This is a genomic window from Chengkuizengella axinellae (assembly GCF_030730905.1).
GTDB classification, from domain to species: Bacteria; Bacillota; Bacilli; order Paenibacillales; family KCTC-33759; genus Chengkuizengella; species Chengkuizengella axinellae.
In genome coordinates, this window is the sequence record NZ_JAVAMP010000008.1 from 1 (window position 1) to 57,671 (window position 57,671).

The 57,671-nt window shown below is 33.2% G+C and carries 55 protein-coding genes, 1 pseudogene, 1 riboswitch and 3 other annotated features (1 of these 60 running past the window's edge); of the genes and pseudogenes, 12 read left to right on the top strand and 44 right to left on the bottom strand.

Going from position 1 to position 57,671, the window contains the following annotated elements:
- Positions 1 to 275: 275 nt before the first annotated feature.
- The 7 genes from Q5Y73_RS15050 to Q5Y73_RS15080 all read right to left on the bottom strand — a co-directional run bounded on the left by Q5Y73_RS15050 (position 276) and on the right by Q5Y73_RS15080 (position 6,293).
- Complete coding sequence (locus tag Q5Y73_RS15050) at positions 276 to 1,754, bottom strand: serine hydrolase domain-containing protein (protein ID WP_305992736.1); 1,479 nt, start codon at positions 1,752 to 1,754, stop codon at positions 276 to 278.
- A 61-nt stretch (positions 1,755 to 1,815) separates the two neighbouring features.
- The gene (locus Q5Y73_RS15055) at positions 1,816 to 2,787 is read right to left on the bottom strand and encodes an HD domain-containing protein (RefSeq protein WP_305992737.1); all 972 of its coding nucleotides are present in this window, start codon (positions 2,785 to 2,787) and stop codon (positions 1,816 to 1,818) included.
- A gap of 31 nt (positions 2,788 to 2,818) precedes the next feature.
- Positions 2,819 to 3,397 carry a histidine phosphatase family protein gene (locus tag Q5Y73_RS15060; protein ID WP_305992738.1) on the bottom strand — a complete coding sequence of 193 codons (579 nt, stop codon included), beginning with the start codon at positions 3,395 to 3,397 and terminating at the stop codon, positions 2,819 to 2,821.
- An 11-nt stretch (positions 3,398 to 3,408) separates the two neighbouring features.
- Positions 3,409 to 3,726: a hypothetical protein gene (locus Q5Y73_RS15065; protein WP_305992739.1), complete on the bottom strand. Its 318-nt coding sequence runs from the start codon at positions 3,724 to 3,726 to the stop codon at positions 3,409 to 3,411.
- A 52-nt stretch (positions 3,727 to 3,778) separates the two neighbouring features.
- Positions 3,779 to 4,369, bottom strand: coding sequence for a C39 family peptidase (locus tag Q5Y73_RS15070; protein ID WP_305992740.1), 591 nt, complete (start codon positions 4,367 to 4,369; stop codon positions 3,779 to 3,781).
- Between the two features lie 16 nt (positions 4,370 to 4,385).
- Positions 4,386 to 5,171 (bottom strand): GNAT family N-acetyltransferase, encoded by a 786-nt coding sequence (locus Q5Y73_RS15075; protein ID WP_305992741.1) that lies wholly within the window; start codon positions 5,169 to 5,171, stop codon positions 4,386 to 4,388.
- A gap of 84 nt (positions 5,172 to 5,255) precedes the next feature.
- On the bottom strand, positions 5,256 to 6,293 hold the full coding sequence (locus Q5Y73_RS15080) for a hypothetical protein (RefSeq protein ID WP_305992742.1): 1,038 nt from the start codon (positions 6,291 to 6,293) through the stop codon (positions 5,256 to 5,258).
- 189 nt (positions 6,294 to 6,482) lie between these two features.
- On the opposite strand from Q5Y73_RS15080, the gene Q5Y73_RS15085 reads away from it, so the two are divergent.
- Entirely contained in the window at positions 6,483 to 6,959 is a 477-nt protein-coding gene (locus Q5Y73_RS15085; RefSeq protein WP_305992743.1) for a GyrI-like domain-containing protein, read from the top strand.
- Between the two features lie 117 nt (positions 6,960 to 7,076).
- Positions 7,077 to 7,331: a YkgJ family cysteine cluster protein gene (locus tag Q5Y73_RS15090; RefSeq protein ID WP_305992744.1), complete on the top strand. Its 255-nt coding sequence runs from the start codon at positions 7,077 to 7,079 to the stop codon at positions 7,329 to 7,331.
- Here the strand turns inward: Q5Y73_RS15090 and Q5Y73_RS15095 are convergent, their stop codons facing one another.
- The 5 genes from Q5Y73_RS15095 to Q5Y73_RS15115 all read right to left on the bottom strand — a co-directional run bounded on the left by Q5Y73_RS15095 (position 7,332) and on the right by Q5Y73_RS15115 (position 13,814).
- On the bottom strand, positions 7,332 to 8,012 hold the full coding sequence (locus Q5Y73_RS15095; RefSeq protein WP_305992745.1) for a hypothetical protein: 681 nt from the start codon (positions 8,010 to 8,012) through the stop codon (positions 7,332 to 7,334).
- A gap of 185 nt (positions 8,013 to 8,197) precedes the next feature.
- A complete protein-coding gene (locus tag Q5Y73_RS15100) occupies positions 8,198 to 8,686 on the bottom strand; it encodes a hypothetical protein (protein WP_305992746.1) in 489 nt (162 codons plus the stop codon).
- Positions 8,687 to 8,804: 118 nt separating this feature from the next.
- Positions 8,805 to 9,080: a hypothetical protein gene (locus tag Q5Y73_RS15105; protein ID WP_305992747.1), complete on the bottom strand. Its 276-nt coding sequence runs from the start codon at positions 9,078 to 9,080 to the stop codon at positions 8,805 to 8,807.
- A 49-nt stretch (positions 9,081 to 9,129) separates the two neighbouring features.
- Positions 9,130 to 11,334, bottom strand: a complete 2,205-nt coding sequence (locus Q5Y73_RS15110; protein ID WP_305992748.1) for a DNA topoisomerase III — start codon at positions 11,332 to 11,334, stop codon at positions 9,130 to 9,132.
- Positions 11,335 to 11,555: 221 nt separating this feature from the next.
- On the bottom strand, positions 11,556 to 13,814 hold the full coding sequence (locus tag Q5Y73_RS15115) for a YcdB/YcdC domain-containing protein (RefSeq protein WP_305992749.1): 2,259 nt from the start codon (positions 13,812 to 13,814) through the stop codon (positions 11,556 to 11,558).
- Positions 13,815 to 14,082: 268 nt separating this feature from the next.
- On the opposite strand from Q5Y73_RS15115, the gene Q5Y73_RS15120 reads away from it, so the two are divergent.
- Positions 14,083 to 14,634 carry a GNAT family N-acetyltransferase gene (locus Q5Y73_RS15120; RefSeq protein WP_305992750.1) on the top strand — a complete coding sequence of 184 codons (552 nt, stop codon included), beginning with the start codon at positions 14,083 to 14,085 and terminating at the stop codon, positions 14,632 to 14,634.
- A gap of 63 nt (positions 14,635 to 14,697) precedes the next feature.
- On the opposite strand, the gene Q5Y73_RS15125 is transcribed toward Q5Y73_RS15120, so the two are convergent.
- Positions 14,698 to 17,262, bottom strand: a complete 2,565-nt coding sequence (locus Q5Y73_RS15125) for a PEP/pyruvate-binding domain-containing protein (protein WP_305992751.1) — start codon at positions 17,260 to 17,262, stop codon at positions 14,698 to 14,700.
- 3 nt (positions 17,263 to 17,265) lie between these two features.
- Positions 17,266 to 17,937 carry a TetR/AcrR family transcriptional regulator gene (locus Q5Y73_RS15130; RefSeq protein WP_305992752.1) on the bottom strand — a complete coding sequence of 224 codons (672 nt, stop codon included), beginning with the start codon at positions 17,935 to 17,937 and terminating at the stop codon, positions 17,266 to 17,268.
- A 166-nt stretch (positions 17,938 to 18,103) separates the two neighbouring features.
- Here Q5Y73_RS15130 and Q5Y73_RS15135 point away from each other — a divergent pair, with 166 nt between their 5' ends.
- Positions 18,104 to 18,502: a hotdog fold thioesterase gene (locus tag Q5Y73_RS15135; RefSeq protein ID WP_305992753.1), complete on the top strand. Its 399-nt coding sequence runs from the start codon at positions 18,104 to 18,106 to the stop codon at positions 18,500 to 18,502.
- A gap of 58 nt (positions 18,503 to 18,560) precedes the next feature.
- On the opposite strand, the gene Q5Y73_RS15140 is transcribed toward Q5Y73_RS15135, so the two are convergent.
- The 16 genes from Q5Y73_RS15140 to aepX form a co-directional block, all read right to left on the bottom strand.
- Positions 18,561 to 18,968: a GNAT family N-acetyltransferase gene (locus tag Q5Y73_RS15140; protein WP_305992927.1), complete on the bottom strand. Its 408-nt coding sequence runs from the start codon at positions 18,966 to 18,968 to the stop codon at positions 18,561 to 18,563.
- A 161-nt stretch (positions 18,969 to 19,129) separates the two neighbouring features.
- Positions 19,130 to 19,675: a GNAT family N-acetyltransferase gene (locus Q5Y73_RS15145; RefSeq protein WP_305992754.1), complete on the bottom strand. Its 546-nt coding sequence runs from the start codon at positions 19,673 to 19,675 to the stop codon at positions 19,130 to 19,132.
- Positions 19,676 to 19,724: 49 nt separating this feature from the next.
- The gene (locus tag Q5Y73_RS15150; RefSeq protein ID WP_305992755.1) at positions 19,725 to 20,660 is read right to left on the bottom strand and encodes an aminoglycoside phosphotransferase family protein; all 936 of its coding nucleotides are present in this window, start codon (positions 20,658 to 20,660) and stop codon (positions 19,725 to 19,727) included.
- A gap of 157 nt (positions 20,661 to 20,817) precedes the next feature.
- A complete protein-coding gene (locus Q5Y73_RS15155; protein ID WP_305992756.1) occupies positions 20,818 to 21,192 on the bottom strand; it encodes a VOC family protein in 375 nt (124 codons plus the stop codon).
- A gap of 129 nt (positions 21,193 to 21,321) precedes the next feature.
- Positions 21,322 to 22,290 carry an RNA polymerase sigma factor gene (locus Q5Y73_RS15160; RefSeq protein ID WP_305992757.1) on the bottom strand — a complete coding sequence of 323 codons (969 nt, stop codon included), beginning with the start codon at positions 22,288 to 22,290 and terminating at the stop codon, positions 21,322 to 21,324.
- Between the two features lie 205 nt (positions 22,291 to 22,495).
- Complete coding sequence (locus Q5Y73_RS15165; protein WP_305992758.1) at positions 22,496 to 23,077, bottom strand: hypothetical protein; 582 nt, start codon at positions 23,075 to 23,077, stop codon at positions 22,496 to 22,498.
- A 38-nt stretch (positions 23,078 to 23,115) separates the two neighbouring features.
- Positions 23,116 to 24,588, bottom strand: a complete 1,473-nt coding sequence (locus Q5Y73_RS15170) for a DUF4153 domain-containing protein (protein WP_305992759.1) — start codon at positions 24,586 to 24,588, stop codon at positions 23,116 to 23,118.
- A gap of 62 nt (positions 24,589 to 24,650) precedes the next feature.
- Positions 24,651 to 25,298, bottom strand: coding sequence for an HAAS signaling domain-containing protein (locus Q5Y73_RS15175; RefSeq protein ID WP_305992760.1), 648 nt, complete (start codon positions 25,296 to 25,298; stop codon positions 24,651 to 24,653).
- Complete coding sequence (locus Q5Y73_RS15180) at positions 25,295 to 25,627, bottom strand: PadR family transcriptional regulator (protein WP_305992761.1); 333 nt, start codon at positions 25,625 to 25,627, stop codon at positions 25,295 to 25,297. The genes Q5Y73_RS15175 and Q5Y73_RS15180 overlap by 4 nt, the downstream gene beginning before the upstream one ends.
- A 57-nt stretch (positions 25,628 to 25,684) precedes the next feature.
- Positions 25,685 to 26,155 carry an NUDIX hydrolase gene (locus Q5Y73_RS15185; protein ID WP_305992762.1) on the bottom strand — a complete coding sequence of 157 codons (471 nt, stop codon included), beginning with the start codon at positions 26,153 to 26,155 and terminating at the stop codon, positions 25,685 to 25,687.
- A 93-nt stretch (positions 26,156 to 26,248) separates the two neighbouring features.
- A complete protein-coding gene (locus tag Q5Y73_RS15190) occupies positions 26,249 to 26,545 on the bottom strand; it encodes a 4a-hydroxytetrahydrobiopterin dehydratase (protein ID WP_305992763.1) in 297 nt (98 codons plus the stop codon).
- Positions 26,546 to 26,654: 109 nt separating this feature from the next.
- Complete coding sequence (locus tag Q5Y73_RS15195) at positions 26,655 to 27,467, bottom strand: YheC/YheD family protein (RefSeq protein WP_305992764.1); 813 nt, start codon at positions 27,465 to 27,467, stop codon at positions 26,655 to 26,657.
- A gap of 143 nt (positions 27,468 to 27,610) precedes the next feature.
- Entirely contained in the window at positions 27,611 to 28,738 is a 1,128-nt protein-coding gene (locus Q5Y73_RS15200; RefSeq protein WP_305992765.1) for a 2-aminoethylphosphonate aminotransferase, read from the bottom strand.
- A gap of 4 nt (positions 28,739 to 28,742) precedes the next feature.
- Positions 28,743 to 29,882, bottom strand: a complete 1,140-nt coding sequence (gene aepY, locus Q5Y73_RS15205; RefSeq protein ID WP_305992766.1) for a phosphonopyruvate decarboxylase — start codon at positions 29,880 to 29,882, stop codon at positions 28,743 to 28,745.
- Positions 29,883 to 29,990: 108 nt separating this feature from the next.
- Complete coding sequence (locus tag Q5Y73_RS15210; protein WP_305992767.1) at positions 29,991 to 30,734, bottom strand: YheC/YheD family protein; 744 nt, start codon at positions 30,732 to 30,734, stop codon at positions 29,991 to 29,993.
- 23 nt (positions 30,735 to 30,757) lie between these two features.
- Positions 30,758 to 31,660, bottom strand: coding sequence for a phosphoenolpyruvate mutase (gene aepX, locus Q5Y73_RS15215; RefSeq protein ID WP_305992768.1), 903 nt, complete (start codon positions 31,658 to 31,660; stop codon positions 30,758 to 30,760).
- A 283-nt stretch (positions 31,661 to 31,943) separates the two neighbouring features.
- Here aepX and Q5Y73_RS15220 point away from each other — a divergent pair, with 283 nt between their 5' ends.
- Positions 31,944 to 32,822, top strand: coding sequence for a hypothetical protein (locus Q5Y73_RS15220; protein ID WP_305992769.1), 879 nt, complete (start codon positions 31,944 to 31,946; stop codon positions 32,820 to 32,822).
- A gap of 6 nt (positions 32,823 to 32,828) precedes the next feature.
- Positions 32,829 to 33,269 (top strand): hypothetical protein, encoded by a 441-nt coding sequence (locus Q5Y73_RS15225; protein ID WP_305992770.1) that lies wholly within the window; start codon positions 32,829 to 32,831, stop codon positions 33,267 to 33,269.
- A 48-nt stretch (positions 33,270 to 33,317) separates the two neighbouring features.
- Here the strand turns inward: Q5Y73_RS15225 and Q5Y73_RS15230 are convergent, their stop codons facing one another.
- The 4 genes from Q5Y73_RS15230 to gcvH all read right to left on the bottom strand — a co-directional run bounded on the left by Q5Y73_RS15230 (position 33,318) and on the right by gcvH (position 36,573).
- A complete protein-coding gene (locus tag Q5Y73_RS15230) occupies positions 33,318 to 34,031 on the bottom strand; it encodes a DUF421 domain-containing protein (RefSeq protein ID WP_305992771.1) in 714 nt (237 codons plus the stop codon).
- Between the two features lie 205 nt (positions 34,032 to 34,236).
- A complete protein-coding gene (locus tag Q5Y73_RS15235) occupies positions 34,237 to 34,854 on the bottom strand; it encodes an HAD family hydrolase (protein WP_305992772.1) in 618 nt (205 codons plus the stop codon).
- A gap of 415 nt (positions 34,855 to 35,269) precedes the next feature.
- Positions 35,270 to 35,980, bottom strand: coding sequence for an endonuclease/exonuclease/phosphatase family protein (locus Q5Y73_RS15240; RefSeq protein WP_305992928.1), 711 nt, complete (start codon positions 35,978 to 35,980; stop codon positions 35,270 to 35,272).
- Between the two features lie 203 nt (positions 35,981 to 36,183).
- Positions 36,184 to 36,573 (bottom strand): glycine cleavage system protein GcvH, encoded by a 390-nt coding sequence (gcvH, locus tag Q5Y73_RS15245; RefSeq protein ID WP_305992773.1) that lies wholly within the window; start codon positions 36,571 to 36,573, stop codon positions 36,184 to 36,186.
- A gap of 330 nt (positions 36,574 to 36,903) precedes the next feature.
- Positions 36,904 to 37,001: riboswitch (glycine riboswitch) on the top strand.
- Between the two features lie 209 nt (positions 37,002 to 37,210).
- Here gcvH and gcvT point away from each other — a divergent pair.
- From gcvT to gcvPB, 3 genes are read left to right on the top strand one after another with little or no spacing between them, the layout of a single operon-like run.
- Positions 37,211 to 38,332, top strand: coding sequence for a glycine cleavage system aminomethyltransferase GcvT (gcvT, locus tag Q5Y73_RS15250; RefSeq protein WP_305992774.1), 1,122 nt, complete (start codon positions 37,211 to 37,213; stop codon positions 38,330 to 38,332).
- Positions 38,332 to 39,681 carry an aminomethyl-transferring glycine dehydrogenase subunit GcvPA gene (gcvPA, locus tag Q5Y73_RS15255; RefSeq protein WP_305992775.1) on the top strand — a complete coding sequence of 450 codons (1,350 nt, stop codon included), beginning with the start codon at positions 38,332 to 38,334 and terminating at the stop codon, positions 39,679 to 39,681. Before gcvT ends, gcvPA begins: the two co-directional genes overlap by 1 nt.
- Entirely contained in the window at positions 39,678 to 41,135 is a 1,458-nt protein-coding gene (gene gcvPB, locus Q5Y73_RS15260; RefSeq protein ID WP_305992776.1) for an aminomethyl-transferring glycine dehydrogenase subunit GcvPB, read from the top strand. Before gcvPA ends, gcvPB begins: the two co-directional genes overlap by 4 nt.
- A 77-nt stretch (positions 41,136 to 41,212) precedes the next feature.
- On the opposite strand, the gene Q5Y73_RS15265 is transcribed toward gcvPB, so the two are convergent.
- The 4 genes from Q5Y73_RS15265 to Q5Y73_RS15280 form a co-directional block, all read right to left on the bottom strand.
- A complete protein-coding gene (locus Q5Y73_RS15265) occupies positions 41,213 to 41,635 on the bottom strand; it encodes an Asp23/Gls24 family envelope stress response protein (RefSeq protein WP_305992777.1) in 423 nt (140 codons plus the stop codon).
- A 137-nt stretch (positions 41,636 to 41,772) separates the two neighbouring features.
- Positions 41,773 to 43,152 carry a hypothetical protein gene (locus tag Q5Y73_RS15270; protein ID WP_305992778.1) on the bottom strand — a complete coding sequence of 460 codons (1,380 nt, stop codon included), beginning with the start codon at positions 43,150 to 43,152 and terminating at the stop codon, positions 41,773 to 41,775.
- Between the two features lie 154 nt (positions 43,153 to 43,306).
- Positions 43,307 to 44,440: an FAD-dependent monooxygenase gene (locus Q5Y73_RS15275; protein ID WP_305992779.1), complete on the bottom strand. Its 1,134-nt coding sequence runs from the start codon at positions 44,438 to 44,440 to the stop codon at positions 43,307 to 43,309.
- A gap of 123 nt (positions 44,441 to 44,563) precedes the next feature.
- Positions 44,564 to 45,097, bottom strand: coding sequence for a GNAT family N-acetyltransferase (locus tag Q5Y73_RS15280; RefSeq protein ID WP_305992780.1), 534 nt, complete (start codon positions 45,095 to 45,097; stop codon positions 44,564 to 44,566).
- Between the two features lie 143 nt (positions 45,098 to 45,240).
- Here Q5Y73_RS15280 and bioA point away from each other — a divergent pair, with 143 nt between their 5' ends.
- A complete protein-coding gene (bioA, locus tag Q5Y73_RS15285) occupies positions 45,241 to 46,605 on the top strand; it encodes an adenosylmethionine--8-amino-7-oxononanoate transaminase (RefSeq protein WP_305992781.1) in 1,365 nt (454 codons plus the stop codon).
- A gap of 478 nt (positions 46,606 to 47,083) precedes the next feature.
- Here bioA and Q5Y73_RS15290 read toward each other — a convergent pair whose 3' ends face one another.
- The 3 genes from Q5Y73_RS15290 to Q5Y73_RS15300 all read right to left on the bottom strand — a co-directional run bounded on the left by Q5Y73_RS15290 (position 47,084) and on the right by Q5Y73_RS15300 (position 51,473).
- Positions 47,084 to 48,757: a thiamine pyrophosphate-dependent enzyme gene (locus tag Q5Y73_RS15290; RefSeq protein ID WP_305992783.1), complete on the bottom strand. Its 1,674-nt coding sequence runs from the start codon at positions 48,755 to 48,757 to the stop codon at positions 47,084 to 47,086.
- A gap of 182 nt (positions 48,758 to 48,939) precedes the next feature.
- Entirely contained in the window at positions 48,940 to 50,067 is a 1,128-nt protein-coding gene (locus Q5Y73_RS15295; RefSeq protein ID WP_305992784.1) for a DUF3900 domain-containing protein, read from the bottom strand.
- A gap of 23 nt (positions 50,068 to 50,090) precedes the next feature.
- On the bottom strand, positions 50,091 to 51,473 hold the full coding sequence (locus Q5Y73_RS15300; protein ID WP_305992785.1) for an MATE family efflux transporter: 1,383 nt from the start codon (positions 51,471 to 51,473) through the stop codon (positions 50,091 to 50,093).
- A 147-nt stretch (positions 51,474 to 51,620) separates the two neighbouring features.
- Positions 51,621 to 51,876: a binding site (T-box leader), on the top strand.
- Positions 51,877 to 51,945: 69 nt separating this feature from the next.
- On the opposite strand from Q5Y73_RS15300, the pseudogene Q5Y73_RS24890 reads away from it, so the two are divergent.
- Positions 51,946 to 52,053 (top strand): annotated as a pseudogene (locus Q5Y73_RS24890) (hypothetical protein); the annotation flags it as partial.
- Between the two features lie 266 nt (positions 52,054 to 52,319).
- On the opposite strand, the gene thrS reads toward Q5Y73_RS24890, so the two are convergent.
- Positions 52,320 to 54,242 (bottom strand): threonine--tRNA ligase, encoded by a 1,923-nt coding sequence (thrS, locus tag Q5Y73_RS15310; RefSeq protein ID WP_305992786.1) that lies wholly within the window; start codon positions 54,240 to 54,242, stop codon positions 52,320 to 52,322.
- Between the two features lie 51 nt (positions 54,243 to 54,293).
- Positions 54,294 to 54,513 (bottom strand) — a binding site (T-box leader).
- Positions 54,514 to 54,558: 45 nt separating this feature from the next.
- Positions 54,559 to 54,781: a binding site (T-box leader), on the bottom strand.
- Between the two features lie 144 nt (positions 54,782 to 54,925).
- Between thrS and Q5Y73_RS15320 the strand changes: the two genes are divergently transcribed.
- Positions 54,926 to 55,621, top strand: coding sequence for a nucleotidyltransferase domain-containing protein (locus tag Q5Y73_RS15320; RefSeq protein WP_305992788.1), 696 nt, complete (start codon positions 54,926 to 54,928; stop codon positions 55,619 to 55,621).
- Here the strand turns inward: Q5Y73_RS15320 and Q5Y73_RS15325 are convergent.
- On the bottom strand, positions 55,613 to 56,779 hold the full coding sequence (locus tag Q5Y73_RS15325; protein WP_305992789.1) for a GNAT family N-acetyltransferase: 1,167 nt from the start codon (positions 56,777 to 56,779) through the stop codon (positions 55,613 to 55,615). The genes Q5Y73_RS15320 and Q5Y73_RS15325 overlap by 9 nt on opposite strands.
- Before the next feature lie 249 nt (positions 56,780 to 57,028).
- On the bottom strand, positions 57,029 to 57,671 hold the 3' portion of the coding sequence (aspA, locus tag Q5Y73_RS15330; RefSeq protein ID WP_305992790.1) for an aspartate ammonia-lyase. 827 nt of this gene lie beyond the right edge of the window; the window shows 643 of its 1,470 coding nt (coding positions 828-1,470); its start codon lies off the right edge, out of view; its stop codon occupies positions 57,029 to 57,031.

Sequence of the window (57,671 nt, forward strand, 5' to 3'; positions counted from 1 at the left end):
ATCATTTGAGATATTCTTATTAAGACAAAAAAATCCACAGGCTCTCTTGAATAACCTGTGGATTTGCTTACTTTTCTTTTGAAAAAGATAGATCTCATGTTTGTTTGCCATTCAATCATTAATAAAACAGTTTCCGTTTGAGTGAGACGCAGCAAATTTAATTCCCAAGGTTATATTCTCAAAATTAGACATCGCTTCATCTCACTCCCTTCAAATTTAATAAGAAAATCTTACCATTAAATTATAGTGAAATCAATAGCAAAGTAGCAATCTTATTAAATCTGTCTGTTAGTTCCATTTGAAAGCATTCCTTTAACATTATAATTCTCTAAATTAAAAGATACATTTATGTTAAATTGTAGTGAAACACGATGATTCATGAAAGTAAATGTTTTTGTAACGACATATGGTGTTTCAATATAGTATATTGTTAGCTCTAACGTGTTTATGTCTTTCCAACTTATGTATGTAACAACTTTTTGATGATGTTCAGATAAATCTTTTATAAATGTATGATAAGTAGTTACAGGTTTTGTAAGATCAAACAATAACTTGCTTGTTACATTATTCTGATACATCTCTTCAAATATCAGCTGATCCCCACTAAGAGAAAAACTAATATCTTGAAGATTTTGATTATTTCTATCAAAAATATAGTGGCTACCACCTAATCTTACAATATTCTCAGGATTTGGTTTTGATAAAGGGAGTTTATAAGTCATAGAATTAAGTTGTTGCTGCAACTTATTATAATCTTCTGCCTGATTTAATAACTTATGGTTATGTTCCTCTTTTATCTGATTTATGATATTTTCATAAATCAGATCTAATAATATTGGAAACTGCTGCTTCATATTTTTCATGCTACATGTTGCTGCTATCACTACGTTTTTATGAGGAGCTACGAAACATAGTTGACCGAATGCACCATTCCCCATATAACATCCATCACGACATAAAAAAAATTGATATCCATATCCTTGAGCAAAGTCAGTTCTTTCTTCATCTATTCGATTATCACTTTTCTCACTCGTCGCTAGTCGAATATACTCTTCAGAAACAATTCGTTTACCGCCATACTCACCTTTATTCAATAACATTTGACCAAACTTAGCTATTCCTTCAGTAGTTAGACTCAATCCCATACCACCTGCTGTAATACCTGTAGGTGAAGTTTCCCAAGATACTCTATCTAACCCTAGTGGTTCAAATAATTTAGGCAATAAAAAATCGACTAAGCTTTGACCTGTTGCTTTTTCAACAATAGCAGATAACATATGTGTTGCATGTGTATTGTATATGTAAAAACTTCCTGGTTCATATTTTACATCCAAAGACAAAAATGTCTTTACCCAGTCTTTTTCTTTAACAATAGTATTATATATATTTTCATGATGGCCTGTATTCATAGACAGTAAATGATGTATGGTCATCTTTTCTAAATTAGATGATATTTTGTCCGGTAACATATCCGGAAAAAATGTAATCACTTTATCTTGCAAATCAAAATAACCATGATCACATGCTATCCCAACAGCGATGGATGTAAAACTTTTACTTAAAGAAAATAGTAATTGTTGACTATCAGAACGATAAGGTTTACACCAGAATTGAGAAGTGACGGTGCCATTTTGCAGCAACATAAAACTGTTGATATTTAAGTTCAATTGCTCTATTTTTGTAAAAAAATCCATTAAAGACTTTGAGGAGAGTCCATGATTTTCAGGTATGTCAATACTTATATTACCTATCAACTTGTATTCCCCCTAGCACTACATTTCTACTAGTACGTTTAACTACTATTTTGATTTTCATTTAGGAGTTTATGATTTTAACAAAAGCCCCTTTCAATGATTTCTCTAACGCTTCTTTATTTTGCTTCCTAACAGTTTTCGATACTTCTGATGCACGCTTTGTTTTACCACCAATATAAACTAAAGGATCAACAATACGAGTCTTCTTTCGTACATGAATGTCATACTCATCTTCATTATCTTCAACCAAGACATTAGGATGTAATTGTTGCAGAAGATTTTTTAACTTTTCATTTGGATTTTTCCATAACATTTCCAATACACTCTCATCATCTTGTTGTAAATCTTCTAAAGTGATAATCTCACTCTCTAATGAGAATTGTAAAATTTGAGCAAATTGTTGGTTCCCATAAACATTATAAGGATTCAAAAAGAAATCTATAACTACTTTAATATAAGTGCTGACAAACCATCCGGCACTTTCAATTGAATTGATGCATATTTTACCATTCGACACAAGCAATGTAGATAGAAAAGTATTAACTTCTTTTTTAGAGATGACACCATAAGTGTACATATCTCTTAAAGTATAATCCACTCTATCAGCACATAAGTCAGGAAAGTCCTGTTCTAGTATACCCCAGTTTCTTGATAAAATATCTTTATGATGAAATCCATTTTCACTAAGAACTTTAGGAATTTCTGATTGATTTAAAATATTTTCAAATATTTCCTCATGATAATCTTCTTGTTTGTTCTTCAATACGTAATCAACTACATGAGAAAAAGCGGTGTGAGAAATATCATGAAGAAGTCCCGCTATTTGTTCTTCTATTGATCCTCCTAATTTTCTAATTAGCAAGCAGACTCCTACAGAATGGTCATATCTATTAACACACCATTTAGGATTGATTAAATAACTTGCTCCACCTTGATGAATTTTTTTTAACCTCTGTATTGCATCGGTTTCGATTAATTCTGCTATTACATCTTCGACTTCAAAAGTACCGTATAAAGGATCAACTAATTTCATCTCTTTCTCCTATTCATTTCATAATTATAAATTATTTATATAGATGATTTGTGCAGTTATACAGGGGACACTTCCAGGTTTGATTTATATATGTAAGAATAGTAATTGAAGTATTATCGATATACGTTTTGGGAAATTGTAGAGGAAGTATTTTTTGTAGTGTTAATCCTATCAATGCTCCATGACTAACAACAAGAACTTTTTTTCCATTAAAAGAATTAATAATTTCTTTCAGAACAAACTCTCCTCTTAGAGCTACATCATTATAATGCTCCATCTCTATATCTGCTTCACGCCAATTTATTCCCCATTTGGAAACTCTCTCTTCCTCTGTCATCCCTTCAATTTTGCCACAATTTATTTCTCGTAATCTTTCATCATATAAGAGAGTAGGAATATTTAAAGTCTTACCTATGATTTGTGCCGTTTCACCAGCTCGAGATAAATTGCTAGAAATAAGCATATCCCAATTTTCATTTAAGAGCCTAGTTGCAACTCGTTGTGCTTGAATTCTACCTTTTTCATTTAGTGGTATATCTGAATGACCTTGAGCTTTCTCTTCAATATTCCAATCGGTTATTCCATGCCTAATTAAACCTATCGTTGTCAAATTTTATCGCCTCATTTGTTGTTTGGAAGTTTGTGCTTAGAATAATAACGTATATCTTTCCCTTTAGATTTAGCGTATTCTATTTCATTTTTTGTACTTTCACCTTTATATCCATTAAGATCAATCACAAATATTTCGTCAGACATATCAATTTTTCTAAAGTGCATATCTTTAAAAAGTTTTTCTTGTTCATGTGTGATTTTAATTCCTTCACTTTTTTCAAAAAAACCAAGGCTTATGACAATATTTCCTTCTAATGTAAGAAATGCTTCTGCTTCTCTAAATTGTTCCTTGAATTTTGTCGAACCACACAAAGTAATAACCTTCATTTATGTAGTCTCCTCTGTAATGTTGCTATTTGAATAAAAATGTCCATATCCATTAAAGCTTTTCTGAAAAATAGATTCCTCGGCCAGAAAAACTTTTTAAAAATCTTTTTTCTGAAACGTGACTATGATTTTCTCCCCATTTGGATGGATCTCGAAAGGTAATCGTTGTCTCTTGATCGTGTTGGTGCCGACCGCATACAACGATAAGATGACCACCCTTACGACCATCTTCAGGAAATGATTCTGTAATGGAAACAATAACAGGTCCGTTCGTTACCAGAATTTTTTGAAGGTGAGCTCCATCTTTTATAGCGATAGGTGTGCCTTTCAATCCATAATCCGATCCTAGCTCAGCTAACCCTTTATGGATCCATCCCTTAGTACAATAAGCATTTTGATTTAATCCATTTTTCAGTAATTCATATTGCATCGGCACATTTTTGTTAAAGTGGCCTATGATCATACGCAGACTTGCAAGCCCACAGCACCTTCTCCCCCAATAATCAGGTCCCTCCCCTTCACAGGAAACATCATTAGGCCAATCTTCTGCAGCAAAATGTTGTGGATAACGAGGTACATAGAAACAGTAATTCATTCCAAAATCTGAATTTACTGTTCTCTCAATATTCATTTCAGAAATCATTGTTAATTTTTTCTCCTTATCCATGGATTTCTTTGATACTTTTGCCACTTAAATAAGCATGACCTGAGTTCATTTTAAATACCGTTTGAAAGCCATATTTTCGATACACTTTCTCTACTGATTCATTTATAGGAAAAACCCAAAGTTTCTCTACTCCTCTATCAATTACTTCTCTTTGTATAAAATGAATGAGCTCACCTATTAATCCTTTTCCTCTAAACTCCTCTATAGTTGCTACACTTTCCATTTGAGCTTGCTTATCATTTACAAATATACAAGCAGTTGAACATGCTTTACCGTTATATCGAAGAAGGTAATGTGTAAAAGCGTGATGCTCATATTGCTCCTTATAAAGCTTCTCTATAGTTTCCTTTTCACCAAACTCTTTAATGCTGCACTCTAGTTCTAAAGCTTCTTGGAGATTTTTGTTTGTTACTTTTTCAACCTTAACATGTTTTTTATTCATTATTTCAACCACATCATTATTCCATAATTGAACTGGACTAATGAATTCTTCATATTTAAACCCACTTGATTTTAATTCAGATAATAAATCTTGTTGAACTTTTAAATTATAAATATAAAATCTCGGTATGATATTTTTAGAGTTAAAAAAATCAATAACATCCTTTATTACCTTCTGTGGATTTTGGCACTCATTGCTTATATGAGCATGATTAGCAGTATAATAATTGGGTTGGTTTTCATTATAAAATATGGAACCCCAAGTTGTATCTATTTGATTAGTAAACGTCTCTAAATATGCATAATCTAATGCAAAAATATCTTGTAAAGTTGTCATTTGTTGCTCCTTCATTTTGAATGTAATAAGGTCATCAAACTTATATAAAAACTCCCCCTGAAAGTCTGATTCTCTTTAATATTTTCATTCCAGTTTATATATTCCTGATCTTAAGCTCAACCCCCAACCAAACATATTCTCATGGTTGATAATTTCTGCTCGAATTGTATTCATCCCTTTTCGCCACCTAACAGGTATAACCACATCGTCAGCTCGGATTCTTCCATCGCTTTCTGGAGGATTCCATAAACATTGACCTTGATAGACTTCCTCTTCATTAATCCAAAGCTTTATCATATCACTAAAGCCCATAGTTAATTTAGTATGTAAATTTTCTGATAGAGAAAATATATATTTCACTTGTACGGCTGAATCCTTTTGTTCAATTGGATACAAACGATTTATGTTCAAAACCCCATTTTCTTCTACATCTGCTTTTAACCAATCATTAGGTAATTGTAATTTTTCATTATATAGATAAGGCTTTGAAATCATCCATTCTGTAATAAAGGTATCGATAATTAATCTTGTCGGATTCATTTTTTTATCATCAGGAATATGTATAGTGTTAATTTCTTTAATTGAAAAATTACTAACATAACAAGGCAAGTTCCCCCAAATCCCAACTTTACCATTTGTGCGGCCATGTTTTAAATTTCGGATAATAAGTTGAGGAGTAGAAAGATCACCAATGTACAATAAAGCTCCGTTTGGTTGCACATCCAAAGTTAACTTCACCCATTCCCCTACAGGTATTATAGCAGGTGCTTGATATAAGGAACCATGATATATTTGCCATGTGCTAGATCCATTCATTATGGGATCGTATTGTACTTCCCCATGATTTATATCGTTACCAGGAGATACATATATCAGTTCATAATTAGATGAATCACGTGCATCAAATACAAATCCCGCAAAACCCATTGGCTCTGGAAAAGCTACTTCTGCTTCCAAGCGAAAACTATTTAAACTTATATCTTCTGAATATAAAACTGGAGAAGTATGCAAATGATCAAAATATAAAGCTTCACGATCACAGAATATACTAGACTTTGCTCCAGATTCGCCTAAATCAAATTGATTTATGTCTTCCACTAGATTCCACTGTGAAACTATCAATTCAATCACCTCTCTATTATAATGAGATAACTAATCGTATGAATAAATTGTACCACAAATTGGATGTTCAAACAAACATTTGTTCTGATAAAAGATAGATTAATTGTTAATTTAAAGAAGGAAATATAATAAAATTGAAGAATTAAAACAAATAGATAACATAATATGGAAATCAAAGGAGCTTTGTTTATGTCACAAAATATGATGCATCAAATATTTGTAGAAGAAATTCATGAATTAAAACTTGTGGGATTTCGTGTTGTGTGTACTGGAGAGCAATACATTAAGGAAATTCCTAAAGCATCAAAATTACTATATACTCGATTAAATGAAGTAAAACATGTAGTGAACCCATCTCTTCAAATTGGAGTATTCAACGCAATTGATAGTTCAGAAGAAAAAGATGGGTATTGGATTTGTGTTGAAGTCAAATCATACGTTGATGTACCTGAAGATATGGTAACTTTAACTGTTCCCCCACAAAAATATGCAGTAATAAGGCACAGAGGTTCAAATTTCAAAATAATGGATGCTTATAGTCAATTACATCGTTGGATAAAGGATGAAGGGTTTACTAGAATGACCGATTCATGGCATTTAGAGAAATTTCATAGTTGGCAGGATTCCAAAAAAATAGATGTTGAATTATATGATACTATTATATAATACTATCATTTCCATGTGTATATAAACTTTATAATTTTTGTAATATTATATCTGAACCATTTGTAATTTAAATTAGGTATGATGATGTTCTCTGATGAAAAATAACGAGGTGACATTATGGATTGTAGAATTGGCTGTGCAGCATGTTGTATCGTAATATCCATCTCCTCTCCTATTCCAGGCATGCCTAATGGAAAACCAGCAGGTGTGCGTTGTGTTCAATTAACAGAGGATAACAAATGCAAATTGTTTGGACAACCTGAACGACCAGAAGTGTGTTCTTCATTAAAAGCTTCACAAGAAATTTGTGGAGGAAATAATGAGGATGCTTTTAGAAACTTAACCACTTTGGAAAACATAACCAATCCTTAATTAATTCCCCTTACTATTTCTTTTCATAATCTTCCTAACTTTGTAAAAAAATAGTGTTTTTAAATGCGATTCCACTGAATTGTGTTTTCCTACATTTTTTAAATAATAAAAATCACTCGGATCTACCTTTAGTTTTATGGTAGGTCTTACTTTTTTTAAACTTATCCATTCAGCGAACTGTACCCTTTCCTTGCTTACATGTATAAAAGAATCAGCTGGTATACCATAAACCATTCCACTCATCCATGGTTTTTTATCCATGGTTTCTGAATCTATGGAATAAAAATGAAAATATTGTTTTCCATCAGCGGTTACACAACCATTTCTAAAGTTTCCCGTGAGTAATGCCCTGTTAAAAACAGCATAAAAGATAGGCCATATTGGGTCTTTTGATCCAAAAACCGCATTAGTCAACTTTCCATTGTATAACGTTTGTTTCCGAGGTTCAAACACTGCAATTCCACTGTTATTTGATCCATGAAAAATAATGTCTTTTGTTTCAGCTAAATACTGCATAAATTTGTATTTTGGAATAAAAAGATTATACTGGACTAGCTTATTTTCTTGATTGCAAGTTTTTATATATATTTTTTCGAAAAGTGCTTTTTCTTCATCAGAAATTGAGATTTTAGGGGAGGGTTCAAAAAGTAAACGCAGTAAAATAAACAATAATATTTTCAACTCTATATCTCCTTTTCTAATTGTATCAGTTAACTATAATTAAATTGATTATTCAATCAATTTAATTATAGCATATCATAAATATATCTAAAATAGAAGATTATATTGAAACTCAAAAAGACTAATTATTTATAAAAATAAATATTAGCCTTTCTATTTCATTATAAATAAATAATAATTTTGTTTTATCGATTCGGATTAATCCTTGTAATTTGACATGTAGATATAATTCTATTAATGCTTGTCGGATCAAAAGTAAAGGCTAAAATTACAATTCCTTCACCAACTCTTGAAACAATTCCTGTGACGGGAATTGGATTTGATCCTCCAACATATTCTATTTCTACTTCTTCATTAGTAAGTGATTGCAATTCATTTGTAGCTGGATCCTCACAGCAACGACATTCTCCTTTGTTATCTATACTTATTGGTTTTAGTGTAATCTCATTTATGTCAACACTACCTAAAGTACCTCCAATACCAGTGACATTACATATAGGAACTGAACCTTCTGAAGTATTAGCTATAAAATTATCAGCAGAAATGATTTGTCCAACAACAGTTTGATTACCACTAGTTGTATCGATAAAAACACCTAAATCTGTTATTTGTTGCATTACACCCTGCATCGGACAAACGCAACAATCACAAATCGTTTTATCAAAAAATCCCATGTACTCACCTCCAAGAATAAAATAAAATACATTCTATTTTATGATGTACGCTCATTGGATTTGATGATAGACCAGTTGGCTATCGATTTATTATAAAATCCGCACTTATCCATATTAACTAATTGCCTTTTCTCCATTTCCATTCATAATAAGCCCACATAATCAAGCCATATAATACTCCGATCATAAAACCGTTTAAGAGACCTGCAACCAAACCACCTATGATATTTCCTAAATTAAAAATATTAGTAAAACCCATATCCATACTCATTTGAAAAAATACAATAAGAATTCCTACAGGAAACCCATAAGTTAGAATACCTCTCTTCCAGATATACTTTATTTTCCCTTTCTTACGGATATCTCCCCAATTATTACGACTTAATCCACTCAATTTTTACACCTCTAATATCATTTATTGTTTATTGTAAATGAAAAATCAATTATTTTAATTTCAACTTAGCCAATGCATCTGCAAGAGCAGTATTCATAGGTTCGTCATCTTTTTTATTTTGCTTTTTCATATACTGAGCAACATCACGTTTAGATGCTTTTCCTTGTTTTTCCTTTTCTTTTCTTTGCTGGAAGGAGGATAGTTTCTCTCGATAGTTACAGCTGCAAACAAATATTTGCCCTTCTCCTTCACCTCTTAACTCCATTTTTTTCTTACATTGCGGACAGCGTGCATTTGTGGTTCTAGCAACATTTTTTCGATGTCCACATTCACGATCCTGACAAACAAGCATTTTTCCTTTTTTCCCATTAACGGCTAGCATTGGTTTTTCACACTCAGGACATCTTGTTGTTGTCATATTGTCATGTTTAAACTTTTGTTCGCTTTGTTTAATCTCAGAAACAATCTGCTTCGCATATCCTCTCATATCTTGTACGAAGGTTTGCTTCGATAACTTCCCTTTTGAAATGGCTGTTAGCTTTTGTTCCCACTTCGCAGTTAAAGCTGGCGATTTAAGATCCTCTGGTACTAACTCTAGAAGTTGTTTTCCTTTTGAGGTGATATTTAAATATTTCCCTCTTTTTTCAATTAAAAAAGTGCCCAATAGTTTCTCAATGATATCTGCTCGTGTAGCAACCGTTCCTAGGCCCCCAGTTTCACCTAACGTACGAGCTAAAGAAGATTTTCCACTTTCTGCATCCATATATTTTTGAGGATTTTCCATGGCAGAAAGCAATGTACCTTCTGTGAAAAATTCAGGAGGTTTCGTTTCACCCTCTGTTTTTTTCATCTGCAGCACTTCTAGTTTTTGTCCCTTTTGAAAAGTTGGTAAAGATTGATCCTGTTCATTTTTCCCATCTTCATCTAACTCATCATTAGGTGATTTTCCGTAAACTTCTTTCCAACCTGGAGAAATCACTCTTTTCCCTTTAGCTATAAATAATTGTTCACCAATGACAGCCCGTACGATTGTTTGTTCAAACTCCATCGGAGGACTTAATACAGCTAGAAATCTTTTCACAACTAGATCATATATTTTTAATTCCTTATCATTTAAATCCCTTAAGTTTACTTTTTGCTCTGTTGGAATAATGGCATGATGATCTGATACTTTACTATTATCAACAAATGATTTGTTTGGTTTAATATTAGCATTCAAAAGATTAGATGTTACTTCTTTATAAGAAGAAACCGAACAAGCGCGAATTCGATCCTTCAGCGTGTCAACAATATCAGATGATAAGAATCTGGAATCCGTTCTTGGGTATGTTAAATATTTATGCGTTTCGTATAATCGCTGCATAATGGACAGTGTTTCTTTTGCAGAATATCCAAATAATCGATTTGCATCTCTTTGTAATTCCGTTAGATCATATAACGCAGGTGCAAAGCTCTTTTTGGGTGTTTTTTTAACTTCTTGTATGACTAAAGATTGATTCCTTATAGAAGATAGAATCCGATCTATTTGCGATTCATCAAATAATCGAATCTCTTTTGTTTTAATGTCCTGCCAAGTAAATGTCACTGATGGCTGCACTACTGATTTGATACCATAAAAGGTTTTTGGCTTAAAAGATGTAATTTCCTCTTCTCGTTTTGAAATCATGGACAACGTTGGTGTCTGTACTCTACCGCAAGATAATTGTGCGTTGAATTTACAAGTTAAAGCTCGTGTTCCATTGATCCCGACCACCCAATCTGCTTCTGCTCGTGCTGATGCTGAAGAATACAAATTCTCATACTGTTTTCCTGGTTTCAGTTGTTTAAACCCATCTTTAATAGCCTTATCAGTAACAGAAGAAATCCAAAGTCTATGAACAGGTTTGCGACAGTGTGCTTTTTCTATGATCCATCTTGCCACTAATTCTCCTTCTCTTCCAGCATCTGTTGCAATAACAATATCTTTTACATCTTTTCTAGTCATCTGCTTTTTCACAGTTTGAAACTGTTTTGAAGTGTTTCGAATAACGACTAGCTTTAACTTTTGTGGCAGCATGGGTAAATCTTCAATTCGCCAAGATTTATATTTATCTTCATAGGATTCTGGATCAGCAAGCGTAACTAGATGACCTAATGCCCACGTCACGATATAATGATTCCCTTCAAAAAAACCATTTCCTTTTTTATTGCAGTTTAATACTCTTGCTATATCTCTTCCAACAGAAGGTTTTTCTGCAAGTACAATCGTTTTCATATTTAATCTCTCCATAACTTTAAGTACAAAATAATAGCCTTACTATACCACATTCTTGATTATTTTTATAAAACATTTAATTTTTTATTACAATATAATATTTTTACTAAGCATATAGGCTCGACAAAAACAAAGAAAATCACACTGATCTTAGAAAAGGATTCAGTGTGATTAATATTATACAAGTTCATATTAAGGACTGATGGAAAGAACCATAAATTCTAATAAAAAGTTCTTATTTTATCCATTTGATTCATCACATTTACTAGTTTACCAATTGAAACGGCTAATTGCGCTAAGGTAACAGGTTCTTTTGGACGTATGGTACCATGATCATCTTTTGTAATAATTCCTAGCGCATTTGCAATAGCCACATGACCCGTGTATTCCTCTGAAATTTGATCTACATCTGTAAAACTGGTCGAATATAAATCTTCTTGTTCTGCCATTACTTGTAATCCTAAGAAACGAACATACCAATAAGCCAATCTTTCTCTAGTCAACGGTTCTTCTAAATCAAAAATCTCTAGCTCTGTATTAATAATTCCTCTTTGAGCAGCTGCTTCTACAATTTCATAAGAAGCTGCTGAATCACTAACGTTTTTAAAAGATTGAGATCCTTCTAAACTATCCGCATAGCCAACAATAATATCGTTATAATACAACGACTTTAATAAAATGTTTAATCCTTCCTCAACGTTTAATGGTTCGTCAGTTTTTACTTGTTCAAAAGTATCCTTCGTTATAATTCCACTTTGGATCATATAATTAAGCTCAGCTGACGCCCATGGATGGTCAACGGTAATATTAGGCGTTTCGATTGAATCTGATTCGTAACTTCTCAATACTCGTTCTCCAGTCATTGCATCTAAATACCCAGGACCATAATCAATACCATATACAAGTTTGTAATGATCATCCTGTTCATTTTCTTCATAATATCCATACCAGAAGTTATCTTGTCTAAAATAATATAAATCAGTGGACATCTCTTCCAGATAAACAGATATTGCCTCTTCTTTGTTTATTATCGGGTCAGCATCAGGAAATTCAAGATTCGTATCTATATTTACTGAATAACTTAATAATTTGTCTTCTTTGGAAATTCTAACATAGATATAATCCCCTGTATAAGGAATGCCATTGATTAATCTAGTAAATTCAAAATTATAATAGTCATCCCTCTCATCATATTGATTATATGAATCCTCTTTCCACGCCAGCCCTTCGGATGCAGCAGGAGAGAACAGTTGTAAATATTCAATAGCCCTTTCTCTAGCAACTTCTAAGGATAATTCAGCATCATCAGTAGTGTCTGATGGTCTATTAAAGCTGTATAAGTATAGATCAGTTACATCTCCATTGATTCCATTAAATGTAATGTCGCCATAATTTTCATTTATTTTAAATGTAATGCTATAACTTAAATCCTCCTGCCTCCTCCTTTCGTTTACATTTTCTATACTAATTTCAGTTTGTTCAATATCTAACACTTGGCTAATGATTTGCAACGAATAATCTTCAATGTTTTCTTTATTGAAACTAGATGTTGGTATTTGAACAGCATCTGAAATGACCTGATACTCTGAAACAGGTTTGTACTCGACAAACTCTCCTTTAACAAAATATGTACCATCATTGGCTTTCATCATATTGAGTTCAGGTTGTATCATATAAGCCAGTGTTATTTCAGCTTCATCTATACCTTTATTCCATTCTGTAATATACTGCAGTTCGACATTTAAATCGTTCTCTAGTTGAGTTTGAATATCTACCTCAGATAAAATTCCATCTACAGCATCAAAAGTATGTTCTTCTAAGGAGATAGCATAATTATGATAATAGTAACTAATGATTTCACCATTTCCTAAAACTGTAATCCTTCCTTGCTGATCAGAGATACGAAGACCATTTTTTACCTTATAAAATTCATACTCATACTGCACAGGTTCAGTTAAAGGTCTCTGAGAGTAGGATCTATATTCACTTAATTTCACTTCATAATCGTTTAAGTCTATAAATTGATTGAGAAATTCTTTTGCAATCCCCAGACCTTCATCTTGTGTAATTGCGGGAGGAAATAATGCATTCTCTTTATCCTTGTCTCCCCTAAAATAAAAGCTAGTGAGTATCAATTCATCGCCATAAAAGGAGAAGTTGCTGCGTACATAGGAACCAGTGAATTGATCTGCTTCCTCTTCATATGATAAATCATATGTCTTGGCACCATCTCCAGAAGAATTGTATCCTTCGTATATAAAATTTTGTTCGTTTACTGAAGAAAATTGATCAGGGAACAATTCCTTCACCTTTTTAATTAAATTTTCCTTTGTCACCTCTTCTACCTCATCAGATATCTGATTTTCGGATATTAAATTGATAGTTTCTTCAACAGAATTACCTTCTGCGAAACTAGTAGGAACAACTGTAGTGAATAATAGAAAAAATACGATTACTGATATAAACTTTTTTTTAATCATTCATTAACCTCCAACATTTCTATAAAATGGTATCTACTTTGTTTAAAATTAGTATATTTCAACTTGATTGTCAATATTAACCTTCAAATCCATTCATTATATTTGGCTTCATAATAGATTATGATATGATGTAAAAAACTTTAATAACATAACAAATCGTAAACCAAGCTAAGTCGAGCTGGCATTCCAACGGTAAAATGATTTGATCAACTTGCATTTTATATGTAAAACGATTTGATGAATAAGTTGGAATTGAGGAGGAATTAAAGTGATAAAAAATCAAGGAATATATATTAAACTATTAGACATTTCTGATGCTGAGAATATGCTGAAACTAGAACTAGATAATAAAGATTTTTTCCAGTTATATACTCCTTTAAGAAACGAGAAGTTTTACTCATTAGAAGGACAAGTAGAGCGAATTGAAAAAAGTATACTATTTGCAAAAGAGGACGCTGGTTATTCATTCGGAGTTTTCCTTCTAGACAATAGGGAATTGATAGGAAATGTTGCATTATCTGAAGTTGTGAGAAGTGATTTGCAAAGCTGCTGGATAGGATACTACCTAGACAAAAAACAAAATGGAAAAGGATACATGTCAGAGGCATTGAAACTAGCTGTAGAGTATGCCTTTAAAGAGCTAAATCTACATCGAATTGAGGCTGGAGTTATGCCGCATAACAAAGCTTCAATAAAAGTATTGGAAAAAGCAGGTTTTCACAAAGAAGGAATCGCCATCAAAAATGTAAGAATTAATGGTAAATGGGAAGATCACCAAACGCTTGCCATTATAAATGATGATGAAGATACAAACCAATAATAAGTAGAAAAACTCGCAAGTCAGCGAGTTTTATTCATGTCCACACATATTAAATTAAAAATATTATTCCAATATTTCAACTTTGCCAGTCTCTCCATTCACTCTTACCATCTGACCGTCTTTTAACACACTTGTCGCTGAGGGAATACCAACGACGGCAGGGATTCCATATTCCCTTGCAACGATTCCTCCATGACTTACAGGTCCACCATATTCCATTATCAAACCTTTTGCAGTAATAAATAATGGGGTCCAAGCTGGATTAGTACTCTCAGTAACTAGAACTTCTCCTTCCAACAAATTAGAATCAGTTGGATTTATAACAACCCGCACTTTTCCTTCATAAGTACCAGCAGATAAAGGCATTCCCTGCAGCATCTTACTATTTGGATCAAATTTCTGTGCTGAATAATAGGTTTCTCCTGTATTTAGGATAATTCTTGGAATCGTTGTTCTAGTGAGCTGCTTTTGATAAGTGTGTTTATTTTTGATAACAACTTGTCTTAATTTCTTCTTATTTATAATTTCCGATTCTCTTAAATAAAAAATATCCTCAACCTCTTCAATGAAACCATCTTTTTTAAATTCTTCACCAACATCCAGCATAACTCCCCTTGCGATAGTCATCATTCTTACTATATCAAATTTCGGGTATTCCCTCATCCCAGCAGCAATGCGATAATCGATCATCATTTGTTTCATTTTTAGAGCTTTTCTTTTTCCTTTATCTACTTTTATTTTTTGATAAATCTCTTCTATGAGTAGATCAGCTTTCTCTCCATTCTCATTAATTTCTGCTATATTTCGATAGTACATCTGATCCACCATATAAGATTTAATTAAACTAATCATATATTCTGGGTCTTCAGACCATCTATTTATACCAAAATCTAATTCTACAGTACTACGATGCCCAAATTTATTTAATAATTCCTTGATTTTGGGGTGGTTTTTTGTGGGTTCAATCTTATACTCGTCAAAGTATTTTGCTAGCTGATTAAGCAACATACCCAATTCAACGGAAATACAGCCTGGAAATGATTTTGTTAAAGGAGTAATGTCAAAGGTATCCCCATACATTTTCCATATTTTTTTTTCTATTTTAGGAAAGTTCATATATTCAGTACAGTACCAGCTCTGTTTCGAAACAGCTAAATTAAAAGCTTCAATCATCACAATTTTCATAAAATCCAGTTTATCCTCTATTGATTCAAGTTTAGCTGCTTTTTTTATATGCTCTTGGATAACTGTTTCTCCTATTGATTTCAAATGATCGTACCGTTCTGTAATAGGGATTTTTTTTGCTTCACGTAATTTTTGTATTCCCATATATCCATATTTGATAACTCCCCAAGGAATTCTAAATTTAATTCCCTGTTTAGACAATTTTTTTCCGTGCTGCAAAATCAATTTATTCATAGTTTCTTCAAGTGGTAGGTCGTTTCCTGCAAACGCTTTACCAAATTGTTTGCCTATGAATTTATTAGATAACAAATAACTAATATCTACAAAAATGCGGCCATCCGTATATTTAACAAACTTTTTATTAATCGGTTTTTTTCGTGAAGTCATAATATTAATCATCGCTGGCAGTGATTCACTAAACATATCAAATCCTAATGGAGTAAAAGGCTCTTTCATCCCTAACATGACAGTATTTACACATAAATAAGCTCTAAGTTTCCCATCTTGATCCAAATTTTCTATCGGAAATAATGAGGTAATATCCCTTGATTGAACAACAAAAAACTCATCTTTATCGTTAATCGCAAATTCAATATCTTGAGGCAGACCAAAATAGTTCTGAATTTTCTCTGCTTCGTTAACAATCATCTGAATATGTTGTTGTTGCAATGAATTTGCTGTTCTTTTATGATTTTCCACTGGAACATATTGAATCCCCTCTTCTGAGAACTGACACAAAATATCTTTAGAGGAAATCTCTTTTTTAATGATTGTTCTGTCATCTTTATTTACTGTATATTGATCTGGATTGACTTCCCCACTAACAATGGCTTCCCCCAAACCGTATGATGAATTAATGAGAAATTCATTTCTTACACCAGTTAAGGGATTTGCAGTAAATATTATTCCTGATATTTTGGCATTCACCATTTCTTGAATCACTACTGCGTGTGAGAAATCTGATGAAATCTTATATTTCTTTCTATACTCAATAGCTCTTTCATTCCACAGAGATTGCCAGCATAAAATGATCTTCTTAACAACATCTTTTATCGTCACATTAAGATAAGTGTTGTATTGACCAGCAAAACTCATGCCAGGCAAGTCTTCTGCAGTTGAACTGCTTCTTATTGCCAACCGGCCACTAGCAAATTTACTTACCTCTAACTCAATTTGTTTGATTCGTTCATTTGAAATGAGTTCCTCTTTAAAATATTCTTTTATCACTTCAGACTGTTTAAGTGAGGATTCACCTAGGTTAAGAATCTCATTTATTTTTTCTATTAATTTGTTGTTCATTAAATACTCATCATAAATTACTGTTGAAATGACAAACCCATTTGGAACATTTAAACCTAAATTGTACATCCTGCTTAAATTGTACCCTTTTCCCCCAACTAAATGAAAATCTTCACCCCCAATTTCCTCAAACCATAAGTTCATTTATTATTCCTCCCCTTTCCGCTCATTAATTGCACTATGAACATAATCAAGAGCGGGTTCCTTTATTTTAATGAGATAATTTTTCAATCCCAATGTTTGAACCAATAAAGTTTCCGTGAAATCCAATAGATCTTCAAATTCCTGTAATACATCTGTGTTTTCTGCATAAATCACTTCTCTGGATTTATTGAAAATCATCATGACTTCCCGTGTCCATAATCCAGCCAACAATTTTGGGTATTGAACATCAAATACTCTTTCTTCTTTCCCTTTTGTAAATAATTTCATATAGCATTCAATTGTCATTTCTTCAAATCGGTCTGCTAATTTTCTTAATATCATGTGATTACCTTTAAAAGAAAATAGTGTTTTCATTTTTGGCCATTCTTCGATTTGATCGACCTTATATCTGCTTATTTTTAAAAATACTAAATTTATGGATTCTATAACAGTAAGATCAGTGTCTCTAAAAATCTCCTCATAATTCAACTTTAATTTGTTTATATAATTCATTGTAATGGCTTCAAGAATCTCGTCCTTTGATTTAAAGTGATGATAAAATCCACCTTTTGAACTTCCTACTAATTCAATAATTTCTGATACGGTTGTTTTTTCATACCCTTTTTCCGCAAATAAATCATAAGCCGTACTTATAATCTTTTGTTTTAAGTCCATTTAGAAGTCTCCTTTTACAGACCGACGGTCGGTTTGTAACCTTATCTTACTCTAATTTTTAAAATAAGTCAAAAAACCAAAAAAATTTTGATCACAGTTAAGGGAAATGTTGTAAAATAAGAATAGAGAACTAAAATAGTCAATCATTACAAGGAGGAGTCAACCTATGGCAGATTCTTTAAGTTTAGATAATACGTTAGTTTCTAATTTAGGTATTGAAATTGTAGAATTATCCGATGAAAAAATTGTGGCCACAATGCCTGTTGATGAAAGAACACAACAACCTTTTGGGATATTGCATGGAGGTGCATCCGTTGCATTAGCTGAAACAGTAGCGAGTATAGGAACATTTTTTTTAATTGATCAAGAAAATGAAAATGCAGTTGGCCTAGAAATTAATGCAAACCATTTACGTGCTGTGAGGAGTGGGAAAGTAAAAGCAATTGGAACTACCTATCATCGTGGTAGAAATACCATGGTGTGGGATATCAAAATAGTAGATGAGGAAGAAAAATTAGTATGCATTTCAAGATGTACAATGGCAGTTATAAAAAGAAAAAAATAATGTCAAGTAAAAGAAAAAATCCAGTGCCTTCTTTAAGATGGCTCTGGATTTTCAATCATTATTTTAAATTCTTTACAAATATGATTTCCAATGGTTCATTTTCTAGCAATAAACTACCGCTATCTTTATAGTTCAACTTTCTATAAAAATGTTGGGCCTCTTCATTTGCCTGGGTTGAAGTCATAACCAGATTATAATTACTTTTTTTCATTTCTTTCTCCCAGAATTCAACTAATTCTTTTCCTATTCCTTGGCCTCTACATGATTCATCTATCCATAACATATTCATAAAAGGTGTGTTATCCCAAAAGTAGTTATATCTAAGCCAGCCTATTGTTTTATTGTTTTCCATTGCTACAATGATTTCATTCGATTTTATTTTTCTAAGCAACATTTCATGTTCTACATGTTTGTCCTTTGTTTTTACATATTCGTAATTATTTTTATTTGCAAATTGAATTGTAATATTCATCATTATTATTCTCCTCTTTAATTCATATTTAAAAAATAGTTTATAGTAATATTACATGGAGGAGAACGAGAACGTGCTCTATGTTAATTTCCATAAAAAATGAAAAATAATATCATAATCATTACTCCTTTTTTGGGTAATTTTAAACAACTTGGTTATTCATTAAATCTTCCCATCAAAATGGTGTTATAGTATTTACCATCTGAAAGCTTCTTGTCATTTTTCAATATACCTTCAGTTTCAAAACCATAACTTTTGTACAGTTGAATCGCTTTATTGTTTTTTTCTAAAACATTCAAAGTTATTTTCTTAATACCAATGGAATCGGCCCAGCCTATAGATTCTTTTAATAGATTTTTCCCAATCCCATAACCCCAATAATCCTTCAATACACATACCCCAAATTCCACTTTATGAGAAAATCGATTTAAATAAGTTCCTTCGCACCTTGAAAATCCGACAATCTTATCATCAACCTCAGCAACTAAGAATAAGTTTCTTTGTTTCTCCAGATCTGTTTTTATGATTTGTTCAAATCCTGATATATCTATGAACCCTTCCCCTTTTTCTCTGTCCATATTCTCCGTCTCTCCATCAATTTGCAATCTAACTTGAGACAAATCTTTTGCATCTTCTTTCACTGCACATCTAATCGTATAATTCAGTCCAGTTACATCAAATTGTTTTTTATTTATTAACATCATATACTCCGTTCATTTTTCTTAGTCAGTTTCATTTCATCTCTGTAAGTTACATCATTCGTTTTAACGATGTTAAACGATTTTTAACGCTACGTATTAAATGTTCATGATATGAGTTCCAAGGTCTATCATGGATGATAGAGAGTCTTCTTATCCCAACAAATAATGCCCACAGTTCAATTTCAAGCTCTTCTTCATAAGATAAATTCACTATTTCTTTATACCCTTCCTTCAAATTTTTAAACTTTGTAGGGTCGTCTCCATCATGTATTTTAAAATGACCTAGATCATATAAAGGACTGCCGCCCATTATCTCTCCAAAATCAATGATTCCAGTATATTTACCTTTATCCTGATAAATATGAGCGAAATCAAAGTCTCCATGTGTTAAATGTGCACCAACCCTTTTCATAGTTGTTAATCCAGTTATTAAAAAGTTTTTAATCGCATGTTTTTCATCAACATCAAAATTGTAATCTGAGATATTAAATAAGTCATTTTCTAAATGGCTATTATAAAATTCTTCAAAAGTTTTTTTCTCACCAACTAAGTTTAACCATCTTTGCCTATCAATCCACCCAAACCCTTCTACTTTAACTTGATTAATGAGTGCTAATTGTTTCCCAGCTTCAAATAAAACTTGATTTAGTTGATCAGGATAAGAAGAATCAATTAAACTACTTCCAACAATTTCTTCAACAATCATAATAGATAACCCAATTAATTTGTTTTTTTGTTCAAAGTGAACAATTTTAGGGACTAGGATTCCTTTACTACGCAATGTTTGATGTACTTTGACTTCAGCAGCAAAACTTACATTTTGTTCGGGGAGAATGCGAAGATAATAAACTTTGTTTTTAACACGAATGCGATAAACATAAGTAGAAATACCACTTGTTACTATTGTTAGTTCAACTGACTCATTTAGTTGTTCTTCAGCTAACTTTTTGACGATCTCCATTTTTGGAGCAAGTTTTGTTATCAAATTCAATCTCCTTACACATTTTCTCGAAAGTTAAGTAATACAGGACAAACACTCAGTCACAAATTTACTTTAACTTATAAATCATAAGAATATAATGGGTTTTTTCAATTAAACAATATGTGACTGGTTTGTATGTCCTGTGAAATGCTTCTACATCTTATCCAGTGCAAATCATAATCACATGACTATCTGGATCAGCAATATTAAAACAAGAAAAATCATCAAAATAAACAATATCTGATTGAATTGAATAATTTAATTTCTTTACAAACAAATACGATTCTTGAATGTCATTTGTATGCAGGTTGAATAAAGGGTACATACTAGGATGTATTTCTTTAAGTTCATCCTCAGGACCAGCATCTAAAGTTAATCCGGTTACTCCCTCTATATTTAGGTTATAAACTGGCAAGGAAATTTGTTCCTCATTAAACTCTTGGTCAAGTAATTGGCAATACCATTTCACTGACCTTACTAAATCAGTAACATGAATAAACACAGTGCTCATTTGATTATGAATTGGACTTTTCATCATATTCACTCCATTTCTTTTTAACAATCAACTATATAAACGAAAAAAATGGAGAGAATTATACTTTTAATTTAAAAAAATAATAAAAATAAATCAAAATATTAGATTTATCATTTTAAGTCAAAAATATCAATAAATATGGTAGAAATATATTGCATTTAATTGAACATCTAGTTCTTTTGCAGCTGCGTTCATCAAATCCCATGAAAAACAATAAAATTTCCAATGTGTAATTTTGTCTTCTTCAAATTCTATGTAATGAATATTATTTAAGTAGGAACCATCTTCTTTTAATTCATATTCTGCCACTACTGGCATACCCCAAAGCATTTTATATTCAGCAAAAATTTGGCCTTGCTGTAACACAACTTCATGCCAATCTTTAAGAGAGTTCTTCTCTGTTTCGCCTTTACCAAATTCGATCCCTGCATGTGTAATTTCTGTTACCACATGATCATCTAATAGAGTTGCAATAAGTTTAGGATCTTTTTTAGAAAATCCTTCTAAAAGAAGTTTCATTGATTTGTTATAGTGAATAATAGATTCACTGCTCGATTTCATTTTTTCTTTTTTATGATCATTTTGTTGAATTTCTTGCAATAACTTCCTAGCTCGATTTACATTTGCATAAACAGCACCTTGATTCGTCCCAATAATCTCTGCGGCTTCACTAGCTTTAAATAAGAATACGTCTACTAAAATAAGACTTACAAATTGTTTAGGTGACAACACTCTCAATATAAAATCTAAGTTCTCCAATCTATGATATACAGGATCAATGGATGAATCTTGTATCCAATCAATTTCATAGCCTTCATTCATGGTCATTTTTTTCTTTCGGTATTGATCTATCCAATGATTTGTAGCAACTCTGAATAAATAAGACTTTATATTCATTTGTTGATGTACTTTAGGTAGCATGGAAAGAGACTTTAATAATGTTTCCTGCACTAGATCCTCCGCATCCCAAGGAGATCCCGTAAGTTTATAACAATACTTCCAGAGCGCAGATCTAAAAGGTTCAATTTCCTTCTTAAATTCGCCCTCAATTTTTTTAACTTTTTCACTGAATGCACGCAACGAATTAACTTCTTTCATATAAAATCACCTTCACAGAAATATCGTCCTAACATCTTATCTGATCATATCAATTTTGAATGCAACCGAAATGGTTTCCTTAATTATCCATGCATTTTATATTATCATAAAATAAACACATAAAAACCAACAAAGATGAAAAAGAGATATTTAAAAATTCAAATTCTGATAGTCTGAACAAGTATGATATAACGATTTGAGCATCTTAATGCCCATAAAATTCCAACATAGATTTCATGTAATGATGGTAACTATCATTGGAAAACTTATAAACTTGATGTTTACCATTCGGGGTTAATTGAATGTATTCTTGAAATTCACCTTCTGTATAGTTAGCAATAGCTTTTCTCCAAGATTGCATGTCTGAGAGTTTTAGATTGGTTGTATGAAATTCCCAATTTCCATGAAAACAATCAAATAGTTGAACTGCTGCCCTTTCTATAATCATATTTGCATGAAAAAGTGGAGACAAATAAAGCCCATGAAGTATATAGTCATTCTCTCCACATTTGTATGGACTAGATTCTATGACAGCAAAACCTGCGATTATAGAATCTACAGTAATCATATATGGATGCAAATGATCTTGGTTATCGCCAAAGAGGTCAGTTAATGAATTTTCTGTATTAGTTGATCGTTTAAATTTAGAAGTGACTTCTTGGAACGGAAACTTCTCAGTTGAACCATAAGCAAGCGGAAGAGTTTGATTTTCCAACTGTGAAAGGTTTATCCACGACTGAATGCTCTTTATTTCTTCCGTTATCACTGATTTTATTTCTACTTTCATTTTCCTCACCTAATTCCATATGTTTTGTGCATTTATAGTCAATCTAAGTTAAGACTTTTCAAACGCTCCTCCGTTGAATATTTTGTAAAATTGAAGGATTGCCAAGAGGTTTCTTTTTCAGATAATTCATTTTTTCTGTTTAATAAAACTTCCCTGATTTCTAATTCGTTGTCATCTGGATTTTTCTCAAATATATCAATTAAGGCTTTTATCCCAGGATCTGATTGGCTCATGTAATAAACGTCTATTATTCCAGTTTGCTCAAACCTCTTTATGTTTTCATTGACAATGATTTGATCAATATTCATTACATTTAAAACGGTGTAGTACAGCAATGCAGAAATAAAATAAAAGTGTCTTAAGGTTAATCTGTCAATCCAAACCTTAACTAAAGTATAAGCAAAAACAATACCAAGAAAGATCATAAAGGAATGAGGTAAAATCCTTAACAATGTATATCCATAAAACTCTTCATACAAATTCATACGAAGAAAAGCTGAAACAAGCATGATACCACTCGCAATGATGAGAATGGACAATAAAATCTGTATAAATTGTTTCATTCTTTTAGAGTCAACCTTCGTAAAAGCCAGAACGCCACTTAATACCGATAAATTGATTAATGATACGAGTAACAATTCAAAAAATCCACGTCGTGCATATTCAGCATAAGTATATCCGGAGTGAAGACTATCACTAAAGAAATACTGAAATTGTACAGACACAAACAATACATACACAATATCTAAAACTACCAAAAATGTTGCAATAATGATACTGTCCAATGTAAGCAACTTTTTCTCTTCAGTTGAAGGAGTGGATGGTTCATTAGATTTAGATTTTCTAAGACTTCCGATAAAGCCAAAAACGACTAAGGAATATACGATCACAACAAAGGTACGTAAAATCCATTCTGTCATAGGAACATTTATCATCAGATTAGGTAAAGTATTTATTAAATGACTAAACCTCTGATCAGCCGATGACAATAAGCTGATGACGATCACTAATACAGGGGACGAAATCAATAAACCCAATCCTATTTTTTTAAACATCTGAATCTTGCCTTCATCCATATTGGTCAACATAGAATTCTTTCCTACTTTGAAAAATTGACCCAGGAATGAAAAAGAATCAGCAATACTTTTAAATATTAAATATAAAAAACTAATACGATACCATTGTATTTTATTTTCGTTTGTAATGAGTACGATGTGAATGATCATTAAACATGGAATGACAATCCCATTCACCACGTAAAAGAATGGACTTGAGAATAGTAAATAACTTAAGGCCAATAACCAAATACAGATTAAGATTAGGAACCCTAAACGATGATTGGTTAGAGAAAATTTACGAAAACGCCAATAGTATAACCAATAAAATGCAACAACATAAAGGATGTAGGACACTCCTACTGTCCCATGAAAAAAACTAAGTTCAAATAATACACCTAAAAGTAAACATGCAACCAGCAATCTTATATCAGACCTTGGTATTTGTGAACTCATAAAACGCGACCTCCATTTTGAAATAAAAATATGTAGATATTCTATGTATATAGTTAAAAAAATTACACCGACTTCTTTTTCCCCCACCTAAAACCCAAATAACTAATCGGATAGAGAAGAACTGTAGATGTGATGCAAAGCCATATAAATGATCTTGTAAGTAAGGGTTCGAACCAATCATATGGAATGATTTTAAATAAAACTAAAATCAACAGCATTAAATTAGGAATAATAGCAACGGTGAACGTTTTCTTCATTAATTTTTCCCCATTTGCTCCAAAACCCTTTCCAATTTCGTATCCAAGCAAGCCCCAAAAGAACATGTATAAAAACATGAGTAAGGTTGGTATTGAAGTTAGATAACGCCAAAGTTCAGTAAACCACTGCAATCCGAGTGTAAAATGCAATAAAGTCAGCAACCCACCAAAGAAAAAGAACAATAGATTTACAAAAAGAAAATAAAGTAGTGTTTTATTTTGTGAAACAGACAACTCTTCTTGCCAGATTCTAGCTACGCCTTTTGGCGTTCCTAATCGGTGCGTAATATAAAACATCCATTCTTGTTCTGTCTCAATATTTACATCACATTCATTCACTAGTTCTGAAATATGCTGGTCATAATCAAGTAGAATTTCTTCTTTCTCTGAATGTTTGTTTAATTCATCCCTTAATTGCTCCAAGTATTGTTCTTTTACTTTATGATATGTCATGTCTTGTTCTCTCTTAATACTTTATTCATTACACTGACAAATTTCTGCCATTCTGAAGTTTTTTCCGTTAACATCTCCCTGCCTGCTTCAGTAATTTTATAATACTTGCGAGCGGGTCCCTTTTCTTGCTCTTGCCAATAACACTCGATATATGCTTGTTTCTCCAGTTTATGCAGAGCTGGGTAAAGTGTGCCTTCCTTCACTTGCAGCAGCTGTTCACTTCGTCTCCCAAATTCTTTCGAAAGTTCATACCCATACATATCTCTTTCATTTAACAGCTGTAAAACAACTAATGAGGTGCTCCCCTTCACTAACTCTCTGTTGAACATTTTCATCACCTACCTAGAAATCTTATGTATGTAGAATATCATAGCATCAAACTTATTTCAATCCCTTATCACTATATGCTCAGTATTTGAAGGCATATCATTTAACCTGCTTTTTATAAACTCTGGGCGAATATCCATACTTTTCACTTGATTCAAAGGAATCCATTGGAACATAAAAGCTTTGTTCTCTTCATCAAAAAAAGGTTCGTTTCCTTTTTCAGGGTATAGTGAATCTGAAAAAGTCCCGTTATAAATAAAACAAATTTCATGGAAATTCTGCTCATTGTATGTGAAAAAGTTTTCTACAATCCAGATCATACGATCTATTTCCACTTCTTTTCCTAGTTCCTCATTTAGTTCTCTTTCTAAGGCTTCTTCTCCCGTTTCCATCATACTAACACGTCCACCTGGTATAAACCAATGATCTTCATTTTTCGCTTTTGTTAGTAAAATATGATCTGATTCAATACATACAGCTGCTGCCCTAAAATTGAATTTGTTCATTTGATTGGTGAAAACGATGTCCATAACAGATCCCCTTTTGTCATTCGTTTCTAACTAACAATAATTCAAGAGTAATGACCCCTATCCAAATTTCATTGTGTTTTTTTCTAATATAATTTAAGTAAAGTGTGAATACTCTTCGTCAAACTCTTCGGCAGATTTAAAATCTAATCCTGTTAGACCTCCAGCATTCCATGTTGTAAGACGGAGCGTGATTAATTTATAATCGATAGAAATAAAAGGATGATGATTCATTTCCTCAGCAATTTGAGCTGCTCGATTTACAAATTCAATCCCATCTAGATATTTAGAAAAGCGATACTTTTTCACAATCCATTTTTGATCTTCCCGTTTCCATCCTGTTAATGTAGTTAAGTTTTTTTCTATTTCCTCATCCACCAATTTTTGATTCATAGAAAATCCTCCTTTTGAATAACAAGAGTATTATAACAATCTTAGAATATCATTTTATGAGAATTTCTTCCATAAAAAAAGCCTTTCGATGAAGGCTCTTTCTAATTAATTACATTTTCCCTAATTTTCTTGCAAATTTCTTTTCATGTTCATACTTTGGTTTTAAATTATATTTTCTTCCGTATGATCGGCCATATCGAACTACTTTTTCAATCGTTCGTTTATCTCTAAAAAAGACTCTAGGATCGGGTTTTGTGTTCACTTCTAGGATCCATGGATACATTTTCCGATCTAACCCGATATCTACCCCTATTTCTTTCAAATTCGGATATGATTTTTGAAGCTGCTTCGCTGTCTCAAGACTTATAGTATGAAGCATCTCTAAAAAACGAGTTTTATCTGCGTTTGTAAAGAAATGATTTAACATTGTATCAAAATCAACAGTAACTCCTCCACTATTTACATTAGTTACTATTTTATTTGCGCCAGAAATTCTAGCAGCTAATCCTGTAACTTCCCATTCTTTTTTCAAATTTTCCTGCACCATGATTCGAAGGTCCATTAATCTATCTTGATATTTACACAAATAAATTCCTTTTTGAATGATATATTCTTTTTTGGATGTAACACTTTGTATAGAATTAAATAATCCATCATAGGTTACAAAGTATTTTTTATTTAATATTTTTTGTAATTTGTATTGTTTGCTATTCTTTTTTTTCAGTTTATTAATTTTCATGATGCCCACTCCACCTCCACCAATGGAAGGTTTAATGTACACCATTTTATGTTTTTTCAGCATATTCTGAAGTGCTTCATAATCTAACTTTTTTGTTTCAGGAATGAATTTATTAATCTTTCTGTTTTGCTGCAATAGAACAGTCTTCTCCCATTTATCAGGAATTACACTTTGTTTTGGCATTACGTTCACCTCCATGTTTGCTCCATTGGATCGATAGTCTATTTTATGTCTGCTAAAGCAACATGGTATAGACGGATTGACCAGTAAATTCGTATAAATTTTCATTAATACATGATGAACAACAAATAAATACTGCTCCTCGTTCAGTGTTCAATCTTTTTTAATATGGATAGATCGTCAAGATAACATTGCAACAATTCCAAAAATCTATCGATATCCTTATAACAGATATCTCCCATATTAGCAATTCTAAATGTGTTATAATGATTTAATTTCCCTGGATAAATCATGATGTTATTTTTATAGAAATAATCATGCATATGATCAAACTTGTAATGCGGGTTGTCAGGCTCTATAATCGCAGTGATGATTTTTGAGTGGTTATCATCATCTACTAGATAAGATAACCCCATTTGCTTGATCCCACGAATTAAACATCCCCAGGATTTGGTATACCTATCATATCTTGCAGTGATTCCTTCTTCTTTTAATTCATTTATCGCCTGCTCTAAGGCATACATGGTTTGAACAGGAGGAGTAAAACGCATTTGTTTTGTTTCAGAAAAGTATTTGTATTGTTCATATAGATTTAAATAATAATTCCTTTTTCTCATACTTTTTAATTGTTTTAGTTTATTTACATTTGATACTACAAACGAAATGCCAGCAGTGCCTTGTAAGTTTTTGTTTGAGCTTGCAGCTAAATAACTTATATTCATTTCTTTCATTTGAATTGGTATAGCTGCGTATGAACTCATCCCGTCCACAAATAGTTCTATATTATGTTTTGAGCAAATCCTGCCAATCGCCCCAACATCATTCAGTAAACCTGTTGTTGTTTCATGATGAACAAGAGCTAGATGAGAAATTCGTCTATCAGAGGTTTGTATTGCATGTTCTAATCGATTTAAATCTATGGATTCATAAGGAACACTTTGAAATTCCTTTATATCCACTCCGTATATATTGGCTATATCACACATTCGTTTACCATATGCTCCATTATTTATGATTAACAAGTAATCTTCATCAGATATAACTGAGCTTAAAATCGCTTCAACCGCTGCTGTACCAGAACCACTAAATAATACGGTTGTATATTCATCATGATTGCCTACAAATTCAGTTAGTTCTCTTGCAATCTTAGCCATTAAATCACCAAATTCTGCTTCCCTCGGGCAAATGTCTGGTACTACTTGAGACCATTTTACACTGTTCGTTGTTGTAGCAGGACCTGGATTCAATAATATATTTCTTTTTAATATTTTCAAAGAATCATTCACTCCCCTCATTGATGAATCGCTTTAACCTCTCATGAACTTCAAATGGTTTTATAGTAGGACGTCCTAACTTTTGTTTTGAACCTTTGGAGATTTTCAAATGTAAAAAGGTTAAACTTTTTTCCTTTTTCCAATGAATAATCGCTGCTTGCAGTTCACTTAAATTATGAATAAACAAGGAATTTGCATAACCACAACTAGCTGCAATGTTATTGAAATCAATGTTTTGAGATACTGTACTTTGTCCTCCAGTGGAATCATAAGTATGATTGTCTAATAAAATGTGAAGCATATTTGAAGGTTGGTAATAACCGATAGTAGCCATACTACCTAATCTCATCAACAATGAACCGTCACCATCAATAACAACAATATTTTGATTAAGTTGAGAAATTGCTAACCCAAGACCAAAAGAACTAATACACCCCATTGACCCTACCATATATAAATTGTTGTCTGCATCCTCAATTTCATATAATTCTCTTCCTGTTTTACCAGTAGTAGCTAATTGAATCGTATGGGAATCCTTCATCTCGTTAATGACTTTCAAAGCTTCAAACCGAGTAGGAAGTTGATTCGTCCATTTCTTTTCAACTATGTTTTGATTTACATTAGTAGAAAGCGTCTCCTTTATTAATTTTTCATCACTGAAAGTACCTTTTTTTACAATAAAGAAAAATGAACGTTTATCCTCTATGTGGTTATTAGCAACCTTAATTTGTTCCAGCGCTTTCTCTATCTCCGTCGATAAATATTGCCATTCTACCTCCATTAAATCCAACATTTTCATCGTAATCTGTCCCATTAATTCATGTTGCGGCTCATCTCTTATTCCTTCCTCCCCTCTTAAACTTACAAAACCAAGGATCGGGATCTGGAACGGATAAACCAATGATGTTAAAGGTGATACTGCGTTAGTTAAGCCAGAATTTTGCATTAACACAACTGGTTTTTCACCCCCGACTGAAACCCCCGAGGCTATTGCAACGGCATCACCTTCATTTGTGGCCGCAATATATTCACACTCGTTCATTGCATAATTAATTAAACTTTTTAAAAATGAGCATGGAACACCAATATATTGATTGAAATTTAAGTTTTTTAATTCATCACCAAACCTTTTCGTTTGAATCAAAATATATCACCTTTCCTTCCGCATTATAAAACAAAGCTTCATTAAAAATGCGTTATGAAGTATAAAATGCCCGTACTAAAAATTAGTAGGGCTCAGATTCTTTTAAATTCAACTTTTTTTGTATCTTTTAATTCGATGATACATCTTTTTATCTTTCAATTTTTTAAAATGTGATAGGGCTGGTTTTAAGTTTGCTTCAAGTATCCAAACATGGCCTTCTTGATCTAAAGCAATGTCGAATCCAAATATTCTATTTTTTTTGTAATATTTTGCTAGATGATTTGCGGTTAATAAGGAAACTCTATCTATTTTAGCCAATAAGGATTTATATGATTTCTCATTGATAGTAGCATGTTCAATCGCATCTGATGGTTGCATTACCCTGCCCTTACTTCTCGTTATATTAGATACAATAAATCCCTCTCCAGCAATTTTTGTTACCTTTCCAGTGACAACCCATTCCTTAGATTTCGATTTCCTTTGCGCCATAACTCGAAAATCGAAGGGTGATTCATCGATAGTTGGTCTGTTGATGCTTTGTTGTATAATATAATGATCCATGGTGTTTTTTAAAAAACGATCTGTTTTCTTTTTTCCTTTTTTTGTAACGATCTTATTTTCATGATGAATTTTATATTGATTATCTCCTAATGAAGAAACTAAAAAAACATCCCGCCCCCTACTTCCACTTGAAGGTTTTATAATGACATGTTCATATTTCTCAAGCATATGCCATAAATTATTTTTATCCATCATCCGAGTTTCAGGAAGGTATGGAATTAATGCTTCTTTTTTCATCATAATCTTGTATTTTGCCCATTTATGGCTGGCTATTTTCCCCAGTGTGATCACCCCCTTTTTTAAAGCTATCTAATTTATTTCTTAATAATCTGTTGTGTTTTACTTTTTGTAGGAAGATATTTTTTTTCAGCTAAATGAAGCTCATCAGTATTTTGAAGTCTAAATACCTCTTCTAAAGCAGCTACTAAATTTTCTGCGCGAACAATACTTTCATCACGATATATCATTTCAGATATATGTTTAATGGCATCGATACAAGCTCTTAAATTATGATTGGCCCAAATCACAAGATTAGCACCGACTTTTTCAAACTCAGCTGTTGGTGTAGTATAATATTTTGTTGGAACTAGAACAATCGGCAATCTATTTGCCCATTCTTGCATAAAGGATGTAATTTCATCGAAATTTGATTTTTTACTGTGTATTAATACCGCATCAGCTCCAGCTTGACGATAAGCCTCTGCACGTTTTAATGCCTCCTCCAAACCCCAACCCGTGATAAACGCTTCTACTCTAGCTACAACAATGAAGTCTTCATCTATTTGGGAGTCCTTCATCGCTTTTATTTTGCCAGAAAACTCATCTATATCTGCAAGAGGCTGTACTGCAGCATTGATAAATGAATTTGTTTTTGGAAAAAGTTTATCTTCTATGCAAACACCAGCAATGTGGCGTTGTTCTAATTTTTTAACTAATCGTCTTGCATTGTTGAAATTACCAAACCCTGTATCCCCATCAAACAATATCGGAATGGAAGTAGCATCACTCATAAACTCTAAATTGTCTAATACCTGTGTCCAAGAAGCCTCGTTATTATCACGAACTCCCATGGATGCAGAGATCGACAATCCACTTCCCCAGATTCCTTTAAACCCTGTTTCTTCTACAATCGTTGCTGATAAACCGTTATGTGCCTCCATAATAAAATCTAGATCTTTAGAAGTGAGTATTTGTTTTAATTGTGTTGTTTTTTTCATAAAGTTCCCCTCTCACTTTAAACACGTATAATCATTACTGAAGATATTGAGATATTGATATATCATATGCGAACTTTTATTTTTGGGGACGTTTTATGTAAAAAACAGTAGAAAATCATAATTTAATTAGAAATACGCGAATCAACAAGATGAAATCGTTTTCATATTTACTTTTATAAGTACTTAATCCATGGTCATTCGTTGAATTAACTTAAAAGATACATATTCGTCCAGTCACTTCCTTAAAACTCATCATAGCTTATATAAAAAGGAGTGAGGACGTATGTTTTTCCAAAACTTAAATGAAGAAATTAAAGAATTCAAGTTTGATCCCTTAACACCTAACACGAATGTAAATTTGGGACAACTTTCAACAGATAATATGAACCCAACCCCTATTGCTAAAATCACTTTTGATTGTTTAAACCCTGGAGATCTTGTATGGTTAAACGGTATTTTTCATGTAACAAATAATTCGATAAACGATGATGGTGTAAATACTATAATTTCAAAAAATGGAGTTCCCATTTATGAAGTACCTTTTACAGATATAGATGATATTAATGGAGACCATGTAGGGCAAATTTTATCTCAACAAACAGTAGACTTCATTACAGTTTGTCAGAAAAGTGTGACTTATGAACTTGCTGCTTCTACTGGTGGAGACAATGATGATATTGATTTATTCGGTCCCATTACTTTTACAGCAACTCGAATCGCAGGATTTCAACAAGCAGAAACTTGCCAATTTGAATTTGATACTTCTACGGCAGTTGAGATTCCTATTTCAAACGACATTAATACACCTACAATGGTTGCTAAACTTACTTTTGATTGCTTAAAACCAGGAGATTTGGTATGGTTGAACGGGCTTTTCCATGTAGATAATGATAATGATACTCTTGATAAAATCCCTTTCCTTCAACGCATATTTAAAAATAATGATCCAAACCCGATTTATTCTTCTAATACAGACATAGAAGAAGAATCAAACGACGATCTATTTCAAATTTTATCTCAACAAGCTGTCGATGTGATAACAAGTCTTCAAAGAGATGTAATGTATACCCTAATTGTTTCTGTTCCTATGAATGCGGATGAAGTCTTTTTGAGTGGTCCTATAGCCTTCACTGGAACTCTGTTAAGAAAGGAAAAGAGGTGATAATGAATGGCGTTCCAAAAAGTAGAAATACGAGATTTTCAATTTTCACCTCCTCCAGTTAACACATTACCTGAAGAATTAAGAACAAATGAAGCTGACCCTACTATCGTTGCACAAGTAACCTTTAAATGTTTAATGCCGGGAGATCTAATATGGTTAAACGGACTTTTTCATGTAACAAATGAAGCCAATAGTATTGCCTCTGTCACTCATATAATCAAAAAAAATGGATCAGACATATACAGAGCAGAAACAGAAGTTGATATAGATCCCAATGATAACGAAGGACAAATCTTCAAACAACAATACGTTGATCAAAATATGACCTTTCAATCGAATGTCACGTATAGCTTGGTTGCTTCATCTGATATTTCAAATGTCTTTAGAGTGTTACCTGTTATTTTAACGGCAACAAAAATAGTAGAAGGAAAAAATCGTTTATATTGAAATAAAAAGAAGATCCCTATGTTCAAATTAAATATTTGAATGGGATCTTTAATGTTCCATTGGAGGAACCTGTATAGGCGTTTCTTTAGAAACATGGAGGTGTAGTTTTTCATTAACGGAAGCATAAAAAACATCCTCTTTTCTCGTGTTCTGATTTTGAAGTTGTGTATCCAGCCACTTCATGTCTTTTTGAAGATAGGCTAAGACTTTTTCGGAAACAACTCCATCTAGAATAATTGGATACGCAAATTGTGAACGATTTATTTCTAATCCAAGATCTTCTAGCGTTACAGCTGATTTATTTGGTTTTTTGTAAACGGACAGCTTGCCACTAGATTCCAGCACGGCCATCTCAACTTCTTCCATATTAAAAATATCCTTTTCACGCAACATTTGCAGAATATTATCAATAGAGTATCTTTCCTTCTTCAAATTTTCTTTAATTAGATTACCCTTATGAATGACTACTCTAGGTTCAAAAGTAATGATTTTCCCAAATTTGCTGCTTTTAATCATTAACTTGCTGACATAACGTTGTAATAATCCAATTAATACAATAGCTAAAGCCGTTGGTAAATGCTCAATTTTAGGATCGGCTATATCTGCTCCTACTACTGCACCAATCGCTATGACAATAAGGAAATCAAACACTGGAAGTTCACCAACGGATCGCTTACCCATATAAAGGGCCATTATTAAAAGGAGAGGGAAAATCGTAAAAATACGTACAATGATTATAAGAAAATCTTTAAAATAATCCAATACCTTTACCCACCTTAATTTGTCATTAATAATAAATAAACATAAACATATTATTTCCAAATTAAAACATGATTAAGCACCTAGTTCAGATACTAACAAGTTATTTTAATTGATTTAAATCTGCATCAAACATATGTTCTTATAAAAAGAGCTGTTTAATCATTTACATCGATTAAACAGCCCAATACAATTGTAATTACTATTTTTAAATAGTTAAAACATCCAAAATATTTTCAAATCTATCAATACTGTAATCAAATTGTTTAACTTCTCCAAAGCCATAAGAAGCATACATAAATGGAATTCCTGCAAATTTTGCTGCATTCATATCCCCTTCTATATCTCCTACATAAATTGGATTCGCTAAGTTATTTCTTTCCATAACCAGCTTAATGTTCTCCCCTTTTGTAAGTCCAGTCCTTCCAGGGTTCTCATAGTCAAGAAAATACTTATCAAGTTTGTGATAATCATAAAATGCTTCGATGTACCCATCTTGACAATTACTTACTATAAATAATTTATAATTTTTGGATAAGGTGATGAGTGTTTCTTCAAGATTATCATACAACTCTCCACCATTTTCCTTCACATATTTATGCTCAAACTCACAACATTCTTTAATTAGTTGATTCTGCTTATCATCATTTAAATCAGGAAAAAGAACTTGAAAGATTTCTTTCATCTGAAGCCCAGTGACTCCTTGGAGCTTTTCTTTAGTGATCTGGTCATACGAATTTTTGTGAAGCACTTTATTCCAAGCTTCTACAATAGTATTAGAAGCATCCCATAGTGTTCCATCTAGATCAAATATTATACTGTCCATATGTTCCTCCATCGAATAAATAGATTTTGTTTTCATGTTGATTTAATAGATTACACATATACATTTGTACGAAGAGTCACCTCTTCGCTTTTATACATGTTTACGGTTGTAATCTTAGCAACCGAAGGGTATCCGCCGATCGTTTCGATGAACCCTCTCCTCGTCAACTAAGTATGTTTATTTCTACTTAGTTCAGGCGCTTAACTATTCCTTTTTCTACCCTCACTTTCATCCTAAATATGTACAATCCATCCTATACTAGGTCGATTTGAATTGTCAATCATTTCAATTTGAAAAACTAAATTAGATTACCCCTAATCATTTCTTAGGAAATAGTCAGGAAATACAATCATTCGACATGTTATGTTAAATAAATACAATATAAACGAACTGAAAAACAGTTCGTTCATTTATTTTAAAGATCAAAAGTTGCTGTTAAAGGGTTATGATCTGAATATCCATCTGCATCACCCACAAAGGCATCTGTTACATTTGTACCTTCTAATGTAAGGATCCAGTCTATGCTAGCTCCTCTTTCAGTTGTTGGTGGTTTTGGGGTGTTTGGATTAGCAATATCCCAAGTATCATCCAAGTCCACAGGATTTGAAATTCCATCAATAGGTACTTGATTTAATAAATACCTCATTATATTTGAATTTCTTCTTGCATTAAAATCTCCAACTGAAATTGCGGATCTATTGGCTGTTCCAGATTGATGCAGATCAATTAATTGTGCTTGATTAATAGCGTGGGTTTCTTTGTTTACATTAGGAGTAATACAATAGTGATTATTATAAAAATAAAATTCATCATCTGTTTCATTGTCGTTTAGAAGCAACCAAGTGATATATCGATCAAAACCTTGACATACGGAACCTAAATCTGTACCTTGATCAAGAAGCGTAAATCGATTATTTCTTAACAATATGGGATTATCGTAATTCCCAGAAATATTAAATTCAATTAATTCATATTGACTGGCCAGAGCAGTTTCCAAATAAGCTCTTTGTGTATCTAAAGCTTCCTGCAAACCTACCACATCAGCATCTAAGTCTAAAATAATGTCTACTATCCCACTTCTTCTACTGTTCCATGTTCTGCGGTCAGCTAAAATATTAAAACTCATTGCTTTCAATCTCTACACCTCCTCTCAATTTATCATCTGAATATTTTATGCAATAAGAAGAGAAGGTGCTTGTGTGTAACACATGGTATGTTCGTCCAAATTAAAGATTATTATATTTTACAATACACCAAAGAGCATTATCCCATTTGGAATAATGCTCTTAAATTATTAATAATTTACTTACTCAATTGCAGCTTACTAAATTATTCAATGACAGCACGATACCCTTCAGCTGTAAGAAGTTTCTTAAGTGCTTCTTGTACGTCTCCTTTAACTTCTACCTCTACTAACCATCCTCCATCATATGGCTCTGCGTTGACCAATTCAGGTTGTCCTTCTAAAACATCATTTACTTTTGTTACTTTCCCTGATACCGGATAATAAATTTCGGATACTGTTTTTACAGATTCAATGGTTCCCATGACATCACCTTCAGAGAAAGTGTCACCTACTTCTGGAAATTCAACAAAAACAATATCACCCAGTTGTTCTTGTGCATAATCTGTAATCCCTATACGCACTACTTGTCCTTCCACTGATAGTGTCCATTCATGATCATCACTATACGCTAACTGCTCTCTTAATTCACTCATCCAATTCGCCTCTTTTCAATCATTATTATTGTAAAAATATGTGAGTTCTATTCTCAGCCAGTTGACCTATTTCTTTAATTGTCTTACTGATTTTGAATTTTGAACCTTGTTCGCAATACTAAAATTATGTATAGTCTTAAACTCGCGTTAGACATTAATTAGTGTCTTCATCCGCACCGATGTACTGTTATCTATCACAGCATAAAACAGTACACAAGGCTATGTCAATATTCAGAATAAAAAAATAGTTTGAAAATTATTATTGACACCTTTCCCCATCGAAGAATATAATTTTGATATACATGTCAAGAACAATAACATAATAAGCGGATGATGGTAGCGGGAGAGATTACCGTGAACAAGCAGGTAACGCCGAAGGAGTAAGCCTTTTAGGTGAATCTCTCAGGCAAAAGGACCTTTACTTGACGCACCTCTGGAGAGAATCCTTAATATTAGGGTCACCCACGGGGAAACTTATACAATCATATTTAATTATTTTTACATATATTTTTGTGTAAGACAACTCTCAGGTACAAAGGACAGAGCATGGGGAAACTATATAAGCATTAATGCTTACATAGCATATCCCCGTGTCTGTCTTTTTTTTGTATTTCCAAATTTATAAAGAGGTGATGAAATGAGCGAGTTAAAGAGAACGCCATTGTTTGAATTATATGGAAACTATCCTTCTTCCCGTTGCATCGATTTTGGTGGTTGGGAATTACCGGTTCAATTTTATGGAATTCAACGTGAACACGAAGCAGTACGTACAGCGGCCGGTCTATTTGATGTTTCTCATATGGGTGAATTTATGGTAACTGGTAAAGATGCAGAGAAATTTATCCAACAGATGACTACAAATGATGTAACAAAGTTAAAAATAAACCAGGCACAATATACTTTAATGTGTTATCCAGATGGAGGTGTTGTGGACGATTTATTGGTTTATAAACTAAGCGAAATCGAATTCATGTTAGTAGTTAATGCTTCAAACATTGATAAAGACTTAGAATGGTTGCAAAAACATTTGAACGGAGATGTCACCCTTGAGAATAGATCAGATCATACAGCATTATTAGCTCTTCAAGGTCCTAATGCTGCACAAATTTTATCTCGCGTGACAGATCATGATATCCATTCTTTAAATCCTTTCCATTTCATCAATGAAGCCAATGTATCTGGTGCACCAGTACTTCTCTCACGTACTGGTTACACAGGTGAAGATGGCTTTGAAATTTATTGCTCCTCTCAAGATGCTCCAAAGGTATGGGAAGGTTTAGTAGCAGTTAGCGAACCTGATGAACTTATTCCTGCTGGATTAGGTGCTAGAGATACACTTCGTTTCGAAGCAAAACTTCCACTTTATGGACAAGAATTATCCAAAGATATCACACCTCTAGAAGCTGGAGTTGGCTTCTTCGTTAAATTAGACAAAGGTGAGTTCATCGGTCGGAACGTATTAGCTGAACAAAAAGAACAAGGTCTAAAGAGGAAATTAGTTGGTATTGAAATGATCGATAGAGGTATTCCTCGTCACGGTTATTCTGTATATGCTGGTGATGAACGTATTGGAGAAGTAACAACTGGAACACAATCCCCTACCTTAAAAAGAAATCTTGGATTAGCGATTTTAGAAATAGATTACACAAAATTGGACACAGAAGTATCAGTAGAAATTCGGGGTAAAAAGCTAAGAGCCAAAGTCATTAAAGCCCCTTTTTATAAAAGACCAAAAGCAGCGAAAGAAGGAGAGAAATAATGAAGAAGCATCGATATATACCGATGACAGAACAAGATCAAAGTGACATGCTCGCTACGATCGGTGCAGAATCTGTTAAGGATTTGTTTTCAGATATTCCTGAATCTATTCAATACAAAGGAACATTGCCTATGTCCGAAGCATTAAGTGAAGCTGAATTGCTAAAACATATGAGTGAATTGGCTGAACGAAATGCTAATTTTGAACAATATCCCAGCTTTTTAGGTGCGGGTATTTATGATCATCATATCCCTGTTGTAATTAATCATATGATCTCTCGTTCCGAGTTTTATACTGCATACACACCCTACCAACCTGAAATTAGTCAAGGTGAGTTGCAAGCCATCTTTGAATTTCAATCTTATATTTGTGAATTAACAGATATGAAGGTAGCGAATGCTAGTATGTATGATGGAGCAACTGCTTTAGCAGAAGCAGCGGCACTAGCAAGTGGTGCAACAAGACGTAAACGCATCGTTGTTTCAAAAACAGTTCATCCTGAAGCGCGTGAAATATTACACACTACTGCTCATGGACTTAACCTTGAAGTAGTTGAAGTTGGAATTTCAAACGGTGTAACCAATTTAGATGAGCTTCAAACAGCAATTAATGATGAAACTGCTGCGGTTCTAATTCAATCTCCAAACTTTTTTGGCTGTATTGAGGACGTCCGAAGCATTGAACCTTTAGTCCACGAAAAAAAAGCACTTCTTACACTTAGCGTAAATCCTTTGTCATTAGGTTTATTAGAGTCTCCAGGTAAATTAGGTGCTGATATAGTTGTTGGAGATGCACAACCACTTGGTATCCCAGCAGCACTTGGTGGTCCAACTTGTGGATTCTTTGCAGTTACTGAAAAGTTAATGCGTCGTATACCTGGTAGAATTGTAGGCCAAACAACAGATACAGATGGCAAACGTGGTTTTGTTCTCACGCTACAAGCACGTGAACAGCATATTCGTCGTGAAAAAGCGACGTCAAATATATGCTCAAATCAAGCTTTACTAGCTCTTTGCGCGTCCATTTACATGTCTACGATGGGTAAATCTGGTATTCAAGAAGTGGCTCAGCTTAACTTAAATAAGTCCCATTATGCTGCACAGCAGTTTTCAAAAGATAGCAAGCTTGCATTTGATGCACCATTTTTCAATGAATTCGTTGTTAAGCTTCCTGAGGGATCAAATGTAGAAGAAGTCAATTCTAAATTAATTGAAAAAGGATATATTGGCGGTTTTAATTTAGGAAAATCATATCCTGAGCTTGAAGGACACATGTTATTAGCTGTTACAGAACGTAGAACAAAAGATGAAATTGATGGATTCATCCGTGAACTGGAGGACTGCATATGATTCCCGAAAAAAAGTTGATTTTTGAACTAAGCAAACCTGGTCGTGTAGCTTACTCTTTACCAGAGTCTGATGTACCAGAAGTTGATCTAAAAGATGTCATTCCTGAGTCTATGATGCGCAGCAAACCTGCAGAGCTACCTGAAGTGTACGAGGTAGACGTTATTCGTCATTATACAGAGTTGTCTCGTCGTAATTTTGGAATAGATAATGGATTCTATCCTTTAGGCTCTTGTACAATGAAATACAATCCAAAAATTAATGAGGATACAGCTCGATTCCCTGGATTCGCAAAAATACATCCTCATCAACCAGAAGAAAGCATTCAAGGAGCTCTTGAACTACTATATACCCTACAAAATGATTTAGCTGCTTTAACGGGGATGGATCAAGTCACTTTACAGCCAGCTGCAGGTGCTCATGGTGAATGGACTGGATTAATGATGATTCGTGCCTATCATGAAAGCCGTGGGGAGAAAAGATCCAAGGTTATCGTACCTGACTCCTCCCACGGAACAAATCCAGCAAGTGCTACTACTGCTGGATATGAAACGATTACAATCAAATCTGATGAACGCGGATTAGTTGATCTAGATGGTCTACGTGAAGCAGTTGGTGATGATACAGCAGCATTAATGCTTACAAATCCAAATACGCTAGGTTTATTTGAACAAGAAATTGAAGAAATTGCTGCAATCGTTCACGAAGCAGGCGGTTTATTGTACTATGATGGTGCTAACTCAAATGCTATCATGGGGATTACACGTCCTGGAGATATGGGATTTGATGTTGTTCATTTGAATCTTCATAAAACAATGAGTACACCACATGGCGGTGGAGGCCCTGGAGCTGGACCAGTTGGCGTAAAAAGCAAATTGATCCCATTCCTTCCAAAGCCAATTGTAAGTAAATATGAAGATGGAACCTACTATTGGGACTACGATCGTCCTCAATCCATTGGTCGAGTAAAAGCTTATTATGGTAATTTCGGTATTTTAGTTCGTGCTTATACTTATATGCGCACATACGGACCTGACGGATTGCGTCGCGTCTCAGAAGTTGCAGTCATTAATGCAAATTATATGATGCACCGTCTAGCTCCATATTTTGAAGTAGCTTATCCGGGAGTATGCAAACATGAATTTGTATTATCTGGAAGGAAGTTGAAGCAATACGGGGTACGGACGCTTGACGTTGCAAAACGTTTGCTTGATTTTGGATATCATCCTCCAACGATCTACTTCCCTCTTAATGTAGAGGAATGTATTATGATTGAACCAACCGAAACAGAAAGCAAAGAAACATTGGATGATTTCATTGACACAATGATTCAAATTGCAAAAGAGGCTGAAGAAAATCCTGAATTAGTTATCAATGCTCCATACGATACGGTGGTAAAACGATTAGATGAAACGACAGCTGCAAGAAAACCAGTGTTAAATTGTACTTGTGGATAAAAATTAAACCTAAAAAAGAAGCGGATAATCTCCCCGCTTCTTTTTTCATGTCATCTCAAAGTCAAACGTTTGTTCTTTTATTTAATTCTAGTCGTTTTTTCTTCTACAATTTCTTTATTATCTTCTTGATCAAAGTCTATTCCATGAACATTTAAATTCACTTCTACTACAACCAATCCGGTCATGGATTCAATGGCTTCTTTCACATTACCTTGAATGTTTGAAGCAATCACTGGAATTTCCTTCCCATATTCTACGATGATGGAAACATCTACAATGACTTCTTTTTCTCCAACTTCTACTTTGATCCCCTTTGATAGGTTTTTACGTCCAATCCATTCGGCTATCCCTCCTGCTATTCCACCACTCATGCTTGCCACACCATCAACTTCAATGGTTGCCATTCCAGCTATGATTTCTATAACCTCAGGTACAATATGAACTCTTCCAAGCTCTCTTCTTTCAAGTTCCAAATTCGTTAAAGTTTTTGTTGAAGACATCATAATCCCACCTTTCTTCCTTTTCTGAAAGTTGAATGCATTATAAATAAACTATGATCATTCCATTTATTCTATGACTCATTTCAAAAAGAAAACCTGCCGATTGGGAGCTAAATATTTTATAAATTGTTAAAGTGTTAGAAAAGAAGAATCATTCCATATGCATATACAATACTTGCAATAAAGATAAGAACTAAATATAGTCCATTCCATTTGAGACCAACGACTAAAGATTTTTCATTCACCATTCCACTAACTAATATGTTGAGGGGAGTAACAGGACTCAGTATAGTTGCTATGGACCATCCCATCATCATGATAAGAACAAATATCTCTTTTCCTATTTGTATCACTGAAGGGTCAAACTGTGTTGCTAACACAGTTACAATAATTAAGGGATGAACACCAATAAAAGTTAGAATAATCATAGAAGAAAGAATACAAACAATAAATAAAAGGATAGAAATATTAGATATGCTCACCATTAATAGCTGTACTCGATCAGAAAATGCTGTGCCGATAAGTGACTCGCCTAAAAAACCCACACTAATAAATAGTACAATTTCATTATTCATGACAGGAACAGAATTTTTTTTATACATTTGAAATTGTTTTGAGAATTCTATCACCTTTTGGAACACTATGCTCCAAATTAAAGGGAAAACGATGGAAACTAAACTCACCACTAACAACATTGGCCACTTTGTCATGTACTCTACAATAAACATTGTGAGCCCAAGCAAGATGGTAAGGAAAAAAAGTTCGAACACTTTTTTACGATGATAACTTTCGATCTGTACATATTGTTTTTTTAAAGGAATTGTTGATTGATTTGATGTTTTCATAAATAAAAGGTTCCCAACCAGCAATTGAATAATAGCAAATAAAATACCATATGGAATATAACTAATGGAGGGTATGTCTAAATAATATGTCGCAGTTGCAACGGATATAAGAAATGGCGACCAAACAAAAGCTGTTGAATATCCTATAAAATATACTTTAGATAAAAACTTAGGTGATAGATTCAAATGATCCACCATTTCATGTATTAATCGAATAGTACCCATATTCAATATAGGTCCAAAAATAAAAATAAATCCTGTAAGACCTCCAAATAACTTTTTAGGTTTTTGAACCAATCTCACTAAAAATACGGACAATGATTTAAAGTAATCACTAATTTTAAGTGGGATCAAGATGATTGGAGCAAGAATGAGGAGTGCGATGATTGGTAAATTAACCAGCATACCATCAATTATATCTAAATAATGAACACCCTTTGCTACATTTATAATCAATCCAATTGAAAAAAAAACGAGTGCCCAAAGCCGTGCAAAACTTTTTGCGTAAAATAAACTATTAAAAAAAACGAAGATCACTAAAAACGCCAACAATACATGTAATGCTTCCAATTGTAGAAAATATTGCGCCATGTAAACGAAACACATACTTAAAATAATCAAACTTCTATCAAAAACAAGTCCTTTTTTATAAGGTATAGATGGTACTTGCATGATGTCATCCCTTCCCGAATGAATTCATAAGTGTGAATTTGAATCCATTTTCCATACCTTACATTGTATTACTAACTTACATTCACGTATATCGAAATATTTTTATGATCATCATTAGAAAAACTTCTAAAGGAATTTTAATATTTGCTGATCTTTAGATTACATCATAATCTTCATAAAGAAATTTACTTTGCCTTTCATTAATGAATGAAGGTGTACTGAGAAGTAACATATTTCTCACTTTACATAAGAACGGTTTATCTAGTTGAGCTAACTTACCAGCCATGCGAGAAACTTTACTAATTTTACTAGCTCTAGTCAGTCTATTTTTCTCATAGAATTTTAACCCGTTTACTAATTGATTTCCTACGTTTCTCCCTAGACTGTAACCATCTTCAATTCCTTGACACGCACCTTGTCCTAAGTTGGGTGTCATTGCATGAGCTGCATCACCTACTAAAACTACTCTTTCAAAAGCATATTGTTTAAGATCGGGAATATCAAATATATCATGTTTGATTACATTTTCATGATTAGTTAGCTGTAAAATATCATGTACTGGTTGTGGGTAATTCGGGAGAGTTTCAATTAAGTGATTGACTGTATAATTAGAATAACGTTTATCATTAGGAAGCGCATTTACAAGCATATACCAATATACTTTAGTCTTAGAAATAGGAACATATCCAAACCGTCCATTCGCTCCCCAGATTTCATGGAGTTCATCATCTAAATGAATAGAACCCGCATATTCTGCTACTCCTCTCCAACAAGTATACCCTGCATATTGAATGGGTAGGTTCGGTAAGAGCTGTTTTCTTATAATAGAATGAATACCATCTGCTGCAACGATTAAATCTCCATGAACCTGATCTCCATCATCAAAATAAACAGTTGTACTATGTTCATTTTGTTGAAAATTTACTGCTCTTTTTCCTAGATGTATAGGTACTGTCTTTAATTCCTTTAAAAGAACTTTATGTAAATCAGCTCGATGGATGGCATACATCTGTTGAGACAACTGGCTTAAATCTTGTTTTTGCAATACTCTTCCTTTATCTGAGTAAAAAATCGTGCTTAATAATGGATTTGCATAACGTCGAAGGCGATCAGTTATGCCCCATTCATTAAAGATACGAATAGCATTAGGAGCTAACATGATCCCAGCACCAACAGGTTTTAACTCTTCTGTCTTTTCAAAAACTTCTACATTTATTCCGTTGCGATGCAAGGCAATAGCCGTACTTAATCCTGCTATTCCTCCACCCAATATAATCACTTTTGTCATGAGTCATCCTCCTATTTCAAATCTCCTGTACATTTAGTCTACTTAAACAAAATCTCAGTAGCAATATAAATTAAGTCATGTTTGAAGGTGACAAAAGTAACAAACTTAAGGACGTTTTTACAATCATCGAGTCATCTTTAATGATTCTAAAAGTTTCTTAATATCCTCATAACCATAAGCAACTTCCTGTAAAGCCTTCCCTGATATAGAGATCGTTTTTTCACGAACTACTCTCCCACCTACTGATTCATAAAAAAGTCGGGAATTATTTTCTTTTAAAACCCAAATTAACATCGTATCTATATTCATAGTTATTAAATCTTTTAGAATAGGACGAACAAGTAGTTTCCCTATCCCTTTTCTTTGATAGGATTTCAACAAATAAATGGCATAAATTTCACCTTTATATTCGGAATGATGATCTCTTTCTCTTCCTCCGTTGGAAAATCCAACAATCTCACCTTTTTTGGTTTCAGCTACATATACAAATTGATTTTTATAAGTAAGAAATTCACTCCAGCGTGCTTTATAATCATCTACAGAACGATTATTTAAATAATCATCTGGGATCAAACCTTTATAAGTCGTCTTCCAACTATCTACATGAACTTTGGCTATTGCTTTTGTATCTTGTTGAGTTGCTTGTCTTATAATCATTCTGTATCCCTCCAATTTTAAATATTATAATACAGCTTTTTGATTAGATTCATCATTCTATTTTGTGTTATGATAATTTGAGATTCTAGATTAAAAGTTTAGAAAATTAGTATAACACTGTTGTTTAGGAGGAATCTAATCCATTGAATAATCAATTAAAAAATAAACTGATAAAAAATGATAGAGATTACGTTTGGCATCCCTTTACTCAAATGAAAGATTACGAGAACCAAGATCATGTCTTGATAGAAAAAGCTAAAGGGATATATTTATATGATGCAGATGGAAACCAATATTATGATACGGTCTCTTCATGGTGGGTTAACGTTCATGGGCATTCACATCCACGTATACGTGCAGCAATTGATCAACAAATGTCTGAAATGGATCATATTATGTTTAGTGGGTTTACACATCGCCCTGCTGTAGAGCTATCTGAAAAACTCGTTGAAATAACACCAGACGGACTAAATAAAGTTTTCTTTTCAGATAATGGTTCTACTGCGGTTGAAGTCGCCTTGAAAATGTCATTTCAATATTGGCTTCATCTAGGTAAGAAAAGCAAGAATAAATTTGTGTATTTAGATAACAGTTATCATGGAGATACGATTGGAGCGGTGAGTGTTGGTGGAGTTGAGCTTTTCCATTCCGTATTCAAACCTTTACTATTCCAATCCTACAAAGTATCTTCTCCTAATCCATACTTATGGTCTAAACAACACGGACTTTCAGAAGATGAAGCAGTAAGTCAGTGTTTACAAGAAGTAAGAACTTTATTTGAAGAAAAAGCTGATGAAATTGCTGGTTTCGTGATAGAACCACTTGTTCAAGCTGCTGGGGGTATGATTGTTTATCCTGCCTCTTACTTAATTGGACTACGTCAATTATGTGATGAATATGATATTCATCTTATTGCGGATGAAGTAGCAGTTGGTTTTGGCAGAACGGGTCGGATGTTTGCTTGTAACCACGCTGATATCACACCAGATTTAATGTGTCTATCTAAAGGACTGACAGCAGGTGTCATGCCACTTTCAGTTACATTAAGCACACAAAAAATATATGATGCCTTTTATGATGAATATGAAACATTTAAAACTTTTTTTCATGGTCATAGCTTTACGGGAAACCCTCTTGCTTGTGCAGTCGCTTTAGAAAATCTACGTATATTTAAAGACGATAAAGTAATAGAAAAGATACAACCAATTACAACGTACCTGCAACATCGTTTTCGTGAATTTGAAGATTTACAACATATTGGCAACATTAGGGGTATTGGCATGATTGCTGCGATGGATATTTTAGAAGATAAAGCAAAAGGAATCAGCTTTGCTTCTAATAAAAGAACAGGTTATCAAGTGTATTTAACAGGACTAAAACATGGATTGATCATGCGACCACTAGGTGATACGATTTATGTATGGCTTCCACTATGCGCTACAATCCAAGATATTGATCACATTTTGAAAAAAGCGAAAGACGTTTTGATTGAATTAAAACTTGCTTGATAAGATCAACCATAGACTTGTGACTTACATCGACACCTGCTCGTCCAAAAGATGACAATTTGTCTTTCTGACTTGCCTTTGAATTGTAAGTTATTTAAATTCCTGAGCAAAAGAAAGTCCTTCATGTAGGGAAGGACTTTCTTCAGAATAAAAGAACTAGCGAATAAATTATGTATATGTCCCTTATCTCGTTGATTAAAGTCAATATCAAATAAACTGAGAAAATAGAGGGAACCCTCAGTTCATAACCCATTTAGTTTAAAAACACTGAAATAAGGATAATAAATCCCTCTATTTTTGGGTAAGAATTTTCTTTTAAAATAAGGTAACGATTTTCCCTTATTTTCAATTAATCAAAAGTAGTTATAGGCTTACATTTCTTTGTTGAAAATACAGTAGAGAGTCTATTCTCCAAACATAGTGAGAAAAATTTTGTTTTTCTAGATAAAATTTTGGATCATTATTTACCTTATTAAAACTATCTTGTTCCTATCTTACGAAGTTCGCTAATCGTATAATTCACTGATATTTTTTCTGGATCACAAACAACTTCAATAAGAGATGGGATTTGACTTTTTAAAGCTTCTTTTAATGTTTGACCAAATTCATCATTATTTTTTACCCTTTGACCAAATACCCCCATTGATTCCGATAATTTCACAAAATCCGGATTCCCTAATTCGGTACCAATTACACGGTTTGGAAAATGCTTTTCTTGGTGCATGCGAATTGTACCGTGCATGTTATTATTAAAAACTAATGAAACAATCGGAATCTTATATCGAACCGCGGTTTCCAACTCTTGTAAAGTCATCATAAATCCCCCATCACCAGATAACGAAACTACCGTTCTATCCGGACATGCCAACTTAGCTCCTATTGCTGCAGGTAAACCATATCCCATTGCACCTGATGTTGGTCCTATATATGTATTAGGAAGAGAAAATTGAAAATAATTGTGCAGCCAGCCCGCAAAATTACCTGCATCATTTGTGATGATTGCATCTTCTGGAAGTGTTTCTTGTAACCTTTGCATAATCTTCTTCATTTCTACTCCCATATTATCTGCCTTTTTTACATTTAATGAGGTGATGTTGTCATACTCTTTCCTTCTACTTTGTACCCAATCCTTCCACCCTAATGTTTTTATTACTTCTGAGTTCATTTTTTCTTTTAAGGCACTTAACGTAGCTTTTGCATCTCCAATTAGTGCAAGGTGAGGTGAGTACACCTTTCCTATTGAATTCGGATCAATGTCACAATGGATAACTCTATGACTTGATTCAATTAAAGTATAACTTTGTGTCGTCACTTCAGAAAAACGTGTACCAATCGCTATCATTAAATCTGATTGCTTCACACTATTAATAACCTCATCAAAAGTACCTAATCCCAAGTGACCCAAATATAATTTGTTTTTGTTTGGAAATACATCATGTCTTCTAAATGAAGTTAAAACTGGAATATGTAATGCTTCTGCAAATGCTAATAATTCTTGTTCAGCATTGGATAATTTAATTCCGCCTCCTGCAAGAATTAAAGGTTTTTTTGATTGTAAAATCATTTCTATACATCGATTCAATCCTTCCTCACTTGGGATATTCCTGTTTTGAGCATCCGTATTATATAATTTCATCTTCACATTTTCAGATAAAATATCTGCAGGAAGAGAAACAACAACTGGTCCCGGTCTTCCAGATTTAGCAACCCTAAAAGCACGTTGAACCAATTCAGGTATTCTCTCTACTTCTCGAATTTCCACTGACCACTTACTGATAGGTTCAAAAAAACGATCTAACTCTACCTCTTGAAATCCCTCTCTACCCCTATATTTTCGGTCTACCTGTCCTAAAAAAACAACCATAGGTGTCGAGTCCTGTAACGCTGTATGAACACCAATGGATAAATTAGCTGCTCCGACTCCTCTTGTAGCCATAGCAACAGACACATTTCTTGAAGCTTTTGCATAAGCCTCGGCCATGAAAGCCGCCCCACCCTCATGTCTTGCAGAAATCAATTGTAATTCTGGAACATCATATATGACATCCATAATTTCTAAATAACTTTCTCCTGGAACACAAAATACATGTTTTACATCTTCGTTATTAATACACCTTACAACTGCTTCTGCTCCTGTCATGAATTCATCCATATCTTCTCCCCCTCTATATATTTCATATCAACTAAAACTTACAGAAGTTGTAATATTCTATTCTAAATCATAAAAGAAAATCACCTATCCGTGATCTTTCTAAATTCTTTTATAATGAAAAAAACCAAAAAGAAATATATTTTCTTCTTGGTTTTTTAAACTATAAACCGTTACGTTTTTAACTATTCATCCCATGGAGGTTCATCATTTGTAGAATGATGCTCATTATTTGACCCATTCCGTGTTTTTAATCTTTCCAGAACAGAATCAAAATCGTCAGGATGAAGCAATTCAATGGGTGAAACTCCTTTTTCAAATTGAAATGACTCCCCCTCAATCAACACAACATATCGACCATTAAGTTTGGCCAAGTGGATTTGATCCCCATATTGTTCCAACAAACCTTTTACTTGTATTCCATCTAATTTAAACTTAAGCTCTATGTCTTCCTTCTGTTCAACTAATTGCGTCGCTGCTTCCATGACCTTATCGTGACTCCATCGCTGTTGTAATTCTCTTTTTTCGGATGCAGCCCATAATTCCAAACTTTCTTCTTCTTTTTTACGCTCTTCCTGTTCTATTTGTCCTTCCTTATGCTGCCACTTTTCTTCCACGTATTGATTCACCATAGTAATCATTTGTTCATTCATAATTTCAGGCATCGATTTTTCATAAGAAACAAATTTAAGGAAGTCTTCAAAATATCTTGCATGAGAGGCTTGATGTATTTTTAGTTCATGCTCTTCACTAATACCTGGTTCAGGCATATATGGATATTGAATTGATTTAATATTTTTTGCACTAATCGCCATCTCTACCTGTGAAATTAAACTCTTCTCATCTGAAATTCGAGCGATTTTCGGTTCAAAATCACACTTCATGATAAATAAAAAAGGATCATCGCCGTATTCATCTAATCTCGCTCTGGATATAATTAGTGCTCCTCCTCGAACAGAACTTGTATCCATATACATTCGGACTAATTCATCGCTAAAATCTAAATACTCTTGTTTATTCTCAGCAAATATCAATCTTTGAAATAAGTTATAGTTCGGATTACTTGTTAGCTCGTGACCTGGTTCAACGATAAAATAACCAATCTTAGTCGGTGTTTGCTCAGATTTCGGATGTTTCTCCACTTTTCTTTTCGTTATTCGTACATATTCTTCATTCAAAAACCCTTTAATTTCACTGTATTGATATTCTTCCCGATCTAAAGTCTGAAAATGACGAAAGGAAAGATTGCCTGCGTTATCTTGTTCTTCATTTTGAATAACAAAAAATGATAAATATTCAATTATAAAATCCATACTTCTTATGCTCCTTGTTCTAATTATTCATTTGTTTTATCTAACATAGGTTCTTTTTTACTGATAAATTTCTTCTTTTGAATATATATTAAACGGATAATCAAACATACTGCCCCAACTGCAAGTCCAGAAATTAATCCGATCCAATATCCAAATGCACCATACGATGTGTAATTTGCCAAATAGTAACCGACAGGTAAACCAATCACCCAAAAAGAAACAAAGGCTAATATAAAAGTAGAGTTTACATCCTTATAACCTCTTAATGCACCTTGAATCGGTGCAGCAATGGCATCTGATAATTGAAAGAAAATAGCAAAATAAAGAAAATGTTTTGTTAACTCTAATACGGAAGCATCTTTTGTATATAATCCAGCAACTTGATCACTCCAGATGAATAAACCAATTGCACTTAATAAAGAAATAAGTACTGCTGAGCTGATCCCAATATAACTATATTGAACAGCATCCCTAAATCGTTTAGCGCCAACTTCATATCCCACTGAAATTGTCAGTGCCATAGAGATACTAAGTGGTATCATATATAAAAAGGAAGCAAAATTTAAGGCAGATTGATGTGCTGCAATAGTATTCGTATCAAATTCACTCATTAATAATGTTACTGCCGCAAAGATGCTTGTTTCAAAAAAAATCGAGAATCCTATTGGTATTCCAATTTTCATGAGCCTTCCCCAGACATTAAACGATACCTTTTCTAAACGGTGAAATATTCTATAGTTTATAAAAGGTTGACCTCGAATGATGATAATGATAGCTATAAACAAAATACACCAGTAAGTAATCATTGATGCATAACCTGCTCCAACACCACCGAGCCGAGGAAAACCAAATTTCCCGAAGATCAGAACATAATTAAAAAACAAATTGATAGGCAACGTTAACAATGTAATTAACATCGTGATTAACGTATGACCTAAACCATCAATGAAATACCTCAAAACGTTATACACAAATAAAGGAATTAAACCAAAAGATAACGCCTTTAAATAGTTAAATGCAATAAACCTAACTTCTGTTTCCAAGTCCATACTTTGCAAAATGGGCTTCAGAAAAAATATCCCTATGACAATAATAACCAAAGAAATCACGATAGATAAATAAATTGCTTGTATAACAGCTTGTGAAATTTTCGAATTTTCCTTTGCACCAACATACTGAGAAACCGTCGGTGTTAATGCCATTAATATGCCTGATAATCCAGTAAATATAGGCACCCATATACTTGAACCTATGGCTACTCCAGCTAAATCAGTTGGACTTACTTGTCCTGACATAACAGTATCAAAAAAATTCATAGAAAATAAACCAAGCTGACTAATCAAGATTGGTAATACAATCATAACAAATTGTGAAATCTTTGCTTTTTTCGTTGTTGTTTCAATCAAGTGTTTACCCTCATTTCACTTTCGCTGTATAAAAAATATAGTAGCTAGAAGTATAACACAAAAGTCCAAGGAATATATAAAAAAGATCAAATAATTATAGTTGATTTAATGGTAATAATTTGTTATTATCTATAACAATAATTTAATGATATAGCGATGAAGAGAAGAGTAGATAAGCTAGAACTTTACAGAGACCCTTGGTTGGTGAAAATAGGGAAGGAAAATCTTATTGAATAAAACCTCTGAGCTTTGTACGGAACTAAGATGTTCTTAGGGATACTACGACGGTTTCCCCCGATATAGGGATAGGGTATCGCATGTTAGCCGTACCTGATAAGGCTTATTTGAGTAATCAATAGGCAAAACTGAGGTGGTACCGCGAAGTCAAACTCTCGCCCTCAAGATGATAATCTTGGGAGGTGAGAGTTTTTTTATTATATAACTTAATGTCAAAAAACTATAGAAAGGGGCAATTTTATGCATTGAACTAATTGAAAAAAATCCAACTAAAGAAATATTTACTTGTGCGTCTGGAATCAGTCCCTCAGGCTCAGTGCATGTTGGGAATTTTCGCGAAGTTAAAATATGCCGACAGAGTGACAAGAAAAAAATGCTTGAATCTCAAAAAGATCTATTTAAAAATGTATATCAATTAGTTATGAATGATAATAGCGGACCTCGATTACCACTCCTTATTGCTGCAGTGGGAAGAGAGAGTATGATAGAACTGCTTACCTTTCAAGCATTTACCTAAAAATCAGCCCAATCCGTTTGAAAGGATTGGGCTTAAAGATATTTATACTTGAAGGTCTATCTTTATCTTATTAAATTAACATTACATTTTATTCAAAGTTTTCGCTCAGTTACTTCCTCTTTTATATTGAATATAAATTGTTCCAAGTTGAATTCTTCTGATCCATCCTTCCCAAACTGCTGAACATTTACAGTACGACTCTGTACTTCCTCATCCCCTACAATAATGATATAAGGAATTTTTTGCAACTTAGCTTCTCTGATTTTATAACCAAGCTTTTCTTCTCGTGAGTCCACTTCAGTTCTTATGTTTTCTGAACGAAGTTGATTATTTATTTCTTCAACATAGTTGCGATGAGCTTGATTCGAAACGGGAATAATCTTAACTTGTGTTGGAGCTAACCAAGTAGGAAATGCCCCACCAAAATGCTCAATTAATATCCCTAAAAATCTGTCTATTGAACCAAGGACAGCTCTATGAATGACCACAGGTCTTTGCTTCTCGTTGTTCTCATTAACGTAACTTAATTTAAATTTCTCAGGCATTTGAAAATCTAACTGGATTGTAGCACATTGATGGCTTCTTTTTAAAGCATCCTTTATATGAAAATCAATTTTGGGACCATAAAAAGCACCGTCTCCTTCATTCAACCTATACTTACACTCTAAACTGTTCAGTACATCTTTCAATGCTCCTTCTGCCATTTCCCACAACTCATCATCCCCTAAAGAGTCATCAGGTCTAGTAGACAATTCTAACTCATAATCAAAACCAAACATTTTGTATACGTAATCTATGAATTCAATAATAGATTTGATTTCACTTTTTATTTGTTCAGGAGTCACAAATATATGTGCATCATCCTGACAAAAAGTACGAACTCTTAGAAGCCCATTTAAAGCCCCGCTTAATTCATGTCGGTGAACTTGCCCAAATTCAGCCAATCTAAGAGGTAAATCCCTATAAGAATGTAATTTATGATTAAAGATAATCATATGCCCAGGACAATTCATTGGTTTTAAAGCAAATTTAACTTGATCCACTTCTGAAAAATACATATTTTCTTGATAATGTTCCCAGTGTCCAGATTCTTCCCATAATTTTTGTTTCATCATCGAAGGTGTACGAACCTCTTGATAACCTAACTTTTGTTGTTCCTCTCTTAACATGGATTCGAGTTCATTTTTTATCCATTGCCCCTTAGGTAAGTAAAAAGGCATTCCTGCTGCTTCATCAGAGAACATAAACAACTCTAATTGCTGACCAAGTTTTTTGTGATTTCTTTTAGCTGCTTTTTCAAGAAATGAGATGTAATTTACTAGCTCCTTCTTTGAAGCAAACGAGACACCGTAGATACGCTGCAGCATTTTATTGTTACTGTCTCCTCGCCAGTATGCACCAGAAACCTTTGTAAGTTTAAATGATTTAATCATCCCAGTGGATGGTAAATGAGGACCGCGACATAAATCCAGAAATTCCCCTTGTTTATAAACAGTGATTATATCATCGTGAGGAATATCTTCTAAAAGTTCTAATTTCAATTCATCATCCATGTCTTGAAATAACTTCCCTGCCATCTCTCTACTCATTTCAATTCGCTCAATCTCTAAGTTTTCATCAATTATGTTTTGCATTTCTTTCTCTATCAGTGACAAATCTTCTAAAGCGATAGATTGAATAACATCCAGATCATAAAAAAATCCATCTTCAATGACAGGACCTACTCCTAATTTCACCTTTCCATAAATTCGTTTAACAGCTTGAGCTAAAACATGTGCTGAAGTGTGTCTAACGATATCTAAACCTTCTTTAGAATCTAATGAAATAATTTCAATTCTTGCATTGGAATTGATTCTGCTACCTAGATCTATAATCTTATGATTGACTTTCCCAGCCACTGCCCTCTTTTTTAAACTTGAACTAATAGATTCAGCGATTTCTGCTAGTGTAATTCCTTTTTCAAACACCTTTTTATGGTTATCTGGAAAAATGATTTCGATTTTATTACTATTCATGTTGAACACTCCAATCCTGTTAATTTGTATGAAAAAACACACTCATCCCTAATAAGGGACGAGTGTGTAATACCCGTGGTTCCACCCAAGTTCCCATCAATTTTTCTTTGATGGCTCAGTTTGCTGTAACGTCGCATCTACGGTACTGGTTTAATTTCCCCAATACTGCTCCAAGGTGGTAAGTTATTTTTCTGCGTTAGGAAGTTCTCAGCTTTCCTTCCCTCTCTGTATAACCGAATAAAATAACTCATGTCCTTCTCATCGCTTTTTGATTTTCTAATCATTATAAAACACAAAAAACACACACCTATCCCTAAAAAGGGACGAGTCTGTGTATTACCCGTGGTTCCACCCAAGTTCCCATCAATTTTTCTTTGATGGCTCAGTTTGCTGTAACGTCGCATCTACGGTACTGGTTTTATTTTCCCCAATACTGCTCCAAGGTGGTAAGTTATTTTTCTGCGTTAGGAAGTTCTCAGCATTCCTTCCTTCTCTGTATAACCGTTTAAAACAACCCTTGTCCTTTTCATTACTTTTCCTTTGATTCATTATTTTTCATACTATACAATAATACGAAAATGAAATCAAGAATTTTTATAAAAAAATTTTATTGAAAATTTCTAATGGTTGGAAAACTTTCTTTTGATTTATAATAAAACTATTCTTTTTGGAGGTGTTAAATCATGAAAATATACACAAAAGATTGCGGAGAAGAAACATTGTTTATTGCTGAAAACATCTCAGATGACTATAAACAGGTCATGGAAAGCCAATTTTACTCTTTACAAAATGGCAGCTACATCAAAAAGTATCCAAGTCATTTAATACACTTAAAACAAATTAGAAACAATTATGAAAAATATGCTGAGGAAATGTTTAAACAAATGGGGTATTTTAAAAAAGTGTTCTGGAAAGAAGCGATTTCGAATTTCATTCACATGGTAGATGGACATGACATTGATTGGTGGCTTACGGGCAGTTGTGCATTATGCTTAAGAGGTATAGAAGTCATGCCACATGATGTAGATATCATTTTACACGCAAAAGACATCGAAAAAATCAACTCCATATTTCATGATTATATTGTAGAGCCGATTGTATCTATGGATGATTGGGTTGTAGATTACTTCGGGGTGATGTTTTTAAATGCACGAATTGATTTAGCATTTGATCCTAAAAAGTTTGTAGACGTTCCTGTGCCAGCAGATTTTGGTCCCTTTGCAATGGAACACTTGGAGGAAATTGATTTTAATGGACATGTTATCAAAATTCCCCCGTTACATCTCCAATATGAAGTGAATAAAAGAAGGGGCAGACATGACAGAGTAAAAGCAATTAAAGCTCATATGCAAAATAATAAAACAAATATTTCAATATAAATCATAAAAAAATGACGAATTTCTAGTTATCACAAATTGTAGTAACTCCAATTCTTTATTAGAGCCATTAATTAAGCCAAGTTCTTTAAACTCATTGACAGATTTATAACCAAGTAAAAGTGCTGTGAATGAACCTATATCAATATGTAGGCCTCTTTTGGGTGCATGGCTACATTTACTCCCTTCTTTTACGGGAAAAAAATTAGCCTCACCCTCTTTGATAATCACAGTACCTTGATTCCAGGTTGCAAATGAATCTGTTATATGTAAGATGACTGTTTGTTCAATTTTCTCAAATGAATACTCACTTAAAAATAACTCAACATCTACAATCCTTCCCATGTAGTAAGGGTGAATCTTAGTTTCCACTCTTGGATTTGGCAGCATGAATATCAAATTTTCTTGTACAACACACCTAAGTTCCACATCAGTAATCATTGAATCATGCTGACAAATGAAATTCCATAATCCTTTTTTAGCCTCTATATCAAGTGTTACAAATTCTTTAATGAGCATCTTATGATTTTTAATTTCATACAGCATGTATCCAAGCATTTCTCCATGACCATCAACATATCCTGCACAATGATCAATACATAAGTATGGACTATTCCACCATGATTCATTTCTTAATAACATACCATTGTACTTTAAAGAGAATTCTTTATATACTTGATTTATTCGAGATAAATTTTGTTTATTTATATCCAATATGTTTACTTTTCCAACTCCAGACCTATTATCAATAAATTTTAGATCATGAACTTGAGCATTAATTTGTAAATAATCACAAAACAACTCCCATCCAAATTTACGGTAAAATTCAATAGAAAGCGGATGTAAAAAGGAGATAGGAATCTTTTTGTCCCGTAATTTCTCAAGTGATGTAAATAATAAATCTCTTACTATGTTCTTTCTCCTATGTTCTGGCCAAGTTGCTACTCCGGCTATTCCTCCCATATTCCATTCCTTTTCATGAATCAAAACTTTGAAATCAATCAATTCAGCTTTAGCTAATAATTTTTCACCATCAAATTTACCGATGATTGTACGCTTTTTTCTTTCTTTTTTCTTATCCTCACTTAGTTCATATTGAAAAGCATATTCATGTAAAGCAAATACTTGTTCAAAATCTATTTCCTTAATTATTCTAATCAATTCATTCACCTCTGGAAATGATAATATGAGAGTTTTTATTCCATTTAAACAATAAAAACTATAAATGACAAGCAAATCATTTTCAAATAAAGAAGAAAATAAACAATAAAGAAAACTCGCCGATTGGCGAGCCTTACAGGCGAAGACAGAGGGGTAGTTGCGCTTATACTTTATTCAATTAAATTTTTTATAAATTCTTAAAGTGAAAAATAGCCTTAAGTTTGATAACCTAAGGCTTTAGATCCTGCATTATTTTTTTATTGTATAATCTGCTTTATTTGACATTTTTAATTGATATTCATCTTCTAAAAGGTGAGCACCAGCGATGCCTGGATTGGTCATTTCATGAGGGTCTAGAATGACATTCAGCTCTTCCTCTGTTAATACATCGTGCAATAAACATAACTCACGAACCGAACGATCTCCTTCTATCGCTTGTCTAGCAATCCTTGAAACGATCTCATATCCTAAGTGAGGGTTTAATGCGGTAATGACACCAACACTTTTCTCCACATTCTCACGACATACATCTTCATTTGCCTCTAAATCATCTAAGCAATACTTTTTAAATACAGTAAATGCTTGTCTCATTATTCTTAAAGACTGTAAAAGATTAAACACTAGCACAGGCTGCATTACATTTAATTCCAATTGTCCTGCTTGAGAAGCCAAATTGATGGTGTGATCATTTCCAATCACTTGGAAGGCAACCTGATTGACAACTTCACACATGACAGGATTTACTTTACCAGGCATAATGGATGAGCCAGGTTGACGTGGTGGCAATGAAATTTCATTAATCCCTGTTTTAGGTCCAGAAGCCAACAGTCTTAGATCATTTGCGATCTTGGACATATTGATCATACATACTTTTAACGAAGCAGACACTTCA

Excerpts from the sequence above, each read along its gene's own strand:
- Q5Y73_RS15235 (WP_305992772.1), bottom strand. The coding sequence starts at position 34,854 with ATGGACAGTATAATATTTGATCTAGATGGAACACTATGGGATGCTTCT.
- Q5Y73_RS15160 (WP_305992757.1), bottom strand. The coding sequence starts at position 22,290 with ATGAAAGAAGTTAATTCGTTGCGTGCATTCAGTGAAAAAGTTAAAAAA.
- gcvT (WP_305992774.1), top strand. The coding sequence starts at position 37,211 with ATGAGCGAGTTAAAGAGAACGCCATTGTTTGAATTATATGGAAACTAT.
- Q5Y73_RS15270 (WP_305992778.1), bottom strand. The coding sequence starts at position 43,152 with ATGCAAGTACCATCTATACCTTATAAAAAAGGACTTGTTTTTGATAGA.
- Q5Y73_RS15090 (WP_305992744.1), top strand. The coding sequence starts at position 7,077 with ATGGATTGTAGAATTGGCTGTGCAGCATGTTGTATCGTAATATCCATC.
- gcvPB (WP_305992776.1), top strand. The coding sequence starts at position 39,678 with ATGATTCCCGAAAAAAAGTTGATTTTTGAACTAAGCAAACCTGGTCGT.
- thrS (WP_305992786.1), bottom strand. The coding sequence starts at position 54,242 with ATGAATAGTAATAAAATCGAAATCATTTTTCCAGATAACCATAAAAAG.
- Q5Y73_RS15065 (WP_305992739.1), bottom strand. The coding sequence starts at position 3,726 with ATGAAGGTTATTACTTTGTGTGGTTCGACAAAATTCAAGGAACAATTT.
- gcvPA (WP_305992775.1), top strand. The coding sequence starts at position 38,332 with ATGAAGAAGCATCGATATATACCGATGACAGAACAAGATCAAAGTGAC.
- Q5Y73_RS15055 (WP_305992737.1), bottom strand. The coding sequence starts at position 2,787 with ATGAAATTAGTTGATCCTTTATACGGTACTTTTGAAGTCGAAGATGTA.
- Q5Y73_RS15075 (WP_305992741.1), bottom strand. The coding sequence starts at position 5,171 with ATGACAACTTTACAAGATATTTTTGCATTAGATTATGCATATTTAGAG.
- Q5Y73_RS15155 (WP_305992756.1), bottom strand. The coding sequence starts at position 21,192 with ATGAAAAGTCCAATTCATAATCAAATGAGCACTGTGTTTATTCATGTT.
- Q5Y73_RS15180 (WP_305992761.1), bottom strand. The coding sequence starts at position 25,627 with ATGTTCAACAGAGAGTTAGTGAAGGGGAGCACCTCATTAGTTGTTTTA.
- Q5Y73_RS15110 (WP_305992748.1), bottom strand. The coding sequence starts at position 11,334 with ATGAAAACGATTGTACTTGCAGAAAAACCTTCTGTTGGAAGAGATATA.
- Q5Y73_RS15125 (WP_305992751.1), bottom strand. The coding sequence starts at position 17,262 with ATGAACTTATGGTTTGAGGAAATTGGGGGTGAAGATTTTCATTTAGTT.
- Q5Y73_RS15165 (WP_305992758.1), bottom strand. The coding sequence starts at position 23,077 with ATGAAAGTAGAAATAAAATCAGTGATAACGGAAGAAATAAAGAGCATT.
- Q5Y73_RS15190 (WP_305992763.1), bottom strand. The coding sequence starts at position 26,545 with ATGAATCAAAAATTGGTGGATGAGGAAATAGAAAAAAACTTAACTACA.
- Q5Y73_RS15275 (WP_305992779.1), bottom strand. The coding sequence starts at position 44,440 with ATGACAAAAGTGATTATATTGGGTGGAGGAATAGCAGGATTAAGTACG.
- Q5Y73_RS15220 (WP_305992769.1), top strand. The coding sequence starts at position 31,944 with ATGTTTTTCCAAAACTTAAATGAAGAAATTAAAGAATTCAAGTTTGAT.
- Q5Y73_RS15280 (WP_305992780.1), bottom strand. The coding sequence starts at position 45,097 with ATGATTATAAGACAAGCAACTCAACAAGATACAAAAGCAATAGCCAAA.
- Q5Y73_RS15225 (WP_305992770.1), top strand. The coding sequence starts at position 32,829 with ATGGCGTTCCAAAAAGTAGAAATACGAGATTTTCAATTTTCACCTCCT.
- Q5Y73_RS15130 (WP_305992752.1), bottom strand. The coding sequence starts at position 17,937 with ATGGACTTAAAACAAAAGATTATAAGTACGGCTTATGATTTATTTGCG.
- Q5Y73_RS15115 (WP_305992749.1), bottom strand. The coding sequence starts at position 13,814 with ATGATTAAAAAAAAGTTTATATCAGTAATCGTATTTTTTCTATTATTC.
- Q5Y73_RS15290 (WP_305992783.1), bottom strand. The coding sequence starts at position 48,757 with ATGGATGAATTCATGACAGGAGCAGAAGCAGTTGTAAGGTGTATTAAT.
- Q5Y73_RS15145 (WP_305992754.1), bottom strand. The coding sequence starts at position 19,675 with ATGTTAATAAATAAAAAACAATTTGATGTAACTGGACTGAATTATACG.
- Q5Y73_RS15320 (WP_305992788.1), top strand. The coding sequence starts at position 54,926 with ATGAAAATATACACAAAAGATTGCGGAGAAGAAACATTGTTTATTGCT.
- Q5Y73_RS15240 (WP_305992928.1), bottom strand. The coding sequence starts at position 35,980 with ATGAGTTTTAATATTTTAGCTGACCGCAGAACATGGAACAGTAGAAGA.
- Q5Y73_RS15070 (WP_305992740.1), bottom strand. The coding sequence starts at position 4,369 with ATGATTTCTGAAATGAATATTGAGAGAACAGTAAATTCAGATTTTGGA.
- Q5Y73_RS15085 (WP_305992743.1), top strand. The coding sequence starts at position 6,483 with ATGTCACAAAATATGATGCATCAAATATTTGTAGAAGAAATTCATGAA.
- Q5Y73_RS15185 (WP_305992762.1), bottom strand. The coding sequence starts at position 26,155 with ATGGACATCGTTTTCACCAATCAAATGAACAAATTCAATTTTAGGGCA.
- Q5Y73_RS15175 (WP_305992760.1), bottom strand. The coding sequence starts at position 25,298 with ATGACATATCATAAAGTAAAAGAACAATACTTGGAGCAATTAAGGGAT.
- Q5Y73_RS15135 (WP_305992753.1), top strand. The coding sequence starts at position 18,104 with ATGGCAGATTCTTTAAGTTTAGATAATACGTTAGTTTCTAATTTAGGT.
- Q5Y73_RS15195 (WP_305992764.1), bottom strand. The coding sequence starts at position 27,467 with ATGCCAAAACAAAGTGTAATTCCTGATAAATGGGAGAAGACTGTTCTA.
- Q5Y73_RS15170 (WP_305992759.1), bottom strand. The coding sequence starts at position 24,588 with ATGAGTTCACAAATACCAAGGTCTGATATAAGATTGCTGGTTGCATGT.
- Q5Y73_RS15295 (WP_305992784.1), bottom strand. The coding sequence starts at position 50,067 with ATGGATTTTATAATTGAATATTTATCATTTTTTGTTATTCAAAATGAA.
- Q5Y73_RS15100 (WP_305992746.1), bottom strand. The coding sequence starts at position 8,686 with ATGGGATTTTTTGATAAAACGATTTGTGATTGTTGCGTTTGTCCGATG.
- Q5Y73_RS15265 (WP_305992777.1), bottom strand. The coding sequence starts at position 41,635 with ATGTCTTCAACAAAAACTTTAACGAATTTGGAACTTGAAAGAAGAGAG.
- aepX (WP_305992768.1), bottom strand. The coding sequence starts at position 31,660 with ATGAAAAAAACAACACAATTAAAACAAATACTCACTTCTAAAGATCTA.
- gcvH (WP_305992773.1), bottom strand. The coding sequence starts at position 36,573 with ATGAGTGAATTAAGAGAGCAGTTAGCGTATAGTGATGATCATGAATGG.